General features: G+C 40.6%; 60 protein-coding genes (2 of these 60 only partly in view). 42 read left to right on the plus strand and 18 right to left on the minus strand.

Going from position 1 to position 56,355, the window contains the following annotated elements; genetic code table 11:
• The 3 genes from EHQ58_RS12375 to EHQ58_RS12385 form a co-directional block, all read left to right on the plus strand.
• On the plus strand, positions 1 to 1,354 hold the 3' portion of the coding sequence (locus tag EHQ58_RS12375) for a glycoside hydrolase family 57 protein (protein ID WP_135624187.1). Its footprint begins 236 nt before the window's first position; 1,354 of the gene's 1,590 nt are visible here — the last part of the coding sequence; its start codon lies beyond the left edge, outside the window; its stop codon occupies positions 1,352 to 1,354.
• 75 nt (positions 1,355 to 1,429) lie between these two features.
• Positions 1,430 to 1,639 (plus strand): hypothetical protein, encoded by a 210-nt coding sequence (locus tag EHQ58_RS12380; protein ID WP_135624188.1) that lies wholly within the window; start codon positions 1,430 to 1,432, stop codon positions 1,637 to 1,639.
• Positions 1,640 to 2,006: 367 nt separating this feature from the next.
• Positions 2,007 to 2,417: a TIGR04452 family lipoprotein gene (locus EHQ58_RS12385; protein ID WP_167883623.1), complete on the plus strand. Its 411-nt coding sequence runs from the start codon at positions 2,007 to 2,009 to the stop codon at positions 2,415 to 2,417.
• Between the two features lie 53 nt (positions 2,418 to 2,470).
• Here the strand turns inward: EHQ58_RS12385 and EHQ58_RS19070 are convergent, their stop codons facing one another.
• On the minus strand, positions 2,471 to 3,055 hold the full coding sequence (locus EHQ58_RS19070; RefSeq protein ID WP_135624190.1) for a DUF2200 family protein: 585 nt from the start codon (positions 3,053 to 3,055) through the stop codon (positions 2,471 to 2,473).
• Between the two features lie 184 nt (positions 3,056 to 3,239).
• Here EHQ58_RS19070 and EHQ58_RS12395 point away from each other — a divergent pair, with 184 nt between their 5' ends.
• Positions 3,240 to 4,118 carry an LBF_1199 family protein gene (locus tag EHQ58_RS12395; protein ID WP_135624191.1) on the plus strand — a complete coding sequence of 293 codons (879 nt, stop codon included), beginning with the start codon at positions 3,240 to 3,242 and terminating at the stop codon, positions 4,116 to 4,118.
• 69 nt (positions 4,119 to 4,187) lie between these two features.
• On the opposite strand, the gene EHQ58_RS12400 is transcribed toward EHQ58_RS12395, so the two are convergent.
• Together EHQ58_RS12400 and EHQ58_RS12405 are read right to left on the minus strand one after the other, a co-directional pair.
• Complete coding sequence (locus EHQ58_RS12400; protein WP_135624192.1) at positions 4,188 to 4,973, minus strand: Ig-like domain-containing domain; 786 nt, start codon at positions 4,971 to 4,973, stop codon at positions 4,188 to 4,190.
• 2 nt (positions 4,974 to 4,975) lie between these two features.
• A complete protein-coding gene (locus EHQ58_RS12405) occupies positions 4,976 to 6,229 on the minus strand; it encodes a DUF5683 domain-containing protein (RefSeq protein ID WP_135624193.1) in 1,254 nt (417 codons plus the stop codon).
• A gap of 167 nt (positions 6,230 to 6,396) precedes the next feature.
• On the opposite strand from EHQ58_RS12405, the gene EHQ58_RS12410 reads away from it, so the two are divergent.
• Both EHQ58_RS12410 and EHQ58_RS12415 read left to right on the plus strand, forming a co-directional pair.
• Positions 6,397 to 7,071, plus strand: a complete 675-nt coding sequence (locus EHQ58_RS12410; protein ID WP_135624194.1) for a hypothetical protein — start codon at positions 6,397 to 6,399, stop codon at positions 7,069 to 7,071.
• A 148-nt stretch (positions 7,072 to 7,219) separates the two neighbouring features.
• A complete protein-coding gene (locus EHQ58_RS12415; protein WP_135624195.1) occupies positions 7,220 to 7,789 on the plus strand; it encodes a GyrI-like domain-containing protein in 570 nt (189 codons plus the stop codon).
• A gap of 69 nt (positions 7,790 to 7,858) precedes the next feature.
• Here EHQ58_RS12415 and EHQ58_RS12420 read toward each other — a convergent pair whose 3' ends face one another.
• The 4 genes from EHQ58_RS12420 to EHQ58_RS12435 all read right to left on the minus strand — a co-directional run bounded on the left by EHQ58_RS12420 (position 7,859) and on the right by EHQ58_RS12435 (position 10,198).
• Positions 7,859 to 8,263: a DUF5360 family protein gene (locus EHQ58_RS12420; protein WP_135624196.1), complete on the minus strand. Its 405-nt coding sequence runs from the start codon at positions 8,261 to 8,263 to the stop codon at positions 7,859 to 7,861.
• A 19-nt stretch (positions 8,264 to 8,282) separates the two neighbouring features.
• Complete coding sequence (locus tag EHQ58_RS12425) at positions 8,283 to 9,080, minus strand: sterol desaturase family protein (RefSeq protein WP_135624197.1); 798 nt, start codon at positions 9,078 to 9,080, stop codon at positions 8,283 to 8,285.
• An 83-nt stretch (positions 9,081 to 9,163) separates the two neighbouring features.
• Positions 9,164 to 9,721 (minus strand): Crp/Fnr family transcriptional regulator, encoded by a 558-nt coding sequence (locus EHQ58_RS12430; RefSeq protein ID WP_135624198.1) that lies wholly within the window; start codon positions 9,719 to 9,721, stop codon positions 9,164 to 9,166.
• A 24-nt stretch (positions 9,722 to 9,745) separates the two neighbouring features.
• Positions 9,746 to 10,198, minus strand: coding sequence for an SET domain-containing protein (locus EHQ58_RS12435; protein WP_135624199.1), 453 nt, complete (start codon positions 10,196 to 10,198; stop codon positions 9,746 to 9,748).
• Between the two features lie 100 nt (positions 10,199 to 10,298).
• On the opposite strand from EHQ58_RS12435, the gene EHQ58_RS18760 reads away from it, so the two are divergent.
• Genes EHQ58_RS18760 through EHQ58_RS12470 form a run of 8 tightly spaced genes read left to right on the plus strand, consistent with a single transcriptional unit; the run spans position 10,299 to position 17,723 of the window.
• Positions 10,299 to 10,442 (plus strand): hypothetical protein, encoded by a 144-nt coding sequence (locus EHQ58_RS18760; protein WP_167883624.1) that lies wholly within the window; start codon positions 10,299 to 10,301, stop codon positions 10,440 to 10,442.
• 26 nt (positions 10,443 to 10,468) lie between these two features.
• Positions 10,469 to 10,942 (plus strand): 6,7-dimethyl-8-ribityllumazine synthase, encoded by a 474-nt coding sequence (gene ribH / locus EHQ58_RS12440; RefSeq protein WP_135624200.1) that lies wholly within the window; start codon positions 10,469 to 10,471, stop codon positions 10,940 to 10,942.
• Positions 10,939 to 11,391 (plus strand): transcription antitermination factor NusB, encoded by a 453-nt coding sequence (nusB, locus tag EHQ58_RS12445; protein WP_135624201.1) that lies wholly within the window; start codon positions 10,939 to 10,941, stop codon positions 11,389 to 11,391. The genes ribH and nusB overlap by 4 nt, the downstream gene beginning before the upstream one ends.
• A complete protein-coding gene (locus EHQ58_RS12450) occupies positions 11,369 to 13,483 on the plus strand; it encodes a tetratricopeptide repeat protein (protein WP_135624202.1) in 2,115 nt (704 codons plus the stop codon). Before nusB ends, EHQ58_RS12450 begins: the two co-directional genes overlap by 23 nt.
• Positions 13,480 to 14,280, plus strand: a complete 801-nt coding sequence (locus EHQ58_RS12455; protein WP_135624203.1) for a class I SAM-dependent methyltransferase — start codon at positions 13,480 to 13,482, stop codon at positions 14,278 to 14,280. Before EHQ58_RS12450 ends, EHQ58_RS12455 begins: the two co-directional genes overlap by 4 nt.
• A gap of 2 nt (positions 14,281 to 14,282) precedes the next feature.
• Positions 14,283 to 15,842, plus strand: a complete 1,560-nt coding sequence (locus EHQ58_RS12460; RefSeq protein ID WP_135624204.1) for a DEAD/DEAH box helicase — start codon at positions 14,283 to 14,285, stop codon at positions 15,840 to 15,842.
• Positions 15,806 to 16,924 carry an N-acetylmuramoyl-L-alanine amidase family protein gene (locus EHQ58_RS12465; protein ID WP_246047347.1) on the plus strand — a complete coding sequence of 373 codons (1,119 nt, stop codon included), beginning with the start codon at positions 15,806 to 15,808 and terminating at the stop codon, positions 16,922 to 16,924. The genes EHQ58_RS12460 and EHQ58_RS12465 overlap by 37 nt, the downstream gene beginning before the upstream one ends.
• Positions 16,905 to 17,723, plus strand: coding sequence for an LIC_10740 family protein (locus EHQ58_RS12470; protein ID WP_135624205.1), 819 nt, complete (start codon positions 16,905 to 16,907; stop codon positions 17,721 to 17,723). The genes EHQ58_RS12465 and EHQ58_RS12470 overlap by 20 nt, the downstream gene beginning before the upstream one ends.
• A 7-nt stretch (positions 17,724 to 17,730) precedes the next feature.
• Here the strand turns inward: EHQ58_RS12470 and ispG are convergent, their stop codons facing one another.
• Positions 17,731 to 19,740, minus strand: coding sequence for a (E)-4-hydroxy-3-methylbut-2-enyl-diphosphate synthase (gene ispG, locus EHQ58_RS12475; protein WP_135624206.1), 2,010 nt, complete (start codon positions 19,738 to 19,740; stop codon positions 17,731 to 17,733).
• Between the two features lie 136 nt (positions 19,741 to 19,876).
• Between ispG and EHQ58_RS12480 the strand changes: the two genes are divergently transcribed.
• Positions 19,877 to 20,161, plus strand: a complete 285-nt coding sequence (locus EHQ58_RS12480) for a hypothetical protein (protein WP_135624207.1) — start codon at positions 19,877 to 19,879, stop codon at positions 20,159 to 20,161.
• Positions 20,158 to 21,228: an A/G-specific adenine glycosylase gene (mutY, locus tag EHQ58_RS12485; protein WP_135624208.1), complete on the plus strand. Its 1,071-nt coding sequence runs from the start codon at positions 20,158 to 20,160 to the stop codon at positions 21,226 to 21,228. The genes EHQ58_RS12480 and mutY overlap by 4 nt, the downstream gene beginning before the upstream one ends.
• A gap of 6 nt (positions 21,229 to 21,234) precedes the next feature.
• Here the strand turns inward: mutY and EHQ58_RS12490 are convergent, their stop codons facing one another.
• The 3 genes from EHQ58_RS12490 to EHQ58_RS12500 all read right to left on the minus strand — a co-directional run bounded on the left by EHQ58_RS12490 (position 21,235) and on the right by EHQ58_RS12500 (position 23,432).
• Complete coding sequence (locus EHQ58_RS12490; RefSeq protein ID WP_135624209.1) at positions 21,235 to 22,278, minus strand: hypothetical protein; 1,044 nt, start codon at positions 22,276 to 22,278, stop codon at positions 21,235 to 21,237.
• 31 nt (positions 22,279 to 22,309) lie between these two features.
• Positions 22,310 to 22,561, minus strand: coding sequence for a hypothetical protein (locus EHQ58_RS12495; protein ID WP_135624210.1), 252 nt, complete (start codon positions 22,559 to 22,561; stop codon positions 22,310 to 22,312).
• Between the two features lie 79 nt (positions 22,562 to 22,640).
• Complete coding sequence (locus EHQ58_RS12500; RefSeq protein ID WP_135624211.1) at positions 22,641 to 23,432, minus strand: ankyrin repeat domain-containing protein; 792 nt, start codon at positions 23,430 to 23,432, stop codon at positions 22,641 to 22,643.
• Between the two features lie 235 nt (positions 23,433 to 23,667).
• Between EHQ58_RS12500 and EHQ58_RS12505 the strand changes: the two genes are divergently transcribed.
• The 3 genes from EHQ58_RS12505 to EHQ58_RS12515 are packed head-to-tail and all read left to right on the plus strand — an operon-like array spanning position 23,668 to position 27,935.
• Entirely contained in the window at positions 23,668 to 26,832 is a 3,165-nt protein-coding gene (locus EHQ58_RS12505) for an efflux RND transporter permease subunit (RefSeq protein WP_135624212.1), read from the plus strand.
• 3 nt (positions 26,833 to 26,835) lie between these two features.
• The gene (locus EHQ58_RS12510) at positions 26,836 to 27,417 is read left to right on the plus strand and encodes a TetR/AcrR family transcriptional regulator (RefSeq protein ID WP_135624213.1); all 582 of its coding nucleotides are present in this window, start codon (positions 26,836 to 26,838) and stop codon (positions 27,415 to 27,417) included.
• Between the two features lie 38 nt (positions 27,418 to 27,455).
• Positions 27,456 to 27,935 (plus strand): PaaI family thioesterase, encoded by a 480-nt coding sequence (locus EHQ58_RS12515; RefSeq protein WP_135624214.1) that lies wholly within the window; start codon positions 27,456 to 27,458, stop codon positions 27,933 to 27,935.
• A gap of 31 nt (positions 27,936 to 27,966) precedes the next feature.
• Here EHQ58_RS12515 and EHQ58_RS12520 read toward each other — a convergent pair whose 3' ends face one another.
• A complete protein-coding gene (locus EHQ58_RS12520; protein ID WP_135624215.1) occupies positions 27,967 to 28,587 on the minus strand; it encodes a TetR/AcrR family transcriptional regulator in 621 nt (206 codons plus the stop codon).
• A gap of 87 nt (positions 28,588 to 28,674) precedes the next feature.
• Here EHQ58_RS12520 and EHQ58_RS12525 point away from each other — a divergent pair, with 87 nt between their 5' ends.
• Both EHQ58_RS12525 and EHQ58_RS12530 read left to right on the plus strand, forming a co-directional pair.
• The gene (locus EHQ58_RS12525; protein WP_135624216.1) at positions 28,675 to 29,358 is read left to right on the plus strand and encodes a YdhR family protein; all 684 of its coding nucleotides are present in this window, start codon (positions 28,675 to 28,677) and stop codon (positions 29,356 to 29,358) included.
• A gap of 1 nt (position 29,359) precedes the next feature.
• Entirely contained in the window at positions 29,360 to 30,385 is a 1,026-nt protein-coding gene (locus EHQ58_RS12530) for a zinc-dependent alcohol dehydrogenase (protein WP_135624217.1), read from the plus strand.
• Between the two features lie 16 nt (positions 30,386 to 30,401).
• Here the strand turns inward: EHQ58_RS12530 and EHQ58_RS12535 are convergent, their stop codons facing one another.
• From EHQ58_RS12535 to EHQ58_RS12545, 3 genes are read right to left on the minus strand one after another with little or no spacing between them, the layout of a single operon-like run.
• Positions 30,402 to 31,310 (minus strand): hypothetical protein, encoded by a 909-nt coding sequence (locus EHQ58_RS12535; RefSeq protein WP_135624218.1) that lies wholly within the window; start codon positions 31,308 to 31,310, stop codon positions 30,402 to 30,404.
• Positions 31,311 to 31,363: 53 nt separating this feature from the next.
• Complete coding sequence (locus EHQ58_RS12540) at positions 31,364 to 32,470, minus strand: helix-turn-helix domain-containing protein (protein ID WP_135624219.1); 1,107 nt, start codon at positions 32,468 to 32,470, stop codon at positions 31,364 to 31,366.
• Positions 32,471 to 32,487: 17 nt separating this feature from the next.
• A complete protein-coding gene (locus EHQ58_RS12545) occupies positions 32,488 to 33,114 on the minus strand; it encodes a TetR/AcrR family transcriptional regulator (protein WP_135624311.1) in 627 nt (208 codons plus the stop codon).
• An 82-nt stretch (positions 33,115 to 33,196) separates the two neighbouring features.
• Here EHQ58_RS12545 and EHQ58_RS12550 point away from each other — a divergent pair, with 82 nt between their 5' ends.
• Positions 33,197 to 34,786, plus strand: coding sequence for a phytoene desaturase family protein (locus EHQ58_RS12550; RefSeq protein ID WP_135624220.1), 1,590 nt, complete (start codon positions 33,197 to 33,199; stop codon positions 34,784 to 34,786).
• A gap of 44 nt (positions 34,787 to 34,830) precedes the next feature.
• Here EHQ58_RS12550 and EHQ58_RS12555 read toward each other — a convergent pair whose 3' ends face one another.
• Positions 34,831 to 36,030: a multidrug effflux MFS transporter gene (locus EHQ58_RS12555; protein WP_135624221.1), complete on the minus strand. Its 1,200-nt coding sequence runs from the start codon at positions 36,028 to 36,030 to the stop codon at positions 34,831 to 34,833.
• Between the two features lie 120 nt (positions 36,031 to 36,150).
• On the opposite strand from EHQ58_RS12555, the gene EHQ58_RS12560 reads away from it, so the two are divergent.
• Positions 36,151 to 36,717, plus strand: coding sequence for a DNA-3-methyladenine glycosylase I (locus EHQ58_RS12560; RefSeq protein ID WP_135624222.1), 567 nt, complete (start codon positions 36,151 to 36,153; stop codon positions 36,715 to 36,717).
• 2 nt (positions 36,718 to 36,719) lie between these two features.
• On the opposite strand, the gene EHQ58_RS12565 is transcribed toward EHQ58_RS12560, so the two are convergent.
• Positions 36,720 to 37,349, minus strand: a complete 630-nt coding sequence (locus EHQ58_RS12565; protein ID WP_135624223.1) for a hypothetical protein — start codon at positions 37,347 to 37,349, stop codon at positions 36,720 to 36,722.
• Positions 37,350 to 37,711: 362 nt separating this feature from the next.
• Here EHQ58_RS12565 and EHQ58_RS12570 point away from each other — a divergent pair, with 362 nt between their 5' ends.
• From EHQ58_RS12570 to EHQ58_RS12660, 19 genes are all read left to right on the plus strand, one after another.
• Positions 37,712 to 37,987, plus strand: a complete 276-nt coding sequence (locus EHQ58_RS12570) for a Smr/MutS family protein (RefSeq protein WP_135624224.1) — start codon at positions 37,712 to 37,714, stop codon at positions 37,985 to 37,987.
• Positions 37,984 to 39,513, plus strand: a complete 1,530-nt coding sequence (cimA, locus tag EHQ58_RS12575; protein WP_135624225.1) for a (R)-citramalate synthase CimA — start codon at positions 37,984 to 37,986, stop codon at positions 39,511 to 39,513. The genes EHQ58_RS12570 and cimA overlap by 4 nt, the downstream gene beginning before the upstream one ends.
• 3 nt (positions 39,514 to 39,516) lie before the next feature.
• Entirely contained in the window at positions 39,517 to 40,086 is a 570-nt protein-coding gene (pth, locus tag EHQ58_RS12580) for an aminoacyl-tRNA hydrolase (RefSeq protein ID WP_135624226.1), read from the plus strand.
• Complete coding sequence (locus EHQ58_RS12585; RefSeq protein ID WP_246047348.1) at positions 40,083 to 40,688, plus strand: YqaA family protein; 606 nt, start codon at positions 40,083 to 40,085, stop codon at positions 40,686 to 40,688. The genes pth and EHQ58_RS12585 overlap by 4 nt, the downstream gene beginning before the upstream one ends.
• Positions 40,689 to 40,907, plus strand: a complete 219-nt coding sequence (locus EHQ58_RS12590; RefSeq protein WP_135624227.1) for a hypothetical protein — start codon at positions 40,689 to 40,691, stop codon at positions 40,905 to 40,907. It abuts the gene before it with no gap.
• Between the two features lie 28 nt (positions 40,908 to 40,935).
• A complete protein-coding gene (locus tag EHQ58_RS12595; protein ID WP_135624228.1) occupies positions 40,936 to 42,201 on the plus strand; it encodes a replication-associated recombination protein A in 1,266 nt (421 codons plus the stop codon).
• Positions 42,202 to 42,239: 38 nt separating this feature from the next.
• Entirely contained in the window at positions 42,240 to 42,617 is a 378-nt protein-coding gene (locus tag EHQ58_RS12600) for an NADH-quinone oxidoreductase subunit A (RefSeq protein ID WP_135624229.1), read from the plus strand.
• Entirely contained in the window at positions 42,608 to 43,168 is a 561-nt protein-coding gene (locus EHQ58_RS12605; RefSeq protein ID WP_135624230.1) for an NADH-quinone oxidoreductase subunit B, read from the plus strand. Before EHQ58_RS12600 ends, EHQ58_RS12605 begins: the two co-directional genes overlap by 10 nt.
• The gene (locus EHQ58_RS12610) at positions 43,165 to 43,689 is read left to right on the plus strand and encodes an NADH-quinone oxidoreductase subunit C (RefSeq protein ID WP_135624231.1); all 525 of its coding nucleotides are present in this window, start codon (positions 43,165 to 43,167) and stop codon (positions 43,687 to 43,689) included. The genes EHQ58_RS12605 and EHQ58_RS12610 overlap by 4 nt, the downstream gene beginning before the upstream one ends.
• A 23-nt stretch (positions 43,690 to 43,712) precedes the next feature.
• On the plus strand, positions 43,713 to 44,927 hold the full coding sequence (locus EHQ58_RS12615) for an NADH-quinone oxidoreductase subunit D (RefSeq protein WP_135624313.1): 1,215 nt from the start codon (positions 43,713 to 43,715) through the stop codon (positions 44,925 to 44,927).
• On the plus strand, positions 44,928 to 45,416 hold the full coding sequence (locus EHQ58_RS12620; protein ID WP_135624232.1) for an NADH-quinone oxidoreductase subunit NuoE family protein: 489 nt from the start codon (positions 44,928 to 44,930) through the stop codon (positions 45,414 to 45,416).
• A 2-nt stretch (positions 45,417 to 45,418) separates the two neighbouring features.
• Positions 45,419 to 46,717, plus strand: coding sequence for an NADH-quinone oxidoreductase subunit NuoF (gene nuoF, locus EHQ58_RS12625; protein WP_135624233.1), 1,299 nt, complete (start codon positions 45,419 to 45,421; stop codon positions 46,715 to 46,717).
• A gap of 20 nt (positions 46,718 to 46,737) precedes the next feature.
• A complete protein-coding gene (nuoH, locus tag EHQ58_RS12630) occupies positions 46,738 to 47,808 on the plus strand; it encodes an NADH-quinone oxidoreductase subunit NuoH (RefSeq protein ID WP_135624234.1) in 1,071 nt (356 codons plus the stop codon).
• Positions 47,805 to 48,413 (plus strand): NADH-quinone oxidoreductase subunit J family protein, encoded by a 609-nt coding sequence (locus EHQ58_RS12635; RefSeq protein WP_246047349.1) that lies wholly within the window; start codon positions 47,805 to 47,807, stop codon positions 48,411 to 48,413. Before nuoH ends, EHQ58_RS12635 begins: the two co-directional genes overlap by 4 nt.
• Entirely contained in the window at positions 48,410 to 48,730 is a 321-nt protein-coding gene (nuoK, locus tag EHQ58_RS12640; RefSeq protein ID WP_135624235.1) for an NADH-quinone oxidoreductase subunit NuoK, read from the plus strand. The genes EHQ58_RS12635 and nuoK overlap by 4 nt, the downstream gene beginning before the upstream one ends.
• Before the next feature lie 2 nt (positions 48,731 to 48,732).
• Complete coding sequence (gene nuoL, locus EHQ58_RS12645; RefSeq protein ID WP_135624236.1) at positions 48,733 to 50,664, plus strand: NADH-quinone oxidoreductase subunit L; 1,932 nt, start codon at positions 48,733 to 48,735, stop codon at positions 50,662 to 50,664.
• A 2-nt stretch (positions 50,665 to 50,666) separates the two neighbouring features.
• On the plus strand, positions 50,667 to 52,406 hold the full coding sequence (locus EHQ58_RS12650; RefSeq protein WP_135624237.1) for a complex I subunit 4 family protein: 1,740 nt from the start codon (positions 50,667 to 50,669) through the stop codon (positions 52,404 to 52,406).
• 1 nt (position 52,407) lies between these two features.
• Positions 52,408 to 53,850, plus strand: coding sequence for an NADH-quinone oxidoreductase subunit N (locus tag EHQ58_RS12655; protein ID WP_135624238.1), 1,443 nt, complete (start codon positions 52,408 to 52,410; stop codon positions 53,848 to 53,850).
• A gap of 123 nt (positions 53,851 to 53,973) precedes the next feature.
• Complete coding sequence (locus EHQ58_RS12660; RefSeq protein WP_135624239.1) at positions 53,974 to 54,504, plus strand: cupin domain-containing protein; 531 nt, start codon at positions 53,974 to 53,976, stop codon at positions 54,502 to 54,504.
• Position 54,505: 1 nt separating this feature from the next.
• Here EHQ58_RS12660 and recJ read toward each other — a convergent pair whose 3' ends face one another.
• On the minus strand, positions 54,506 to 56,355 hold the 3' portion of the coding sequence (recJ, locus tag EHQ58_RS12665) for a single-stranded-DNA-specific exonuclease RecJ (RefSeq protein ID WP_135624240.1). The gene runs 88 nt beyond the window's last position; the window shows 1,850 of its 1,938 coding nt (coding positions 89–1,938); its start codon lies off the right edge, out of view — the gene reads right to left on this strand; its stop codon occupies positions 54,506 to 54,508.

The raw sequence follows: 56,355 nt of genomic DNA on the forward strand, positions 1-56,355 counted from the left end.
AGGTAAATTCAGAGAATACATTTCGAATCTGATTTTACTCGCAAAAAAGGAAACGATTCGAACAGATTACGATCCACATTTAAACTACCTTTCTAAAAGATATTTGGAACATTTTCAAAACACGCTTGAGATATTCGAAGAGACTGGTGGTGACATCACCAAACAATTGATTCCTTTTTTGGAGTCTGGGAATCTGGAAATCATCACAAGCCCTGCCACTCACGGATTTTTACCATTCTACGAATCCGAGCCGAGCATTGTTCGTTCTCAACTTAGGAACGGTCGACGCACGTTCCGACGCATTTGGGGCAGGGACCCAAAGGGAATATGGCTTTCTGAGTCAGGATTCCATCCAGGGATTGAGGATGCTTTAGATGCCGAAGGTTTCCGATATTTTTTCGTAGATACGCATGGAGTCACGCACTCAGTTCCAAGGCCGATGTACGGTGTGTATGCTCCTGTTGAAGTCGGCCACGGAATCTTTGCTTTTGGTCGTGACCCAGAAAGCTCGAGGCAGGTCTGGAGTGCTACAGATGGCTATCCTGGAGATTTCCGATACCGCGAATACTACAGGGATATCGGGCATGATTTAGAATATGATTATATTAAACCATACTTGAATTCGAATGGAATTCGTATCAATACAGGTATGAAGTATTACCGTATCACTGGTAGATCATCTTATAAAGAATACTACCATCCTGATTGGGCTATGGAAGCTTGCGGCGCGCATGCCGAAGATTTCCTAAAGAATCGGATGCGCCAAGCGGAATGGCTTTATGCTCAAAACAAACAGCCCGCAATTATCGTTTCTCCATATGACGCAGAGTTATATGGTCACTGGTGGTATGAAGGTCCTCAGTTTATCGAATTTTTATTCAAAAAAATGCACTTCGACCAATCAACCGTTAAACCTGCATTCCCTCTAGAAGTCACCCGCTTACTGCCTCGGGTACAGTCTGTGAAGATGAAAATGTCGAGTTGGGGTGAGGACGGTTATGGAGATGTTTGGCTCAATGGAACCAATGAATGGATTTATGAACATATCTTTGCGCTCTCTATTGATATGCACGAAAAAGCACACCTGTATAAGGATAGCAAGGACCCTTTAACGCTTCGAGTGCTCAAGCAAATGGGGCGGGAACTTCTCCTTTTGCAAAGCTCGGACTGGGCCTTCATTATGAAAACAGGTACCATGGTGGATTATGCAGTGAGACGAACCAATGTACATACTAACGTCTACATGCATTTGAAAGAAATGCTGGATTCGGGTCGAATTGATGAGGAGAGACTAGCAGCCGTAGAGTTTGAACACAATATCTTCCCGGACATCCAAGTCTCTGACTTTCTTTAGTTTTAGAATTGTTCTAAAACTGACTTGCGTCCAAAACGGAACCGAGAAACCATGGAAATGCCTGGGAGGATTTTTATGAAAATGATCGTTCGTGTCCCTTTGGTTTTTGCACTTTCGTCCTTCGCTCTCAATTTTCTGGTCTGTAGTCTTGCCCACAGAGACAATGCAGATGCTCCGTTTCGTCTTGGAGAATCGATCATTCGATATGGAGAAGAAATGGAACGGGGGGAGTCTTACCCACCCGCTGTGTTCGGGGAAAAGAACAGTCGAGCAAACCTTCTCTAAAAGAGGACGGCAGCGTATCTGGAAACATTTTGGGATTTGTTTCCCATACCGTTTCCGAATCAAGTTTGCCCCTCCTTTGTAGCCTAACGAAGGCATCCACCACTTTGCTAATTCCCTCCAGTCAAAACAATTTCCCAGTTGTTGCTGGAAATGCTAAATACACTCCGATAGAGTTCAGTAGGCAGCACATCTAGTTACAAGCAAACCTTAGCACTTTTATAATACTTGAAATGTATCATCACTTTCTACAGACTTTTTTAAATATGAAATGATTGAATTCTGTTAGAAAGTAACTTTTGTTAAAAAAAAGAATTGTAAAAAAAATGAGCATTAGTGAGATAGTCTAACGAAAATCAGGAGATGGTTTGTGAAAAAAGTATATTTGAATATTGCGGTATTATATGTCGTATTTTTTTTGGTTTCATGTGAAAATGTTGGTATTTTAGGGCAGGGTGGTGTTAAGGGGAGTAAAGTAAAATCTGAAATTCTTGCCATCGCAAATACGAATAATATAATATTCGCACCAATTGCAGCAAGTCAAGCTGGAGCTTCAAACTTAACAGGCGCTGTTGCCGTTCTCAGTATTGTAATTGATGGAGCCGTTGTACCAGGCCTTGCCGGTATATCGGATTCTGCGCATTACACCAAAGGATCGGTAGACTCATGTAAAAACACAATGACTACGATTGGTTTCCTTGTGGACAACTGGATCGGTGCTCTTTCCTGCAATTTACAAAAAGTTCCTTCTTTGATTCAAATTGGAGATAGTGGCATCTAAAAAAGAATCTGAACCGCGAATCGAAATTCACTTTGTTTCGTGGTTTTGTAAACTCAAACCTTAAATTTTAAGTCCAATTTTTTGAGTTCGGTCTGTAAGATTTTTATCGCCTTCGGACCAACACCATGGAGTGAAGCGATCGTTTTCTCTGTATACCGACTAACCTGTTTCATATTTAAGATACCAGCCTGTGCAAGTGCTCGTTCCGCGGGTGCACCTAAGCGCGGGATAGCGAATCCAGCTTTCAAAATATTTACTGTCTCCGGAGATGCTTTTCTTAAAATCGCTTCCATCTTTTTGCCGTTTGCTAATTCATCAATGACTTTGTCGAGATAACGAATCTCTTGCATCAGTGACTCCTGGATCTCCTCAACACGGATACCGCAGATAACTCCTGTTATTAGTTTTCGGTTCGGGTTCAATTTGGGCGCTTTCTCAAAGAATGTTTCAAAGCTAACTTCTTTTTTTATTTGCGATTCCAGAGACTTTTCAGTGTATCCAGTTAGCCATTTAATAATGGTATCAACATCCGCCTTACGTCCTCCTTTGCGTTCGACCTTGGCAATATACAACGGATAGACGCTGGCAAAACTCATAGAGTAGATTCGATGAGGGGAGGTAGTAGTGGATTTTTTCATGAAACGATTACCGAAGGCATATTAGGCACTTTCTTTCCTTTCCGTTTTTCTTGTCGCACTGAAGATTTTTAGTCATCCCGATTTAGGACTAGTTCTATTTTTATCAGTAATCAAAATGAAATTTTTTGCATAAAATTGTCGAATACTCTTTGGGAAAATGCCCTTAATTTCGTCTTGAGTAGAGATGGAACCGCTAGATATCAAATGCTGGAAACAGATGAGCCCAGAGTCGGCCAAAAGGACTCTCCTTTCGGTTTCACAGAGCGAAGTTGCTCGCGAATTCTTTGAAATTTTATTTTATACGCCAGAGCTCCGGGAGTATTTTGTGAGATACCTTTGGATTTTTCGCGAGGATTCCCATGTGGAATCGATTTTCAAAAATCCCAATTTACCCGTAGAATTGGTTGAGAATTATATTTATTTTGCCTTAGGTCAGTATCTGATCGATGTCAATGAGGAGTATGGAAGGTATATTTCTCAAGTAACGAAACTTTTTCCGTCCGAGATGAGTTTACAACTTCTTGCATCAGAAGTTGTAAACAAAGATAAAACATTAAAAATCCATCTTCTTGCAAACCTGGACGCAAAGGCCTGGGATACATTTTTTGCCAATCTAGAGGATTCATCGAATGGATTTGGAGAGCTTGCGCTTTTATTCGAACATCTTGAAAGAGAAGAGCTTAGCCGTCTCTTTTTTCGAAACCAAAATCTTTATGCATCCATTCGAATGATATTTGTTTTTCTAAAAGAATCAAACTTGATCAAACCTGAATTACTGTCTCTGATTGAGTCCTTACTTTCTCAAATTGGACGATGGGAAGAGTTTGTGAAGGATATGAAATCAACCTTTCAGTTACAGGAAGAAAAAAAGTGCAGTCCAAAAGATAGAAATCCTAATCGACTCTCGATCATTCTACATGAACTGATAAAAATATCAGCCGAAGAACGAATGTTAATTTTAGATTTTTTCTATTTAAATGAACTTCTCTTTGACCAGAGTGAAATTAAAACCATTGACTATATTCTAAGTGTCTATTCAAAGGAAGAGGTTGCTCAGTTATAAACATTTTTTGATTGTTGTTATAACATAGATTCGATTAAATATTGATCGATAAAAATAAATTAAAAAAAACTATTCATAGAGACAGATTCCAAAAATACCTAAATCAAAGAAACATGTCGAAGCCTCCGTTTCTGAAGTAGAAAAAACCCACGAATAGGGACGAACCATTTGGTTTCCTGCTATATCTTTGATTCCAGATTTTATGACACAGATGTAAGCGGTTACTGGCAACAAATTAGAATTTGGCGAAAATAATAAACTTTGGTCTTGAATAGAAAGCACTCCAGGCGGATTTCCTTGTAAGGAAAAATTCGATTCAGATACAGTTGTTGGGTCAATCGATTCATTGAAATTGACAATGATTTTGGCATTGATTGGAAAATTAGTTTCTCCAATTTCTGGTGAAGTCGACAAAACAGAGGGGGGCGTATTATCAACTTCCGATCCCGTTGAGAATTGATATTCATAACTTGAACTTAATCCATTCTCAGCAGAAATTGACACAGTATAAGTTGTATTCGGCAGTAGTAAAGTAGCAGGCGTAAATACGATAAACTTCCCATTTGTCACTAATTCTCCTTCGATTGAAGTTGAAAGATTGTTTGGTCTGATGTTTATTTGTTGTTTCGTTATGCCAGCCACATTTTTATTGAAGCCGATAAATACATTTGTATTTCTGTAGTTACTTGTTGATGAATTTTTCGGAATGATGCTCGTCACGATCAAGGCCGTATCATCTCGAAAAAACATTGAGATTATTTTTAAAAGAAATGTTTTGTCTCTATCGATATCAGTCTTCCAAATTTGACAAGATGTAAGCAGTAAACAAATAAGTGATATAAGATGTGGATTCATACTTAGAACCGATACCCATATTCTGCGGTAAGTAAATTTTCTTTGGAACCTGCATGCATTGAAGGGAATCTAGAATTTGATTCAAATCGAAAAAAAAATTGATCTGACTCACTGCTTTTAGTTCTTGTTGGTAAAAAGTAGGCATCCACTAAATTTAAAATATATACTGCTGCGAGGAGTGTCATTGCCGTTTGGCTTTCGATCTGGGTTTGTTTTAACTTTTCATGTCTCATATTTTCATTGAATAGGGAAATCGCATCAAGAGGAGAGTTCCAGGATAATAAAAAATATGTCTGACTCTCTTTATACATTTTTCTCTCTTCTAGATAATTTTGGTATTGTGAAATGTTATGAAAAATGAGTCCGATGGTGACACTAGCTAAAATGATAGATTTATATTTTTGAATTTCCAGCTGATTCTGAGAATAATGCGTATATTGACCATATCCAGGAAACATCGCAGATTTTTTGATATATGATAAGTTTTGAATGGTTACTTTTGACTTATATTCTACATCATAATACTCGAGAACCCCTCCAGCAATTTTTTTTGCGAAAATTTCACTCGCTTGGGTGAGGAGAGATAGGTTCTCCGCAATTTCTGATTCTGCAAAATCAATGCGATTTTGAGTGGGGTCAACTATATAACCATTAATAAAATATTTAGAATTTATTTTTGTAATTTTTCCAGTCAGGATTCGATTGGCATTGATTAGTTCTCCAAGTTGAATTGTGCAATCCTTTATCTCTTTCCGACAGTCTTCGTTATATTTATTCTGCTCCTGTTTGGTTTTAAGAATCGTCTGCTGATCGACCACTTCAAATAAATTCGTTTTGACCAGATTGGTAATGATGATCTCCGTTACGGTTTCCAATTCGGAAGCTGTGACTCCATTTCCTGCTTGAAAATTTAAAAGAGCAAGCCTTGGTTTTGAACCTACATCGGCTTCCCAGTCGAATTGATCCTGAAGTGATTCTGCGATTCGAATCCTTTCATCTCTTACCGAAGTAGTCGATTCTTTTTTCGGTGTGGAGGATTCTTGTTTCATTTTTACCGGTTTTAATTTGATCGATGCGACAGAAGATTTTGAAAATGTTTTTTTGACTCCGTTTTCCGAAATGATTACAGATTCATTGTGAATTTCCGTTTTTGCATTTTCAATCACCGTTCCATTCTTTAGTTTAATAGTATCAGAGATTAGAATTTGATGTGGAAAAAAAAATAGAAATACGATTAAAACAAACCATCTCCACATAATCGGTCAAAGAGTCTCTTAGTCCAGGCTCTCCGTCAACAAATTATACCATTTTGTCGTTCGATAAAATATTTCCTAATACCATTTATATTTTTTGACAAAATTCGAAATGAAAGAGACCAATATATGAGAATATTTGATCATCGGAATTTCGCCCGGAGCGTGTTATGCATCACACAGACAAATCCTTACTTGCTACCTTTTTGAGAGGTTTGATTGCCGGCATAGGATTTACATTCGGAATTTTGTCGATGGGCTTATTTGCCATCAGCCTAACGGGCACATTCAATACATTTTTTAGTGGACAGGTTGTTAAAGCCTCCGACATCAATACAAACTTTTCTACATTACGAACGGCAGTTGAATCGATACCAGACTGGACAAAAAGCGGAGTGAATGCAGTTTTTTCTTCGGGCGCTGTCTTTATCAATACATCATCTCAGGCAAATGCTGCGACCTTAACTGTGAACGGAAGGATATCTTCAAGTGCCGTTGGAGTATATTGTGGTACTACATCCGCTACATACACGGGAAATATAGGTGGTTATTCGACAGCAAAATCGTTATGTGAAGCTTCCAGCGCCTGCAATAATGTCAATGCTCATATGTGCACTGCGCATGAACTGGCAATCTCACGACAACTAGGGATAACCATCGCAAGTAACACTTGGTTTACCTCTCATGGATATTGGGTTGGAGCGGTTCCTGCTGTCTTTGTCAGTGATTGTGAAGGTTGGACTTCAGATTCCTCTTCCATCGGTGGTTCTTTCAATAACCCTTCGAGTACATACGGTTCTTGGAATTATTGTAATAATAACTTTAAAATTTCCTGTTGTTTATAAAGAATAAAAGTTATCTTTCAAATTCTTTCTAAGAATTTCCAAAATCCGTATGTTTTGTGACAATCGTAGAAAATAACTCGATACAGGTAAAAACGATTGCCAACATTTTTCCTTTTTTACAAAATCAGAAGTATTTTAGGAGAATTACATGTCAAAAAATAGATTGGTCATTGCCGGTTTTTCACTTATGATTCTAATCGTATTTGGTTTTTTCGTTTGGTCAGGCGGATTCTTTACACCCGTGATCAGCGAAGTGAGCGAAGGTCCAATGATATTTATTGGAATAGCACACAAAGGCCCTTATGAAAATATATCCCCTAAATTTAAAGAAGCATCAGAAAAGGCAAATTCCCTAAACATTGAAACGGAACCAATGGCCGGTATTTATTTTGATGACCCTTCTATGGAGTTAGCAGAAAACTTGCGAAGTTATGCTGGATTCATAACGACGCAAGAGAACTCCGAAAAGCTCCAGGCAAAATTTCCAGAATTTCGAACCATTCTTATTCCGAAACAGATCGTTTTAAAAGCAGAATTTCCTAACAAAGGTTTTGTTTCCATGATTCTAGCGATTAAAAAAATATATCCAAAGTTTGGTGAATATTTTGCAGAAAAAAAGATCGTGATGCCCAAATCAGACAGAGATTCGGAAAAAAATTATGCAATGGAAATTTATAATAAAGATAATATTGAGATTTTTATGACCATTCCAAAATAGCCAATGGAACCAGATTATGTAAAGTAAGATAGGCGTATCGTCTAACGAAATCCTTTCTTACTTTTGCACTTATGCATGATACGTGTTCGTATCCGATTTTGAAAATTGAATTAAAAATGGAATAGGATACAGCATGAGGTATAAATTGGGAAGCCACCATGCTAGGTCAAACCACCCCTGGATCGCCCAGAAAGAAATGGCCATTAGCCCCGAAGTGAAAGTCAGACATAAGCTCACGATCGCAAAAAAAATCCATCTATCGTTGTTTTGTTTTAGTAAAATCAGCGATGTGAGCCCACAGAGGGAAAGCACCAAATCCAATGGAAAAAAAGACCAATTCCAAATGACTAATGTCGGATCTTTGTAATCAGGGAAAAGCAATTCATCGGGTATCAACTTGAAATACGTGATACCCCAGTAAAAGAGAAAACCAAAATCGATGAGAAGAAAATTTGTTTTTAATAGTTTCTTCATTTTTTATATATCCTTGATGTTATGCGCTTGGCGCAGGTTCTCGGTACAGCGGACGCTTGGTAATTTCTTCAAATCGTTCTCTTGTTTCTGGAAATTCTGTGTCCATCCATCTGTCCCACCAAGTAAAATAAAGCCCATAGTTCCCGTTGAACTTGGAATGGTGTAAATTGTGATGGGTTGATGGTGTTTTAAATTTTAAGAAGGGAATGCGATACCAATTGGCTGGATAGAGTTCATACCCCATATGGCCGATGACATTGTATAGCGTGCTCAAGATTTGAAAAATGATGAGGCTTAAAATATGTCCTGGAATCAAAAAAACGAGGAGGAAGCTGATACTATATTCTATAATGGATTCGATGGGATGAAAGGAAAAAGCTGTATAGGGAGTGGTATCGATGGATTCGTGATGAATCTTATGCACATATTTGAATATACTTTTGTGGTGCATGATTCTATGCGTCCAATAAAAGTAAGTGTCATGCATTAAAAACATAAGGAGTATTGATAGGAAAAAATAGCCGATTCCATAATCATTGAAATTCGAATACAAAAGGGTGTAACCAGATTTTTCCATATAATAAATGCTTACATCAAAACATGCGAATAACAAGAGAGTAATGATGGAGCGTTTGATTTCTATACGGATTTGAGCATCGTTTGCTTTGGGTTTGGACTGAATCCTTCGTGGAAGGTAAAATTTAGTAAATTTTTTCCACAAAAGAAAAAAGGCAAGTCCTGCCATCAGAAAATACAATACAAAGTATATACCCAAATCCATTAACCAAACAGTTATGATTTCAAAAATAGTTTCCAAAGATTACCTCTATTTATTTCATTCATTTGACCACAAGATGGAGTGTTCGTCAATGATGGGTGAGTTGATTTAGATCAAAAAGTTCAACTTCGGATGCGACTCAGAGTTTCTTTGGTGATACCCAAATAAGAAGCTATGTGGGTCAAAGGAATTCGATGAAAGGAGTGGGAATATTTAATCAAAAAATAAGTATACCTTTCTTTGGCTGTTTTGAATTGAAAATGAACTGCTCGTTCCTCTGACTCGATATAATATAATTCCATGAGCAAACGTCCGAGTTTATTAAATTCAGGAAAGGATTCATAGAGAAGATTTAGATCATGGCGGCTGATTTCACCTAATTCACATTCTTCTAAAGCCTCAATTCCTTCCAAGGATGGTTTACCTGTTATTAAGGAGGAAATTGAGGTAGTGATTTCTCCTTCAAGAGAAAACCAAGTTGTTATATCTTTTCTTTTTTGATAAAAAAAGCCCCGAAGAAGTCCATGGTTGATGAAATAAATGGAATGAATACATTCGTTAGGCTTTAAAAGTATTTCTTTTTTCTTTAAATGTCGTATTTTTGTTTTAGAAGAAAGAGTCTCTTGGATTTCAGGGGCGAGCTTTAGGATTTTATCTATAGCCGTTAGTAAGGATTCCATGAAATCGCGAGAGCAGTATGATGCTTACTTCGGTTTAAAGTCCACATTGTCCCAATAGTCTTTTCCATAATCAAAAAAGATTTCGTTACCTTCGGGGATCGTTTTTAAAACTTTAAATCTTGCCGTTTTCCAGCGAACAGATGTTACTAGTTCGGCATTCGGCTTGTCGGAATGGTTGATGTATCTCGTATAATTGGATTCCCTTCCTTCTCCATAAATCCACCAGTCCTTACAGATCCAAAGTAAGTATTTCGAATCAATGTACTTTGGAGATTCGGCATCATCATCTGTGATGATCTTACCCATATAGTATCCAACAGTATCGCCTTTATATAGGGTTTGTTTTGTGAATAGTCCCATCCCGATTCCAGGTACTGAAGATGGTTTGATGATAAAATCCTTCTCGCTATAGATAACGGGTTTACGTTTGGCTGCCGCTTTCTTCTTCTTTCTCGGAATCACTTTCTTCTTTTTCATACGTATAGGACATAACATGTAAGTGAATCTAGTTTGTAAAGCCTGTACCGATTTAAGAAAGGACTGCCCAACATCCGATCATCAGAGGAGAGGGCGAAATATGTTACCAGAGACGGACCAAAATAAAAACAATGTTGTCAATTTAGCATTGTATCGTGCCAAAAAAGCTCTAGAAAAAGACGGTTTCGAAGTTGTTGAAAATCCAGAAGGAAAGATCACACTTGTCATTCGTCTTGCGAAATAAGCCCTGATCTGGAAGATGGAAACAAAATGGCAGTAAATAAAATCGAAGGCAGTCGTATTGGAAAGGGACAGAAACATTGTGTCATCGTTTCTAAGTTCAATGAGTTCATCACCGAGAGTTTACTCAAAGGGGCACTCGATGCCTTCCGGCAGCACGGGATCCCGGAGTCCGATATCACTGTGATTTACGTACCTGGGGCCTATGAACTTCCAGGAACTGTGTCCAAAGTAATCCATTCCAAAAAGTTATCATTTTCTTCTATCATCTGCCTCGGTGCCGTCATTCGGGGTGCGACTTCTCATTACGAGTTGGTTTCAGGCGAGGCTGCGAAGGTAGGTGCCCTCTCCCTTACTTCTCAAATTCCAGTGATTTTTGGCGTAATTACCACAGAAACGATTGAACAGGCGATTGAAAGGGCAGGAACCAAAGCAGGAAACAAGGGCTATGAGGCAGCAACCACCGCCATAGAAATGGCAAATCTCTTCCAAGAGATCGGATGAGTAGCAGGCATAGAGGTCGATCCCTTGCCCTGATGTGCCTCTACCAAATTGATTTGGTAGGCACAGATCCAAACCGTGCGATGAAGTTCGACTGGTATGACAAAAAAATCTCCAAAGAAGAAAAGGATTACGCCATCTTTCTCGTGAAAGGTGTCGTGGAAAAACGGGAATCGATCGATAATCTCATTAAGAAGTATTCCGAAAATTGGGAGCTATCGCGGATCTCTGTTGTGAACCGCTGCATCCTTCGGTTGTCGATCCTTAGTCTTCAAAAAGAACCCTTCCTTGCGGGCCCCGTGGTCATAAGTGAAGCAGTTGAGTTGACAAAAGAATTTGAAACAGAAGAATCTGCACATTTCATAAACGGTTTGTTAGATGCATTCTACAAAAAAGAGATCTTAGCAAGTAACGGCAAGCTAGGTGAACATGGAACCGATCCACAAAAATAGATTTAAAATCGAAGAAGACTGGAAAAGTTCCCAACCAAGTTATTATAAGGAAGATCCTTACCTTAGAAGGCTCGACGAAAAAGAGCAAGAATCCAATTACGCGTCCAAAACAGAAACAAACAAACCGATTTTAAGTTTTCTATTTTGGGCGACACTCATCATTTTAATTGCAGTGGTTTGTACCGCTGGCGTTTACTATTTTTATTACTATAAAAAGACGAATCCTGAAGAAATATCCAAATCTTTATCAACCGCACCAGCTGATAGAAGGTCACTCGAATTGCTTTTGGACAAGCCTTACCTTCCAAAAGATTCGATCAATGCTGGTTTGGCCAATTGTTTAAATTCTTATTACGATCGTTATGTGAATAAAGCTTTTCGTGTTTGCGAAGAGTTTCTAAATACTCCTGGCAAAGATGAGGATAAGTCCATTGCCCTGACTGTCTTAGGTGTCATGTTTGACGAAGCAGGGCGGTATGTGAGTGCCATCGAAAGATTCGAAAAGGCCGTTCAATACGATCAAAAAAATTATTTCGCTTATTATAATCTTGCCTTAGCCTTTAAACATTCGGGTAAATTTGAAGAAGCTAGAAAGGCTGCTGCCAAAGCAAAAGAAATCGCTCCAAACGATCCACGCATTGCTCTATTAACTGGAAATCTTTACCAAGAGATAGGTGATTCAGGCGCAGCCATCGAAGCTTATAAAGAAGGCCAAGCTCTTGCGCCTAGTGACCCTGTTCTCAGTTATAATTTAGCAATCAGCTATCTGAAGCAGGGGAAAATTCCCGAGGCCATTGACGAATTTCAAAAAGCAGCTCTTGCTTCACCTAATTCCAATGTGGCGGCACTTTCGTATGGCCATCTTGGTTCCATTTTTTATGGTAGAGAAGACTTCGACAGAGCAGAATATTATTTTAGAGAATCCGCTAGACTCAAACCTGCGGATGCCAAAAATTATTACAACCTTGGTCTCATTCAGATGAAAAAGAAGAATACCGAGGAGGCGGCTCGGTATTTTCAAAAGGCATTAGATTCAGGAGCCAATGACCCTGAAATTTACCGTTATATTTCGGAAGCCTTTATTGCCATGGGTCAGTCATCGCTTGCGATCCAAGCACTTAAAAAAGCACTTGTTTTAAAGCCCAATGACATTGATTCTATTTTTGCACTCGCAGAGCTTTACTATAAAAAAGGTGAGCTCGTAGAAGCAGAAAACCTGTTTCGACGGATCATTCGCATGACACCTGGCGATAGTTATTCGGAGACTGCATTCGTGAATCTAGGTATCATACTCGACGAAATGGAAAGATACGGCGAAGCCATCCAAGCATTTGAGGCTGCAATCGTTTTGAATGCCAAAAATCTTTCCGCAAGATATAATTTAGGAATCGCATATCTGCATGCAGGTATGCCCACAAAAGCTATCGAGAGTTTAAGAAAGGCATCAGCCATTGACCCAAGCCACGTTCCGAGTAGGCTTGCCATCGGTGATTATTACTTAGAAAATAAATTTTATGCAGAGGCCATATCGGAATACGAAGAAATTTTAGCAGAGAAGATGGAATTGCATGAGGCACGCTTGAAGCTTGCAGAAAGTTACCTTCGAGTGCGCAATTTCACTGCAGCAGAAAAAAGTTTGGTTTATGTGTTGAATCATTCCCGGGATGGCAATGAGATCAAATTGGCTCATAGAAAACTTGCTTTATGTTATGCGGGAAGTGGGTCGTCTGCGGGAACAGCTAAAGCCAAGGAAGAGGCATTTCGCGCCTCTCACATTGATCCCGAAGATATGGAATCTCGACTCGTACTTTCTAAAATTTTAATTGACTCAGGCTCTCTTCTCGATCGGGAAAAAGCGATAGATGAGCTAAACATCATCGTTCGTTCCGACGTCGCGCCGAGTATCGCGGCCAAAGCTCATAATTATTTAGGTGTATGCTATTTTAAGAATACAGAATTCAAAAGGGCCCTTCAGGAATTTCAGATGGCTCTTGATTTGAATCCTAATTTAACGGAAGCTTACGAAAATAAAAGGGCCGCCCGTGCCCAATATGAAAAATCCATGGATTCAAAAAAGCGGACTTTCTTTTGAGTTTATTTGCATTTATACCTGATTCTAAATTTCCAAATCATTACGAAATCTGTAAACACACCGGGATTTTAAAATATAGTTTAGCTAAAGAGAGAGCTTACGGTGATTCGTATTTTTTAGAAGAATATCAAAATCAATATAAAAAGACATACTATGAAGACGAGCCTAACCTGCGTATGATGGCAAGACGTAGGCTCGGGGTAATGCGAGAGCTCTTTGGGTCGGATATGAGGGGAAAGTTTTTACTCGAAATCGGGTCAGCGGCAGGATTCTTCCTTGACGAAGCGAAAAAGTTAGGACTGCAAACCAAAGGGTACGAACTTTCACCAAGAGAGGTAAGTTACTCTGTTTCCACGTTGGGACTGGATGTAACGGCAAATTCCATTTTGAATGTTGAGGATCACGCCTATTCCAGATCTGTAGATATCCTCTGTGCTTTTTTTGTGATCGAACACATTTTGGATATTGAGGCCCTTTGGTTGAAAATAGATGCCTGGATGAAACCGGGTGGGATTGTCTATTTGGCACTCCCTTCCTTTTTTGGACCAACTTACCAAACAAACCCCGAGGCGTGGTTTGCAACGCATCCCGAGGACCACTTCTATGACTATGACCTGGGTTCCCTGAAAAAACTCTTGTCAATCCTTGGCTACAGATTCAGATATGCTAGACCTATGTCGTATCACCCGAAACGGGACTTAAGCCTACGCGGTAGGTTCCCAGTCTGGGCCTACAAACTCTATTCCAACCTATTTTGTTACGGTGACACCATAGAAGTAGCATTCCAAAAGAAATAAATATGAAATTTACTGAACTCCCTTTTCACGAATCCATCCAAAAAGCCTTAGATAAAATCGGCTATTCGGAACTCACTCCCATCCAAACCAAAGCCATTCCCTACGCTATGGAAGGTAAGGACGTAACGGGCCTTGCACAAACAGGTACTGGGAAAACGATGGCCTTTTTGCTCCCGACTCTGCACAGGCTACTTTCCAGCGAAGAGGAGGAGCCTCTTCCTTATGCGCTTGTCCTTGCACCCACGCGCGAGCTGACGATTCAGATCGGTGAGGAGGCAAGAAAGCTCCTCCAATTCACAGATTATGGTGTCGCCACCATCATTGGTGGGACGGACTACCGTTCCCAAGAGGAAGCATTGGGCAATAAAGGTTGTCTCATCGTCGCAACGCCTGGCCGACTCATTGATTTTGTTAAAAATCATGGCTTATCTCTTGATGCCATCAAAGTCGTCATTCTGGATGAGGCAGATCGCATGTTTGATATGGGCTTCGTTATGGATCTCAAATACATCTTCCATAAATGTAAGAACAGAAAACAAAGTTTACTCTTTAGTGCGACTCTCAGCTATGAAGTGGTTCGTCTTGCAAGTAAGTACCTTGTCGATCCGATCGAGGTTCATATTAACCCAGAAAAGGTGATCACTGAACGCATAGATCAAACGCTTCTGCACCTTGGTCGTGATGAAAAATTGCCTTATCTCGTCAATTCTTTGTTAAATTATCCAATAGAAGGTTTAGGAATCATATTCACAAACTATAAAATGAATATTCCAAAGATTGTAGCTTGCCTTCGCAATTTTGGAATTACCGCTACAGGTCTTTCCTCAGAGTTAGATCAGAAAAAGCGCATACGTCTGCTTCGTGATTTTAAGGCAGGAAAGTATCAATACTTGATCGCGACAGATGTCGCCTCACGTGGTATCGACATTGAAAATATAGATGTAGTTTATAATTATGATCTGCCACAGGATGCGGAAAATTATGTGCACAGGATCGGACGGACCGCAAGAGCCGGCAGGAAAGGTCGCTCCATTGGATTTTGTTCAGAGACGGACTACACGGAACTGGAAAGAATTGAAAAATACCTAAATTCAAAATTGCCAGTGGTGGATGTGAACGAAGAGTATTTGCAATTTCCGAAAGGAGAGTTTACTCCTGTTTTCCCAGAAGAAACCATTCCTGGCGAAAAGAAATACCAAGAGAGAGACAAACGCGACAAAAGAGAGAAACCAAGTCGCGGCAGAGACCGAGATAAGGACAAAAGGAAACAGCACCCTCCTGCAAAGATGGCACACCCTCACGAAGGGCATCCTCATGCTCATCCTGCTGCTACCTCCCATTCGAAATCGGAGAGACCTAAAAAGGCATCCGAAAAGCCTCATGCAAAAACGCATAAGAATGCAAGTCACAAAGGTCCAAACCAAAATAAACAAGCAAACTCGCATCAGAATGCCAATCCTTCGCGAAGGAATCTTTTCGACAAAGACGCATCTGCTGACAAGACAACACCTAAGAAAAAATCGATTTGGAAAAAGATAATTTCCGTTTTCAAGAAAAGTTAGTCCTTCTCTTTGTAGGTTTATGTTTCATAAACCTACCGCTGTTTGGTGAAACTGTAAAATTGCCTTTATATGGAAAAGGCAATTACGTATTATATTCTGAACTTTCGCCCATTTTCCCAGAGTTAACTTTCAATATGCGAGCCTCCTCACTCGTGACAATCATACAATCTCCGCAAGGAAAAATCCAATTTAGATTGGGCTCCAGTTTTTTTATCTTAGATGATAAAATCATAAAAATCCCGAAACCATCGCTCACAAAAAATGGAGATCTGTATCTACCCATTGATATAGCCGAGGCAATATTTTTGAATTTAATCGCCTATGATTTTCGCTATAAATTCAAAGAGACCGAGCTCTTGTTAGATGTATCAGGATCACCAGTCCCCAAAAAAAATATCAATGTTAAAGCGATCATCATCGATGCAGGACATGGAGGAAAGGATCCAGGAACTTCTGATGCGACCGGATATTTTGAGAAAGAGGTGAGTCTTGGAGTGGCCAAGTATCTCTATTTGTACCTTCGAAAATATTACCCTGAGATTCGGCTTCTCCTAACAAGAAAAAGTGATGTCTTTATTGAACTGGAAGATCGGTCCAAGCAGGCAAATTCTTTGCTTAAAGATACTCGAGATTCTATATTCATTTCACTTCATTGCAATGCCTCGCTCAATGAAAAGGCAGGAGGATTTGAAATTTATTACCTATCTCAAAGTCCGAGCACAGAACAAGCACGTGAAACGGCACTCATCGAAAATAAATTTTTAAGTCCTCATCCAAATCGGATCGTCAATGTCATCCAATCACAAATGTTATCAAGTGTCACCCAGCGCCGATCGAAAAAGCTTGCGGAATCCATAGAGGAAGAGTATGGGAAAGGACTTCTCAATTCGATTTCGACGCGTGGTGTGAAAAAAGCAGATTTTTCTGTCTTGCGAGGAAGTCTGATGCCTGCGGTACTGATAGAAATGGGGTATCTCACGAACCTCGAAGAAAGCAAAATTTTAAAAGATAAAAACTTTCAAAAAAAAATAGCACGTAGTATCATCAAGGGAATTCGAACTTATGCTTCATCCAAAGATTAAAGAATATTCACTCATTGCCAAAGATAATATCAATTTTTGGAGGACAAAGTTTTATAATATTGGAACAGAACGTGAAAAATCGAGTCGCGAATTTCAGTTTTTATTTTTGTCCTGGTTCTCTCTGCTTTTATTTTTTACCTTTTTTATCCTAACCGAAAAAAATCCTTTTAACTTACTTGTTCCGTTCAATGTCTTCCAATGGCCATCCATTGACCACAGAGAAGAGGTGAAAATTTTTATCTCGGATGGCGGTGAAAATCAAATACCGGTTAATCGAAAATTATTACGTAACGATGACTCTATCCAATTTACTTACCAACTCATTGGCCAAGTAGGTGCTCCTCCTTACTTCAGTGTCGAGGAAAGTGCTGCCACCAAAGACAAGTTATTCAACCCGAAAAAACTTTTAGATTTGCAATTCGCATTAAAAAAAATCTGGGTCCGTGACAATGGTAAGAGGATGATTTTGGATTGGAACGAATCGATGCTAGAAAGCGTCATGAATGAGTATCGTCTCCCTCAGATCATTAGAAGCGGAAATGAAGTTGAGGAGGAGCCTAGTGCCAATGCCCCAGTGGATACGACCACGTATTATTCTGGCGGAGATATTGGTCAAAAGGAAAGTGAAGTTGTCACAAGGGCTCGCAGAACCAATGCTTTAAATGCTACAATCCGAGCGATTGATGCGACGATTTACTTAAATTTCCCTGAGGTAAAATCCATAGAACACAGGTTAGATGGTAGGGTCAAAAATTTTCCAGGACTTACGCCTTTGCTTGATGCGACAAATGAAAAGTAGTTAGACCTTATGGGTCTACCCACATTCCATTTGCTTTGATTAGGTCAATCAGTCTTTCCGTGGCTTCGATTTCGGAAATGCCTTTCACAACGATTTCCTTTCCTTTATACAGATGCACTTTCCCGATGCCTGCTCCCACGTAGCCGAAATCGGCATCTGCCATTTCGCCTGGTCCATTCACAATACAACCCATCACTGCTATCTTCACACCTTTTAGATGGCTTGTGTAGGCTTTGATTTTGGCAGTTGTAGATTGTAGATCAAACATGGTTCGTCCGCAGGAGGGACAAGAGATGTATTCCGTTTTTGTCAGTCGAAATCGAGTGGCTTGCAAAATATCATAGGAAAGGGAAAGGGTTGCCGTATGATCTTTATCGAGAAGACGGATGCGCAGAGAATCCCCAATCCCATCTAGGAGAAGGCCACCAAAATGGATGGAACACGTGTACAAAGCCTCTTCTTCTGTCGCAAACGTCCCGCAAAGACAGATGGGATAATCAGAATCCTTTAGAGCATAGGCAAGTTTTCGTGTTTCCAGTAAATCGGGCACAGCGAGAGAAAAAGAAATATTTTGAATCTTCCGTTTTCTACATTCATTTAAGATGTGATTTACGCTCGAGATCTGGTTGGCTTCAAGGCAAAACTCAACTGCTCTTTTGTCTTTTGCATAATTGCCTACAAAATCAAAAAATTGATTCCATTCTATCGAATCTGGATTTGTCGCATCAAAGAAAAGAAACGGACTTACGACCCATTTTTGCAGTCCGAAAATTTCCTCCGCCAAACTATCATACTGCATCGCCAATTCATCCGAGAGAGTAAAACCAATTGGATTCGGGATTTGATTTTTGCGTTTAAGTGAGGCGGCGGCAGTGAGGGCTAATTCATCTTTGAAGTCAAAAAAAACAATCTCATTTTGTTTTGATGTTTGTACGCCTTTGGCATTGGCTGATTGAATCTCTGCGACACTTTCCAAACCAAAAAATGGAAATTCTGTCTCAACCCGTACAGGATGTTTGTCGCCGAGTCCGGTTTCACCGAGCATTAATTCTTTAGAGTAGAATCTGGAGTAAGCGTAAGGATCTCTAAATTCCTGATATGTTGTGCTTTCCTTTCCTAAGGATTTCATATACAAATCATTGTATTTTTTTACGAGCTCTCTTGCTACGGGAATCTCTGCGACTGCATCTTCTGTAAGTGAAACACGAATCGTATCACCAAGGCCATCTTCAAGGAGTGCCCCAATGCCCATCGCAGATTTGATACGACCATCTTTCCCATCACCTGCCTCTGTGACCCCTAGGTGCAATGGGTAGTCCATGGACAGTTCATAAAATCTAGATACTAAAAGTCGATATGCTTGGACCATCACCTGCGGGTTAGATGCTTTCATTGAAACAACGATGTCTTTATAGTTATTATGTTCGGCAATGCGAATGAATTCTAAAGCACTCTCAACCATACCGAGCGGAGTATCGCCAAACCGGTTCATGATCCTGTCACTTAACGAACCATGGTTGGTTCCAATACGCATGGCGACACCTAGCTCTTTAGCACGTAACACGAGAGGGGTGAATACTTCTTCGATACGTTCAAGTTCCTCTTCGTATTCGCGATCCGTGTATTCGATGATATCAAATTTTTTCTTGTCCGCAAAATTACCAGGATTGATTCTTACTTTTTCCACCCATTCTACGCATTTTAAAGCAACCTGTGGTGTAAAATGGATATCTGCCACAAGCGGAACTTTAAGCCCAAGTTCTTTCATCCGTTTACGAATGTTTGGTAAGTTATCTGCATCAGCTTGGCTCGGGACTGTCAGTCTTACAATTTCAGATCCGATGTTTTCCAGGGCTTGGATTTGAATGATGCTAGCATCCGTATCACGAGTGTTTGATGTGATCATGGATTGGATACGGATCGGGTTTTCGCCGCCAATGCCTACATTTCCAACCTTTACTTCTCTCGTTTTTCTGCGGTGATAAAAGAAGGGCGATTCATTGTATTTCGGATTCATCTAGTTATGGTCTCATTATCTATAAATTTTGGAGTGAATTTTTGAGCAAGCAGTTCGAAAAATTAAGGTAACTTTCAATTTCAGGTCCCTACAAGTCGAAACTCATAATAGGGAAGAAAACTCTCTTTAATTAGACATGAATGTTGAAGTAAAACCAAATCTCCGCAGGAAATATAGAGTTCAAGTGACGGTCGCTATTTACCGCGAGGGGAGTCTCTCGTATAAAAGTGAGATTCTTTCGCCTGCGTTTTATGCAAAGAGGGCGGAAGCCCGTGACCATATCCGGCAGGAAATCAGAGAGCGTTTGGCACATTCCCGTTTTTTCAGGTCCACGAGATTGGATTATGATTTAGTTCGCTATACAGAAGAAGCATCCTGCAATACCTACCTTAGATATTCCATACAAGATACGGAAATTTGAATCCTAAAGAACGGCTCCTTGCTTGGTTCCATCGGAACAAAAGGGACTTACCTTTTAGAAAGAAAAAAGCCGCGTATGAGATTTGGATCTCGGAGATCATGTTACAACAGACGAGGGTTGCTGCCATGCTACCCTTATACTCAAAATTCCTCGCAAAATTTCCAGATATAGAAACGCTCGCTAAAGCACAGGAAGAAGAAGTCCTGTCCGCCTGGCAAGGATTAGGTTATTATAGTCGTGCTAGAAACATAAGAAAAGCAGCCATCTATTTAACTTCTAATTTTAACGGTAGATTTCCGAAAGACTTAACCGAGGCTTTGAAGATTCCTGGAATCGGTCCTTATACGGCAAGGGCTGTTCTCTCGATTGCCTATGATTTTCGCGTAGCAGTTTTGGATGGCAATGTAAAACGAGTGTTATCCCGATTTTTTCAGTATGAGGAAAATATCTTAGGAAGTAAAGCCGACAGAGATTTACAAGCACTCGCCGATGGTTTTTTAAACTTAGAATCTCCAGGAGATCACAACCAAGCCGTGATGGAATTAGGCGCCATGATTTGCCTTCCCGAAAATCCAAAATGTCTCACCTGCCCACTGATAGGTGATTGTAAAACGCAAGTAACAGGGAAAACAGATTCGATTCCTAGAAGAATTAAGGATAAAAAACAAATTCATTTATTCGGAAACATTCTGTGGATTGCTTGCGGGGATGAGGTCTTACTCATTCGTGAATTACGTCCTCGTTTCTTAAAAGGGATGTATGTATTGCCTATTTTTTTTGTAACGGAAGACCGTGATGATGTGTACGCTCCCAGTGAGGATTTAGAACTTCTGAATCTCTCTTTTGATTTTCGGACCCTTCCAATGAAATTCAAACATACGATCACGCATCATAAATTCGAATTTCAAATCAAGAGATCGGAAGTCATAAAAGATGTTTTGAAATCCAAAATGAATCAGTTTGGACCAGACTTACTTTGGAAATGGGTAAAAATAGAAGAGCTGACATCCCAATTTCCTTCTTCGATTGCACGAAAGGTCAAAATGGAAATCGAGAAGCAAAATTAGATTTCGTTATTGGAACTTCAAAAGCTTTTCAAAATCGACATCCGAGTTGTTTTGTCGTTTCCAAATGATTCCATCCACTATGTAATGATGAAAGGTCAAAGTCATTGCCAATGTGACTGCAAAAGGAACCGCAGTATTTTTAATGAGACCATCGAGTGAGTATCCTAGTTCGGGTAAAAGATAATAAAAAGGAAGGGCCAGAAGGACCGTGACCAAAAAGTAAAGAGCACCGTGTCCAGCACCCCTTTGCGACAACCAAGAAAGAAACCGTGAACGCGGATCTACTCCCTGAAGGAAACGGTTTCGATTGTAGATCCATACAAATGCGATATATTGTACATTATGCCAAACATTAACGAGTAACCATCCTGAACAAATTTCACCTATCAAAATGTAGGCGCCAAAAAATACGAATAGGTGGGATATCATATACAGACTATGACCTATGGCAAGTCTACCTCTCTTGTAATCAACAAGCCGCAAATAAAACCAATACATCCAAAGCAGAACACTCATGAGACCGACTAGGTGAACAAGACTTTGCGGGATAGGCGGAAGCCAGAAATCTTGGAAAAGAAATTCATCTGGTCGCTCTGCGCACCGATGGAGGAATCCCCAAATCGGTACAGACCAAATCGTAAGTTCTGAGAGGCGCTCGGAGTCCCAAGCAATGCCACCTGCCCTGCGACGGTAAACTTGCGTTAGACCCCAGCTTTGGCGCACTGTGTGGAAAAATTGACCGAAAAAATAAAGGACATAGATTCCTTTGAGTCCAAATGTTTGTCCCAGGAGGAGCATTCCCATGAGTATGAAGATAGGTATTAGTAAAATCAATGTCAGATGGCGCCTGCGGTCGTCGGGATGGAGAAGGAGTTTCGTGTAAGTGGACCATAGGTGCTCATATCCAAAGAGCCAACTATGGACTGTTAGCATCGGTATAAACAAAAGTGGCCAAAACACGGTAACGCTTGCCATCGTGCAGGCGAGTGTTAAAGTCCCCAAAATAAAGAGAAGGTCAAAGCCTGTCAGCCGGGCCCGGACTGCATCCATACCAAAGGCCAAGTGTTATATCCTTTCGGAATTAAGTAACGGCGCCTGGCGGGAGTTTTGGCCGAGGAGGAGCAGTGCAGATTCCTTTCTCGTCCGTCTTGACACACTCATGGTGTTTTTGGCATTCGTCAGAGGTCTTACACTCTTCTCCCACTTTTTTTTTATTCGGATCGAATGGCACCATGATTTCACTCGCCATATCCGCAGTCGCCTTTGCATACAGATTGCAGGCAAGCATGAAAACGGCAAAAGTAATGAATAGACCTGATAGATTTTTTCTCATCATAGATTCTCCCAGCCAGAACTAAGATTTCTGAAACTTACTTAGGATACGACGGAAGTTTTAAAAGTTGCAACCAAATTTATTTTTGTATTCTATTAATGTAATCGATGCACTTTTGATCTAAAACTTGATCCGAAAAAGGTTCCGCTTTTGATTGCAAAAGCAATTCGAAGGATGTTTTTCCGTCCCTGTTTTTTAGAGCAAGGTCTGCTCCCTTTTTTAAAAGTAAGTCAATCACCTCAAACTTTTGTTTCGATCTTGATAAAACTGCTTTATGTAAGGGCGTCTCTTTTTTATAATCTAATTTGTTTGTGTCGCTTTGAGCTCCATTGGCAAGGAGAACCTTTAAAACCTTCAAGTTGCCCGCCAAAGAGACTGTATGTAAAAGGGTTTCATCTGTCAAACTTGAGAATTCATGAACGTTTGCACCCTTAGCAAGCATCAGTTGTATGACATCCGCATCCTCTAAGTTAGATGCATACCAAATCGGGCTCATTTTTTCGGAGTCCAAAATCGATACCTTGGCCCCATGATCAATGAGTAATTTTGCCATCTCTCCTCTGCCATTTCTCATAGCATAATGAAGAGGTGTTTGACCTTCGTTATCCTGTGCATTTATATTGGCTCCTTCTCGGATTAGCTTTAGAACTTTTTGGTCGTTATTTTTACCCGTGACAAGTTTGTGGAGCGGAGTGATCGTGCGACTAACAGTCAATGAATGGTATAGATCTTTTGATCCGTAGTAAGCAAAAAGAACCGGATACAGGATGATCTTTTCATACCACTTAAATTCTGGTTTTATATCCATACTGAAAATTGATGCATTTTGCAAAAGGAGAACAAAAACTATGACACCCGTTTTTCGATTCATTCTCTTTCGATCCAAATTCGATGTTACTGGTTTTGGACGTGCAAATCAAGATATAATTTAGTCTTTGTCCTTGTTTCGCGGGCTCCAAACAAGAAACGGAAAAGGAAAGGGGCTAGAAAGCCTTTGGTTTTTTTAAACCATGCCATTAAATTTTCTGAATCATTTTTCGTAGGAAACTTAAAATCCTTGATTAGTTTCCTGAGTTTACCAAAAGTAGGCGAGAAAGGTATAAACCATGCGTTATCTCATCCAATTTTTCCTAAAGCGTAGCCTCCTTGTAAACGTGATTCTCGTGTTTATCGTTCTCATCGCTTGGTCAAGTATCAGCCGCATGAACCGCAATAAATTTCCCGAAGTGGACTTGGGAAAAATGATCATTACGACAAAATATCCTGGCGCCTCACCTTCGGATGTGGAACAAAACGTGACACGCCTCATTGAGGATGAACTGAAGAGTGTCAAAGGCATCGATAAATTTACTTCTATCTCCGCTGAAAACGTTTCTATCATCACAGTTGATATTGATATTAATTTCCCGAATCCAGATGAGGTGAAGGATGAAGTTCGACGCGCTGTAGATAAAGTTTCCTCCCTGCCTACGGAGGTAAAAGAAAGCCCGAACATTAGAGATCTCAAATCGACTGAGGCCCCTGTTCTTACGGTTGGAATCTCGGGCGATGTTGAATATTCCGAATTGCGCCGAATTGCTAAAATCATGGAGAAGGACATCAAACACATCAAAGGGGTCTCCTATGTTGACAAGTATGCATTCCGAGATAAAGAATTTGAAGTAGATCTCGATCCCATAAAACTAAAAGCCTATTATGTTGCGCTCAATGATGTTCTTGTTGCCTTAAATAAAAGAAATATCCGTGCCACGGGAGGAAATATTGAATCCTTTAATACTCAACGAAATATTTTAACCTTATCTCAGTTTGACTCCATTGAGGATGTAAAAAATGTGATCGTTCGATCTGAGTTTGGTGGTGGTTTAGTTCGAGTGAGAGATATCGGCATAGTACGTGAGTCATTTGAGGATGAGAAGATGAGAACCATATTTAATGGTAAATCTGGTATCATGCTCGTGATCAAAAAAGCATCGAATGCTGATATAATCAGAGTTGTAGATACGATCAAAGATTATCTGAAAGAAAAACAAACAGTACTACCTGCGGGGATAGTTTTAACACCGGTCAATGATGATACGAGAGTCGTAAGAAACAGGTTAGCAGTCGTAACTTCAAATGCTTATCTCGGTTTTGCTCTCGTGATTATTATCCTTGTTATCTTTCTTGATTTGAAAAGTTCGTTTCTTGTTGCTCTAAGCATTCCGGTATCACTTGCGATAACCTTTATCATTATGAAATGGACAAATTCGGATATCAATTCGGTTTCCCTTGCGGCGATGATCATTGCTCTGGGAATGATCGTTGACCAATCCATCGTTGTAACCGAGAACTCTATATTTTATAAAGCAAAAGGATTTTCCAAACTTGAAGCCATCACAGAAGGCACTCTAGAAGTGGTCATTCCCGTTTTTGCGTCCGTTCTAACAACCGTTTTATCCTTCGGCCCCATGTTGACAATGTCGGGAACACTTGGTCGATTTGTTTATGTCATTCCTGTTGTTGTCATCGCATCCTTAGTTGGATCTTTATTTAATTCATGGTTTGTTTTGCCCAATCACTTAACGCACATTTTTAATGATGGTGAGATTAAGAAGATAGAAAATTGGCAAGATCGTTTTTTCAACCGGATTTCATTGCCTTACGCAAAAGCAATGCAATCGATTTTGAAGTATAAATACCTAACGATCCTCTTCACTATCTTTCTTCTAATTTTTACATTGTACTGGGGAAAAAACAAGGTGATTTTCAATTTATTCCCACCAGACGGTGCAGATACATTTTTTGTATATTTAGAAATGCCTTCAGAATCTACGTTTGACGCCACCGAGTCAGTTATTAAAAAGATAGAGGCTGAGATCTTAAAACTTCCAAAAGAAGAAGTGTCCTTCTATCTATCAAAAATTGGAACCCAAAGTACGCAGGAGCTGGCGGCACCTGTAGGTGGAGATAAACATTTAGCATATGCACAGGTAACACTTGTTCCTTCCTCTGAAAGAAAAAGGGAAGCACAAATGGTGATGGATGAACTGAAAGGCAAAATTGATCTTAGCGTTAAGGGCTACAAAGAGCTTACATACGATTTACAAAAACCAGGTCCACCAGCAGGAAAACCGATCGAAATCCATGTTCATTCTGATAATGATGGCCTTCGTTCCGATTTCGTAAGTAGGATTGTCGAAGACTTAAAAGTCATGGACGGCGTTTTCGATGTGACAACGAACTATAAAATTGGGAGAGAAGAGTATAAACTTGATATCGACTATGTGCGTTTAGCAACCGTTGGCTTAAACGTGCAAGAAGTGGCTAGCACTCTCAGGATCGCCTTTGATGGTGTCAGAGCCACCTCCATCGTTAAAAATAATGAAGAGATAGATATTCGTGTTAGATTTCCTGAATCGGCGAGAAGAGAAATCACAAATGTACTTGGTTTAGAAGTAAGAAACAGAGAGGGAAGGCTTGTGCCCATTCGGTCTTTTGCGAGTCTATCCAAAGTCAAAGCCGAATCTTCGATCTATCATACAGATGGAGATATAACGACTACGATAACGGCGAGATCTAAAGTAACAGTGCAACCTCAGAAAGTGATCGATTCGATCCTAACAAAGTATGCAAATGAACTAAAGGCCAATCAAGAAGTGAGATTAACGTATGGAGGAGAAGCTGAGAAAACGAAAGAGTCAGTTAAGTCCCTACTGATTGCCTTTATCGGTGGAATTATAGCCATTTACCTTGTGATTGCTCTTCTATTCAATTCCCTTACACAACCGATTCTCGTTCTACTTGCCATTCCGTTCGGATTGATCGGAGTCATCTGGGCTTTTTATTTTCATGATAGGCCATTTTCTTTTTTAGGTTTGATCGGAGTCATCGGTCTATCTGGAATCGTTGTTAATAACTCGATAATGATGGTTGAATTTATCAATAAAATTGTAGATGATAATCACGGTGAAAAGTTTTCTTCCGATAAAATTATTCCTCAAATCATTGAAGGAGCTGTTAGACGACTGCGTCCAATTGTAATTACGACGGGAACAACCGTGCTTGGACTCATGCCAACTGCTTATGGTATCGGAGGTTCAGATCGATTTATAGAGCCAATGGTCATTGCACTTTCTTATGGCATCATTGCCTCTACATTAATCACACTCATTCTAATTCCTGCTTTTTACCTTGCGAACTTAGAAGGGATCTATTACATACGAAAGGGATTTAAAGTATCAATATCGATATTCCTCCATTCGTTTCGGTCCTTGAGACGTGGAAGAGCATAGACATTGGATACAGAAATAGAACAGAAAATCCTTGCGTTTTCAGAAACGTATTTCATTCAAAATGGTTATTCAAGTTCCTCTTTGGACGAGATTGCTACGCATTTAGGTATCAGTAAAAAAACAATTTATAAGTATTTTTCTTCGAAAGAAGAAATCCAAATACGTTGCACGAAAAATAGAATCGATCGAATCAATTCAAGAATCAATTTAATTGTAGATTCAAAAGATGACTTCTTCAAAAAAATTGAGGATGTATCCGCGTGTATGACCCAGAAGGAAAATCTAGTAGCTCCCGGGTATTTTGCAGATTTGAGAAAACATTGTTTGAAAGCCTGGCAATTATTTGAAGAAAATCAGAATACGTTCATTCCCTTTATACTCGAAAAAGTGATCAATGAAGGCATTAAGAAAAAATTGATCAAAAAAGATATTGATAAAGAGTTAACCATTTCAGTATATCTTACGTTGATGCGTTCTTTGATAGAAGTATCCAGTGAAAAGTACTTTGCTCAAAATTATTCACCAAACGAATTAAAAAAAGCATTCAACCAAATTTTTTTTCTTGGTATCATCCGAAGGGATTAGTTTTTACATTTTAGAATAGAAGAACCTATGAGGTATTCATGGAAGTTTTAAATCTCGCTCGCAAAGTTGTACCAAAAGATCTCTTTCGATTTAAAGAGGGTAGTGAAAGCATTATCGAAAACATACAATATTTAGTTGATCAATGTTTCCCAGCTGCGACAGGTATGAAAATATTGAAATTAGATAAGGAAACATCTGAGGCAAGCATCCCTTATGCGATGAAGAACCGTGCCCTCCATGGTCTCATGCATGGTGGATGTTATTTTACTGTCGGTGATACACTCACAGCTGTCATGTGTATGTTTCACATGGAAAGAGAAACCCAACTTATGGTAACTACAAACGCGTCGATTCGCTACCTGCGACCTATCAAAAAAGAAATGGTAATTGCAAAGGTCAAACTAACGAGAAAGATTGGGAACCGCATTGATTTCGTTTGTGATTTTTTAAATCCAGAAAATAAAAGAGCTGCGCAAGGAAAATACAGTTATGTCTTGATAGAACAAGCCGAACCATAGATCAAAAACTGTTATCTCCTGTTTACCTTCCTTAAGTGTTTTCTGCCATGTTGTAAGCGATGATTTCCATCATCTCCTCTTTCATTTCATCAAAATACTTCGCATTGTCAGTCATGACAAAAAATTGAGAATTGCCTTGGAAGATTTTTAGGAATCGTTTTGCCTCTTTCTGTGAGGCAAATGATGGTCCAAGAAATCCTTCGATTTTCTTTCGTTCAAAATAATTTGCTAAGGTTGTTGTCCAGAGCTGTAACACTTCGTTCGCTTTATTTTTGCTCGAAACCGGAATCTCGGAACTACTCATAAATTTTGCAATGGGACAGCCAAAGTAGGCGTGGTTGCGAATCTGACGTTTGAGAAGTGATATCCAGAGATGGATAAAATCTTTAGGTGTATCCGCTTTTTTCATTAGGATTTGCCAACCCTCGTTGAAAGTTTTACCTTGCCAGTCCAAATAGATGGCACCTAGCTCCTCTTTGTCCTGGAAGTAACGGTAAAAGCTCGCCTTATGTGTCGAGGAGACATCGATGATTTGGTTTACGGTAGTCGCATCATACCCTTGACGATAAAAGAGATCGAGAGCCGTAGCGATGATGCGTTCTCTAGGTCCTAAACTTTCCAAATAGATCTTCTCATTTTTTTCTCGTTCCATGAAAAAATGTGTAGACTAATTAGTCTATATAAAATTATTTCAGAGCATATCGGATAGACCAAATAGTCTATCCGTAAGGAAGTTTCTATGTTTTTTAACAATAAAGCCATTGTGATTACGGCCCTGGCGGCTATCACTCAGTCTCTGTCTGCGGTATCTCTCCCCGTGAAAGGAAAAGTAATCACTATGACCCGGGTCACGGCCCCATGGTATGCCCCAAAATTCCTAATCAAAAATGGAATGAAAAAATCAATTCCTGAATATGAAGCAGTGAAGGGACTCACTCGGAAGATATACTCGATAGAAGAAGGAACGGGATTTTTTGGCGGTATCTACTTATGGGAAAATGAACAAGCAGCAAAGGAGTGGTTCAATCAGGCCTGGTTTGATCGCGTAAATTCAAAGTATGGTGGAGACCATAAGGTGACAATTCTGAAAGCGATTTACGCTTACACCTTAGATTCCGAACTTGCCGAGGAAGTCAAAGAAAGGTGGGTCGATGTGAAATCCTATAGGATCGGAACTGAAGGGACAACGAACCTTCCTAATTATTTTGAGGGCAAAATGGACGGACTAAAAAATCAGTCTGGCTTTCTATCCTTTTGGGTGGCAGAAGTTTCCTCAACATCGATCCAAGTTTTCTCCGTTTGGCAGGACCGTAGCAGCCTGGAAAAAAATTCCCATCAGGATTTGATAAAACCAACTTGGACAGTGGAAGCAAATATTCTCACCGAGTCGCCTATCATCCTAAAAAATGATTTAAGGAACTAATATGGAGCGTTTAGAATTCATCAAAAAGAACACATTGGAATGGCGCGAAGTTGAAAAGCCTCGGATCACAGAACCAAACCAAGCCATTGTTCGTCCGTTAGCTGTTTCAAGGTGTGATTTGGATTTACCCATCCTCCGTGGACAGACTCTCTTCCGGGCTCCTTTTCCAATAGGACATGAATTTGTAGGTGAGATCCTCGCCCTCGGGGAAGGAGTGGCCCATCAATTTCGAGTAGGTATGAAGGTAGCCGTTCCCTTTCAGATTTCCTGTGGTCATTGCCAGCCCTGTACAAGTGGTAAGTCTAAGAGTTGTTCATCGGTACCTCATGCTTCCGCTTTCGGTATGGGGAAAAGTGGAAAAGCTTTTGGTGGGGCGCTTGCCGATGAAGTTCTCATACCGAACGCCATTGCCATGTTAGTCCCTATCAAAGAGACAACGAATCTGATTTCGATTGCTAGCATCAGTGACAATCTAGTCGAGGCATGGAAACTGGCAGGCATTCACTTAGATCAGAATCCGAATCAATCTGTTCTTATTCTTGGTGGTGCTGCTGCAAGCATCGGACTCTACACAGCCTCACTTGCAAAATTTATGGGATCTCCGGATGTTCTGTATGTAGACATGGACCAAACGAGATGTGCATTGGCAGAAAAAATGGGAATTAGGACAGAACACTTAACAACATATCCAAAATCATTTACGAAAAAATTTGATATTGTGGCAGAAGCAACTGGTAGCGAATCAGGTTGGATGTGTGGACTTCGTTCGCTCGAGGTGGACGGCTTTTTTGGATCCGCTTCGATTTTTTGGACGAATGAGTTAAAAATACCATATCTGGATTTATACAATTCGGGAGCAAACCTACATATTGGCCGTGTGCGCTCCCGGGAATGGATCCCAGAAATCCTCCGCCTCGTGGAGGAGAAGGGTTACGATCCTTCTCCCGTTGTGACAAAAACTGCGAAATGGAAAGATGCAAAAGAAGCCTTTATCGAGGAAGCAACAAAGCTTGTGATCGTTAGATGATCACAAGTTAAATTTTCTATTTATAATTTTTGATATCTGTTAAACTATCGCTCTTGAACATGATGTTAGATTCTGATTGTAAATACGTTTGAAGGAATGTGACTAGAGCGCTTGTTCCCGTGTTTGCGTAATACATGACACAGGTTGAATTCGAACAATGTTTCCCATTCGACGTGTCTTGGTGGGAGCTTGAAAGTGAAACACCTTTATTTACCAGACCGAGGGCATGACCCATTTCATGGATCAGAGTGGATTGTTCTACATAAACTCGAGTGGCCGTCGTAGCAACTCCAGCAGTAAACGCTGTGATAACAGGCTTGAAAATAAACAAGTAAGGAGTTCCTGTAATATTGATCCCGATTGTGTTTTGGTTGCTCTCTCCATTTTCGTTATCGTATCCATTCAGAAAGGCGACAAAAAATCTGCCTGTGTCAGCGCTTGAAGTAGCTTTTCTATATGTTTTGGCGAGATTTAATAATTCAGTAATCGTCCAGTTCGTTTTATTTTGGGAGGTAATGGTGTCCATATTGGACGTTGAATTCGGTATGGTAAAGGAGACGGATTGTCCTCTATTCGAAAATATTTCGATTAAATTGTCTTCTAGTATTCCCCAAACAGTTTTCGTTGTAGCTGTTGCCGGATTCGTAAAGCTACCTGTATACGGTTCCGCTCCGGATTCGTATAGCACCTGTAATTCTAATTTTTTCATGCTAGAATAGTAGGTTGCCACATTATCATAATCGGATGTCCCGTTAGCCGCATTGGCTGCCGTTGTAGATGAAATTGAGGCGGCAGTCAGCTGTCTTTGTAAATATAGAAGTAGAAATGAATTTTTAATTCCATTATCATCTTTTGTATCGGAACCATTGCAGCCTAGATTCAGAGTGAGGAGGAGAAGGAAAAGGGTAAGCTTTTTGAAACGCATGGATGTTCCTTTTAAGTATACGAATTAGGAACATTTTAATGCATTTTATCTGCCTAGTCGTCCAAGCCGTTCGTCTTGGACAATTTTTTCTTAAATTCTGTAGGCGTGAGTCCTGTACTTTGTTTAAAGACTTGGTTGAAACTGGATTTAGAATTAAAACCCGAGGCATAGGCAATTTCTAAAAGATTAGCCTTTGTATTATTTGTCATTTGCCGTTTCGCTTCAAGTACCCGGTACATGGCAACAATTTGATAAAATTGTTTTTGTTCGATCGTATTTAAGTATTCTGACAGTTGGTGGTTAGAGATATCCAACAGTTGGGCAAGGCGACTCAGCGAAAGATTTTCATCTAAAAAAACTTTTTCCGTTTCAAAAAGATGTAAAAATTTTCCTCGGATCAATTCTAGATTTAAATTTGTTAGCTGTGATTTTCTATATTTTTTTTCTAGTAGTACCTTCTGTTGTATTCCTTGGAAAAAATCTGGATTTCTTTGTTTTAATAAAAAAAAGAAGCTAAGCATAAACCCACTATAAATAGAAACACTTATATGAGCGAAGAAACGATCAAAGAGCAGAGTTAAAAACAACATGACTGGTAATAAAAGACTCCAAAAAGAAGCGATAATAAAAAAAAGTCTTAATTTAGGGTCGCTTAAAATGACATTCAAGGTTAAATTTTTTAAAACACTTATTAGTGGTGTGAGACAAAAGTAAAATAGAGAAGTTATTGATATCACTACACCGCAACGCACATGGAAAGGGATTTCTGCGATATGGATTTGTCCCACATCCTTTAGGCTGAGATCAAGCGTCGTATCTCGAAAGTAATATGGAAAGACTAGGACAATGACAAGGAGAGCCGGAATGAATTTAAATCTAAATTTTTGAAATGGTTCATACATTGCTTCAAAGGTAATAAAAAGGTATCTTTCTACTATGGGGCCCAGGAAAGCGAGAAATGGCGTCGGGATGAGAAAAAGATATTTGAAATCATAGATTGCATTGGAATGCATTAGATAAGAATGAATAAAAAAACAAAAAGCTGTAAGATAGATATAACTTAGTAAAAAGATTTTCTCATCTTTGGCGCGAATGACAAGCTCACCTAAAAAGAAAAGAAGAGAGAGGAAGGAAAAAGAAATGAGTAAAAACAAGACCATCTTCTAAATTTTCTTGCTTAGGCCCGAAGTTTCAATCCTAAATATAAATGTTCTATCATCTCCTTAGTCATCCTCCTAGCATCTTTAAGTTCTGCATTTCGAAACATCACCTGCTTACCAAGAAGCAGTATCGCAATTCCGTGCACCATGGTCCAGGCGGCCATCGCTGTCTGCTTCTCATTTTCCGATTCTAGAATTCCGGCTTCTTTGCAGTCTGAAATGATTTTGATTAAAACATGAAAGGTCTCTTCCTCCGCTTTCATAAGGGAAGAAAACTTGGAATGGTTCTGGATCTGGTTTCCATACATGATCTGGAAAAGATCTGGATTTTTTAAAGCGAATTCAACATAAGACACTCCTGACTCTCTGAATTGCAAAAGAGGTTTTCTTCTGTATTTGAGTCTTACCCTCTCGAGACTCATCCCCAGTAGAAGAAAACCTTCCAATGCCACATCTGCGAGCAAAGCCTCGACGTCTTCATAATGTCTATAAGGTGCCGACTGGGAGACGCCCGCAATCTTTGAAACCTTTCTGAGTGAGAGTGATTGGTATCCTTCTTCTTTTAAGAGGGTCAGGGTGGCAGCAATCAATGCTTTTTTTAGATCACCATGATGGTAGGAATGTTTTTTAGGTGGCTTTTTCATGTTGACGGTTATTACATTGATTTGCATTCTGACAAGAATCAATGTGTTCATCGTTAACATTAGTTGGATAGGATAGAAGTCAATGCAAAATGAAGCTATAGAAGATAAATATGATGTGATCTGTATTGGATCGGGTATGGGGAGTTTGACAGTGTCGAGTTTACTCTCTCAATACGCGGGGAAAAAGGTACTGGTAATCGAAAAACATTTCCAGGCTGGCGGGTATACTCATGCGTTTGCACGTAAGGCAAATAAATTTCATTGGGACGTCGGTATCCATTATGTTGGCGATATGCACGAGACTGGATTTAGCAGACTCTTAATGGATAAGATCACGAGTAAAAAAGTCGTTTGGCAAAAGATGCCAGAACCGTTTGAGAAGTTTGTGTATCCTAATGGGACCTTTGATCTATACGGCAATGAGGAAAAATTTAAATCTGATTTGATAAGTCGCTTTCCCGAAGAAACCGATTCGATACAAAGATATTTTAAAGATTTACATAAAGCAGCTGCCCTTTTTGGAAAATCCATTATGATGAAGTCATCGACTCCTGATCTAAGAGCGTTTAAAGGACAATTGGAAAATTCGAATATTGAAACTCTCAAAGACTATTTGGATTGTTATTTTAAAAATGCAGATATTAAAGCTGTTCTTGCCTCGCAATGGGGAGATTATGGCCTGCCTCCTAGCAAATGTCTTTTTGCAACACATGCGGCGCTAGTAGTTCATTATTTTAATGGTGGTTATTATCCTGTTGGTGGAGGCGGAAAAATATTCGAAAGCGTGGAACCAGTAATCAAAGCGAATGGTGGAACTGTCCTCAATACAACAGAAGTGACAGAAATCATCATTGAACAAGGAAAGGCAATCGGAGTCAAAACTCGCTTCCTGCGCGGAGAAAAACCAGAAAGAAACTATTATGCACCCATCATTGTTTCCTGTGCTGGCGCCTATCCGACTTACATGAAATTGGTGCCAGATTCTGTTCCCATCGTTTTCCGAAAGAACCTCCAAGACTTTTATAAACGAGAAAAAATGGCGACGAGCATTTGTGTTTATATGGGGCTATCGGAGAGTCCCGCAACTCTCGGCTTTAAGGGCGAAAATTATTGGATCTTTTCTTCAAATGACCACGAAGCGAATTTTAGTGAAAGAAACGAATGGCTAAAAAACTTTGGAGAAATCCGAAACCTTTATATGTCCTTTCCCAGCCTCAAGGATGCCGACGCCAAACACCATACAGCTGACATGATCACCTTTACTGATTACTCACTCTTCGAAAAGTGGAAAGACTCCCCTTGGAAAAAGCGAGGAGAAGAATATGAGGCTTTTAAAAAGAAGATTGCCGACACGGTCGTGGAAACGATTGAAAAACGTTTTCCTGGTTTTAAAAAAATCGTAGAATACATCGAAGTTTCGACTCCTTTGACCAATGAGCATTTCACTTCCCATCCAGATGGTGCTATCTATGGTCTCGCATGTGTGCCGGAACGATATGATAAATCAAAGTCTCCTTGGTTTGAGGTCACGACTCCGATAGAGGGATTATACCTAACAGGAGCAGACGCTGGTGGATCTCCAGGCATCGCAGGTGCTATGATGGGAGGACTTGCGACAACCTTAAAAATCCTGGGCAGTCGAGATCTTCTCAAAAAAATCCTGAAAGAGTGAGCCCGTGGTGTCGTGATGACAGAACAAATCGATTTGATATGTTTTTACGAGGATCGGAACTTAGGATCAAAGATTCTCGTAAGGATTGCCGAAAGACAGCTCATGACCAAAAAACCGATGGTTACAGGCATTACCGTTTGGTCATACAGTTGACCGATGGTGGTTCCAATAATCATCGACAAGATGGAAGATACGGACCCAATGATGGCCGAGGCGATCCCCGCTATGTGGCCCATGGGTTCCATTGCCAGGGAATTAAAATTTCCAAACAGAAGCCCAAAACAAAAAAATAAAATGGCAACGTAAGGCAAAAACATCCAAAGTCCAATACTGACAAACGACTGGAGGCTTAAGAACAAAAACGAGCTAATGATAATTCCAATGGTTGCACGTTTGGTTATATAATGCATTCCCCACTTTTCAACTAACTGTGAATTGAGTAGTGAGGCGATGCCGAATAAGAGTGCTAAGCCTCCAAAATAAACCGTAAATAGTTTTCCCGTTTCGAACTGGACCTGGAAAATTTGTTGGGATGAATTTAAGTATCCAAAGAAGCTACCGAAAAATAATCCCATACAGATCGTATATGTCATCGTTATGCGATTGGATAAAACTTCTCGAAATCCATCTATGATGTTTGCCGCTTGAAATGGAATTCGCTTTTCCTCGGGCAAAGTTTCTTTGAGCCTAATAAAAATCCAAATGCCGATGAGTATCGAATAAAGAATATACATGAGGAAAATAGATCGCCATGAGAAAAGAAGTAAGATCATTTGACCAAGGCTAGGTGCAAGGGCCGGCACCAGAATAAAGATCATCATGACTATAGACATGATCTTTGCCATTTCGCGCCCTTCAAAACGATCTCGGACCACAGAAAATGCAGAGATATAAGGAGCGGAGACGCCGAGACCTTGGACCCATCTACCGAAAAGAAGCGCAGGAATTCCGTTCGCAAAATAGCAGATCGTTGAACCGACAAGAAAGAGGAAAATACCAGAAAATAAAACCTTTCTGCGACCAGTGGCATCAGATAAGGGACCGCAAATGAGCTGGCCCATGGCCATACCCAAAAATAAGGCGCTAATGATGTATTGGCCTTCGTTCGGATGAGAGAAAGGAATCTCCTTTGCAATGTATCCCAATGCGGGAAGGAGCGCATCGACAGAGATGGCAACGATGGACATCAAAAAGGCAATGATGATGATAAATTCGCGAGTTGAAATCTGCATCGTTTTGTTCATAAGGTTGCGTTCGTTTTTTCCATAAATAAGAATGATTCCTATTTCGAAAGCCTAATTCTATTGTTTTGTTAGTAGAAGACTTGCCTTCCGTACAAAGGCTATAAGACAGTAACTATTCATATGAAAGAAAAAAAAAGGTGTCCTTGGTGTTTGGGATTTGCGGAATACATTCAGTATCACGATGAAGAGTGGGGCGTGCCAGTTCATGAGGACCAGAAACACTTTGAATTTTTAGTTTTAGAAGGGGCACAAGCAGGGCTGAGCTGGGCAACGATTTTAAAAAAACGGGAAGGCTACCGTAAAAATTTTGCCAATTTTGATCCAAAACTAGTGGCTCGTTTTACAGCGGCTCGCATTGAAAGAATATTACGCGACCCGTCGATTGTTAGGAATCGCCTAAAGGTTGTTTCTTGTGTAGAGAACGCAAAGTTATTTATAGAAATCCAAAAAGAATTTGGCTCCTTTGATGCCTACATTTGGGGCTTCGTAGGTGGAAAGCCTCTCAAAAACAAACGCCAAACAATGAGTGAGGTTCCGGCAACAACAAGAGAATCGGATGCACTGAGTCAAGATTTAAAAAAGCGAGGCTTTAAGTTTACGGGTAGCACAGTCATGTACGCTCATATGCAAGCCTGCGGTCTGGTGAATGATCATTTAGTTAGTTGCTTTAGATACAAACAAGTGTGAGGTTACTTGTTTGGGTGCTCATGCCAGATCATAGTAGATTTTCCGGTTAACTTATCTAAGTTGTACTTTTCGGCACCGCCATTTTCATGCGAAACGACAATTTCGTAAAAAGATTCAAATTCTGTAATATCTGTTTTGTCATTTTTGGCAAAGGTATTCAAAAAATCTTTTAACTGCACAGCGGTTGCCTTTGGCTGCGAGTCGGTTATTGTTAAAAACATTGCTTTTTTTAGATCCGTTATGGGAAAAAAATCTGGATCCAAAATCAATTTTCGAACTGCAGACAAATTCTCGGAGCGACTTCCATTTAAGTAGTAACCTGGTTGTTTGTTTCCATATTGTTTGTGTGGGCTTGCTTGTAATTTATATTTGGTAACCATGACCTTTGTGATCTCTGCACCGAGTACGGCTTTCCATCCGGAAGGCTCATGGATCAGTTCGAAGATATGCCCCGCTGACGATTCTTCACCATTTTCTGTCACATCATGGTATTCTCCGATGTACCTTCCATCGAGCCAGGCAAATCGTAACAGGGATCTGTCTATATCTCCCTCTACTTCTAGAAGGTAGGTTCTCGTTTCTTCGGTCACACTGATCTTAATTACGGAGGTCTCTTTGCCATCCTGTTTCACACTCCATTTTCCTACCAAACCCGGAATTAAAACGAGTGCGTTAACATTAAAAAGACGGCCTTGGAAATGCTCACAGGAGAGAGGCAGAAACAGGATCAAAAGGCAAAGTGGGAAGTTTCGCGACAGAATGTGCATGCATTAAGTTTTTATTCAACGAAAGGTTCTGTCTTCTCTCTTTTTTTTGTTTTTTGACCGCGCAAGTGACAGAAGCGTAAATCCTTTGCTTCGGCAAAGATTGGAGCGAATGGCACGGTCGGTTGGTTCGGAAGAGGCGCCAAACACATAACAAATCCGATGCGCCCTGGTTCTGAATAATTCCCTGGACAGAAGAGATGCTTTTGTGAGTCTAATCTTTAGACTGTATGCGCACCATCACCATCAGACAAATGAGATTTGAAGAGGCACGGATCAAATTGGATCGAGAGATGAACGACGCCTTTATGGCAGGGGAAGCCTTTGTTGAAATCCTGCATGGGATCGGTGAAGGTATTTTGAAAAGAATGGCGATTGACTATGTGGAGTCCTGCGATTTTCTGAAATTAGTAGAGCGAGATCCTATGATTCGGACCAATCCAGGAACGACCCTCGTGGAAGTTCTAGCTCCCTCGAAAGAATACATAAACCGATTGCGCAAATGACAAACGTGAATGAAAAAATCCAGATTTTAGATGTGACTCTCCGTGATGGGGAGCAGACCAATGGTGTCTCATTTTCCTGGGAACAGAAATTAAATATAACCAAATTCTTGCTATGTGATCTCAGAGTAGATCGGGTCGAAATTGCCAGTGCTCGGGTTTCCCCAGGTGAATTTGCCGCTGTGAAAAAAATCATAGAATGGTCTAAGGCAGAAGGCCTACAGGATAAGATTGAGATCCTTGGATTTGTGGATATTGACAAAACCGTAAATTGGATGAAGGACACCGAAGTAAAAGTGCTCAACCTTTTGACAAAAGGATCTCTTAACCACCTAACGAACCAGCTTAGAAAAACGCCAGAAGAGCATTTTGAAGACATTCGAAAAACGGTAGAAAATGCAAATGCAGTGGGCATCACTGTCAATGTCTACCTCGAAGACTGGTCGAATGGATATCTCTTTTCGAGAGACTATGTCATACAATATTTATCTACTGTTTCAAAGTTCCCGATCAAACGATTTTTTTTAGCAGATACTTTAGGAGTCATGTCTCCCGAAGAAGTAAGAACTGCTATCTCTGATCTGACCCATCTGTTTCCAGAACTTTGGTTTGAATTTCATGGACATAATGATTATGATTTAGCAGTTGCCAATTGTTTGGAAGCAGTGAAAGCAGGGGCCAAGGGTTTGCACGTTGCTGTCAATGGCCTCGGTGAGAGGGCAGGGAACTCTCCTTTGGAAGCAGTTGTCACTGCCTTACATGATAAGACAAATTTTAGAACTACAGTAGAAGAAAAAGAAATTACCAATGCGTCTCGGTTAGTCGAAGTATTTTCAGGAAAACGTATCAGTGACAATCGACCCATCGTAGGAGAAGATGTGTTTACGCAGACCGCCGGAGTGCACGCCGATGGCGATAAAAAAGGAAATCTATATGCCAATCCCATTCTGCCGGAACGTTTCGGTCGGGCTCGCGTTTATGCTCTTGGAAAATTAGCGGGAAAGGCAAGCATTACAGAAAATTTAAAACAGTTGGGCATGGTCCTCACACCAGAGATGGAAAAAAAAGTTTTGGACCGGGTCATTGAGCTCGGTGACCAAAATAAAACAGTCACAAAAGAAGACTTACGTTATATCATCGCCGACGTCTCTGGTGAAAATCTAGACTCACCCTTTCAAATCAAGGCATGCACCGTGACAAGCGGTATCGGAGTTAAGCCCGTTGCCCATTTGAAAGTTGTGTTTAAGGGCGAGGAATTTGTTTCCGAGGGAGAAGGGGATGGTGGGTATGATGCATTTATGAATGCACTTGGAAAAATCCTGACTAACCTCTCTATCTCGATTCCACCGCTTTACGACTATGAGGTGAGGATCCCTCCTGGCGGAAATACCAATGCCCTTGTCGAAACTGTCATCACATGGAAAAATGAAGGGGATTTACAACCCATACGCACCATCGGTATTGATTCTGACCAGCAAGTGGCAGCGATCAAAGCAACGGAAAGACTGCTACATCTTTTATTGAGTTAAAACATGGAGCATTTGTTAGTTGTAGGTCTTGGAAACCCTGGCTCTCGTTATGCTGGAAACCGTCATAATATTGGCTTTATGATCCTGGATGCCCTTTCTTCAAAATGGAGCCTCAGTTGGAAGGCCTCAAAAAAATGGGATGAGGGGGCAAATACGGACTCCAAATACCGTGTCCACCTCCTAAAGCCCTTGGAATACATGAACCTCTCGGGCAATGCAGTCGCCTCCCTTGCCCATACCTATAAGATTCCTGCCTCTCAAATACTGGTGGTGCAAGATGAAGTAGACCTTCCTTTCGGCAAAATCAAAAATAAGATTGGAGGAGGAACTGCTGGCCATAACGGACTGAAAGATATCGTAACAAAGATCGGATCCAGTGATTTCCATAGACTGCGATTTGGAGTTGGTAAGCCAGAAAAGGGGCACATGGATGTGGCAGATTTTGTCCTACAAAATTTTACTTCGGAAGAAAAAGTAACTTTACCCGATTTGATCCAAGAGTCGGTCAAAAAGATTGAGGATTGGGTGGGTGTAACTGGCAAACTCATAGACAAAACTAAGGAAACTTTATGACCTCAGAGGCACCAAAACATCAGATTGAAATTTCGCAAAAAAAAGAGTTAACAAAATTACTCATACAAACCTTAGTCTCCATCGTTCTCGTTGTCGGTCTTGTTTTCTCTCTGGCGTATTTTTATAGAGCTCCGCTTCTTTCTTATTCAAAAGTTTTTGTGGATGAATTTGGTTATGCTGGACTTTTTTTCGGTATGGTTTTATCAGATAGCCTACCTGCCTTCATTCCTCCTGACGCCTTTTTGATGTTAGCCGTTAGTGGTGGACTTTCACATTTATTCACTCTTGTATGTATGTCAACAGGGAGCATTTTAGGCGGAACGATTGCTTATGTCGTTGGACGTTTTTTGATTCCGCGGTTCCATTTAGGTCGTCAGTTAGTGTTACATTACGAAGATAAATTTTTACCTTACGTTCGAAGGTATGGTTTTTGGGCAGTTGTGCTTGCGGCTTTGACTCCCGTTCCGTATTCTTGGATGGCTTATACTGTTGGAACCTTTAAGATGAAGTATCGATTGTTTTTTTTGGGTTCTCTTTTTCGCATCGTACGCATGTCTGTTTATTTTTATGCCATGCTAGCAGGTTGGGTATCGGGGGCATAGATGTCGGAAGGTCGGTTATTTCCAAAATCGGAAGAGGAAATCATTTTTGAAAAAGTTAAATTTTTTTTTCTTCCGGAACGCACTGCTGCTCTTATTAAGAACATATTGCACGGGAAAGTTTCTGAGAAATCGCTCGTGTGCTGCCATTCTGGTTGTGATGTATGCAATGAGACTATTTACAAATGTTATATGGCAGTCAAAAGAGAGTTAACTCCTTGAATCTACAAATGAATTCGGATTTCGAAAGATGACCTCACTCTTTGGTGAACCTGATAAACAGATTCCTTTGGCCCATAAACTTCGTCCCCAAGACTGGGAGGGATTTTTTGGCCAAGAAAAGGTGGTAAAGCAGTTAAAAAATTTAAAAAAGCCCACCTCTCTTATTTTTTATGGCCCTCCAGGCACTGGAAAAACGACTTTAGCTCACATAATCGTTGATAAATGGTCGCTTCCCAAACGGTTCCTTTCGGCGGTGACAAGCGGTGTGAAAGACATCCGAGAGGTCATTGAGGAATCCAAAAGAATCGGAACCATTGCCCTTTTTATTGATGAAATCCACAGGTTTTCCTCAGCCCAACAAGATGCTCTTCTTCCCGCTGTCGAGGAGGGTGATTTGGTGCTTGTGGCAGCGACTACAGAAAATCCTTCCTTTCGTATCAACCGGGCGCTACTCAGCCGCTCTCAGGTTTTCCAACTGCAAGCCTTGGGCTTAGAGGAAAATCACGAAATACTCAATCGCGCCATTACAAGTCAGGGCAATGGTCGTGAGTTTTCCAAAGAAGCCGTCGATTCGATTTTGTTTGCCGCTAGTGGGGATGCTCGAAAGCTGATCGGTATTTTGGAATCCATCCTTAACCTCCCAGAATCAAACTCGATGATCCAGGCCGGGGATGTAGAGGATTTGTTAGGCGCCAGAATGCTAAATTATGACAAAAACAAAGAGCAACATTATGATGTCATTTCCGCTTTCATCAAATCCCTCAGAGGCTCTGATCCCGATGCTGCACTTTTTTATTTAGCGATCATGATTGAGGGAGGTGAAGACCCTCTTTTTATCGCTCGTAGGCTTGTCGTTTTTGCTAGCGAAGATGTAGGCAATGCGTCTGTCCATGCCCTCCCTCTAGCGATCGCGACCTGGCAGGCAGTCGAGAGAATCGGAATGCCCGAAGCCCGTATCCCTCTAGGTGAATGTACTACGTTTCTTGCGAGTGCACCTAAGTCTAATGCCAGTTATCTAGCGATTGATAAGGCCCTTGCCTATGTTCGAAATGCAAGGTTTACATATACAATTCCGAACCATTTGCGGAATGCTCCGACAGCGACACATAAGGCAGAAGGGGCAGGAAAAGGATACAAATACCCTCATGATTACCCAAACCACTTCCTCCCAGAATCCTATTTCCCAGAGGAATTGAAAGCAGAACCTCCTGTTTTTTATGAGCCGACCGAACAAGGCATGGAAAAGCACCTCCGTGAAAATTTACGAAAACTATGGAGTGGGAAACGATTCTAGCCTTGACAAAGGCAGAATAGAATGAGATTCTTTCTTCAATGGGTTCAGCACCTGATAGTTTTGCACCAATCCTCCTCCAACTCGCTCTGGGAATCGGTTTCTCAGCCGTCATTTTATCATTAGCCTTCTTACTCAACCCCAAAAAGAAATCAAAACCACAAGATACCTTCGAATGTGGTGTGACCTATTATGGTGATGCTCGCGGGCTTTTTAATATTAAATTTTACTTAGTCGCCGTCTTATTTATATTATTCGATATTGAAGCTGTCTTCCTCTATCCTTGGGCAGTGAATCTTATTAATTTTAAGAATGCTGGCCTCGGCGGATTCTTTCTCCTTGAGATGTTTTTCTTTCTTCTGATTCTCGTTGTGGGTCTATACTATATATGGAAAAAAGGAGCATTGGAATGGGACTAACAGACGTTTTATCTAAGCCAGGCGAAATGTTTGGAGATATGTTCCAAGTCGCAAAATTGGAAAATGTAGTACAATGGGGACAGAGTTTTTCACTTTGGCCTTATCCATTTGCTACTGCTTGTTGCGGCATTGAATATATGAGTACTGCCTGTGCAGATTATGACATCGCACGTTTCGGTGCAGAAAGACCTTCCTTTTCACCAAGACAAGCAGATATGATTTTAGTTCTCGGAACCATTACCTATAAGATGGCTCCCGTTCTGCGTCAGATTTATGACCAACTTGCAGAACCTAAATTTGTCATTTCTGTAGGAGCCTGTGCCTCTTCCGGTGGTATGTTTCATACCTATGGTGTGTTACAAGGTGTGGATCGGATATTACCTGTGGATGTTTACGTTCCAGGCTGTCCTCCTAGACCAGAAGCATTGCTTGATGCTTTGATGAAATTGCAAATGAAAGTACAGTCCCAAGGATTGGAAGCTAGACGTCAGGAAATCATGAGAAAGATCGAAGAGATCAACGAAAGAAACAAACCTCTTGTAGTCGCATGAAAGACCAAGTCCAATCTTATCTCCAATCTAACTTTTCTCATTTTCTGATAGAAAATCGAGAGATCCATACAAACCTTCCGTATTTTACTCTCAAACCTGAAGGGATTGTTCCCGTCTGCCTGGCGTTAAAGGAGCACCCTGAGTTCGCATTTACGTTTTTAAATGATTTAACTTCCATTGATTGGTTAGGCAAACATTCGGTTCGATTCGAAGTCGTTTATCTGCTTAAGTCACCTAAAAACAAACATTTTCGCATTCAATTGCGTGTTCCCGTGGAAGAAGGGGAAGCGGTTCCAAGTATCGTATCTGTTTATGCTGGTGCCAATTGGCCTGAACGAGAAATTTTTGACCTTATGGGCATTTCTTTTTCTTCTCATCCTCGACTGGAAAGACTCATTATGCCAGATAATTTTGTAGGGCATCCCCTTCGAAAAGATTATCCTCTCGAAGGTCCTGGGCAGGACTATCTCATCCAAGACTTGTTAACCCTTCACGTAAACGAGGACATGAGCTCAAATTAACGAGCCTGCAAATATTTATGACCATGTATGAAAAAACGGCTGAACATTTTGGCAAACAATACAAAGAACTACCGGAAGGCCATCTTCTCGTAAATCTAGGGCCTTCGCATCCAGCAACCCATGGTATTTTACAAAACGTCATTCAAATTGATGGCGAGAGAGTGGTGGAAGCGGAATCTGTCATTGGCTATGTGCACCGTTGTTTTGAAAAATTAGGCGAAAGATACGACTACAACCAATTCCTAGTTTGCACAGACCGTATGAACTATGTTTCCACACCTCTAAATAATATTGGTTGGATCCTAACTGTCGAAAAGATGATGCAAATCGAAGTTCCAGCTCGTGTAACTTACGTTCGGATGATCATCTCAGAGCTTTCACGCATCATGGACCATATCATTTGCAATGGGATTATGGGTGTGGATTTAGGTGCTTTTTCTGGTCTGCTACATTTGTTCCATCACAGAGAAAATATCTATCAAATTTTAGAAAAGTTAACGGGCGCAAGACTCACTACTACTTTTTGTAGAGTCGGTGGCATGGAACGCGATATCTATCCGGAATTCCAAAAGGAAATCAAACTCGTGATCAGCGGCTTAAAGCCAGCGATTGCTGAATTCAGAGAACTCTTAATTCGAAATAAAATTTTTAATGAAAGAACTGCGGGCATTGGTGGCATTTCTGCCGAAGATGCGATTGCCTACGGGTTTTCGGGTCCAAACCTGCGAGCGGCAGGCGTGGCCTGGGACGTCAGAAAAGACGATCCATATATGTTTTATGATAAAGTGGATTTTGATATCCCGGTTGGCGAAGACGGTTCCGCACTTCATAGAACGCTTGTTCGTATGGAAGAGATGAATCAATCCATACGCATCATCGAACAGTTGATTGACGGCATTCCCGAAGGTCCTTACCACGCAGACGTTCCACATTTTTTCCTTCCAGAAAAAGATAAAGTTTATCATAACATGGAAGAGTTGATCTATCATTTTAAAATCATTATGCATGGGATTAAAGTGCCACCAGGAGAATACTATCATGCGACTGAGGCTGCCAATGGTGAGCTTGGTTTTTATGTAGTTTCCGAAGGCGAAAAAACGCCTTGGAGGGTGCACGTGAGGAGACCTTGCTTTTGGTACTACCAAGCATTTCCAATGATGGTTAAGGGTGGCCTTCTTGCTGACACGATTGCCACCATGAGTTCACTGAATGTGATTGCAGGGGAGCTTGATTGTTAAATGGCATATCAATTTTCAAAAGATTCCGAAACCAGATTTCAAAAACTGATCCCTCAATTTCCGAATAAAAGGTCACTCATCTTGCCTTGTCTTTTTCTATTACAAAAAGACCAAGGTTTTGTGGATCATGAGGGGATGGAATACATTGCCTCCCGCATCGGGGCACCAATTTCTCTCGCACATGTTCATGGTGTTGCGACGTTTTATACCATGTATAATAAAAAACCAGTGGGGAAATTCCATGTGCAGATATGTGCGAATATCTCATGTTATCTGGCTGGTTCCGATGCCATTACCGAAAAAGTATGTAATAAATTAAAAGTTTCAAAGGGTCAGACTACTTCCGATGGCATTTTCACTGTCGAGGAAGTTCAATGTTTAGGTGCCTGTGGTTTTGGTCCGGTTGCTCAAATCAATGATACTTATTATGAAAATTTAGATCCAAAACAAATGGATCAAATCCTAGAAGAATTGGCAAAGAAGGCTTAAAGATGGGCTTACGTAAGCTACTTACTACACATATTGATCACCCCGAATCTCACACACTTCGACAATACCTTTCTGTGGGTGGATATGAATCTTCAAAAAAAGCGTTAAATGAAATGTCCGCAGAACAGATCATTGGTGATGTAAAAACATCTGGCCTCCGCGGTCGTGGGGGAGCTGGTTTTCCAACTGGCAATAAATGGAGCTTCATTCCGAAAACGGACAAACCGAAATACTTAATTTGTAATGGGGATGAAGGCGAGCCTGGAACCTATAAAGACAGACTCCTTTTAGAAAAACTACCACATATGCTCATCGAAGGCATGGTCATTGCCGCAAAAGCAATTGATTGCCACCAAGGTTATATTTACATTCGCGGAGAGTTCATGAAAGGCATCGCGATTGTAGAAAAAGCGGTAGATGAAGCCTATTCCCAAGGACTGCTTGGCAAAAATATCCAAGGCTCAGGATATGATTTTGATTTAACTGTCTATTCAGGTGCAGGTGCTTACATTTGCGGAGAGGAATCGGCACTGATCAATTCCCTCGAAGGTAGGAGGGGACACCCTCGTTTGAAACCTCCCTTTCCTGCTGTTTCAGGTCTTTATTCTTGCCCTACTGTTGTGAACAATGTGGAAACTTTTTGTAACGTTCCACATATCATACGTATGACGGGGGATGAGTATAAAAAGATAGGAACTGAAAAATCTCCAGGTACGCGCATGTTCGCAGTGAGTGGACATGTAAAAAACCGAGGGATTTATGAAGTAGAAATGGGTACTCCCTTAAAAGAACTTATTTTTGAAATCTGTGGCGGTATCCAAGGCGATAAACAGCTCAAAGCTGTGATCCCAGGCGGATCCTCTTCGCCAATTTTAAATGCAGAGGAAGCAATGACTGCGACCTTAGACTATGAGTCTATCGCCAGCCTAAAATCGATGTTAGGTTCAGGTGCAGTGATCATACTATCTGAGGAAGCAGATTTAGTGGAGACCACATACCGACTTGCTGAGTTTTATTCACATGAGTCTTGTGGTCAGTGCACACCTTGTCGTGAGGGAACACATTGGGTCAAAGATATCCTGCATAAGATTCGGGATGGACACGGTCAGCAAAAAGACGTAGATCTATTATTCTCTATCGCTAGAAATATGGAAGGCGGAACTACGATCTGTCCGTTGGCTGATGCTTGTGTTATGGCTGTTAGGCCAACCATGCAAAAGTTCAAGGACGAATTTGCCAAAAGACTTGTCACTGAACCACATGCAGTAAACGAACAGAAAGAAGTTGTAAATGTCACTTAAAGGGATGACGTAAGGAAGCCATGGATTTTGGAATGATTATCGCTTGGGCAGTCAAGATATTGTCCTTATTTTTTGTGATTCTTACAGGAGTTGCCTATTATACACTCGCGGAACGTAAGTTTGCTGGTTTTATCCAAGATCGACCAGGCCCAAACCGCGCAGGCCCTTTTGGAATCTTTCAACCTTTAGCCGATGGTATCAAGTTTATTGCAAAGGAAGAAATATTTCCTAAAAATGTTTCTCGTGCCATGTATCTATTGGCGCCAACGATCTCTATGACTTGTGCGATTCTTGCTTGGGCAGTCATTCCATTTGGAGGAACTTTACCTGCCCCTGTTTGGTTACTAAATCTAACTGGAATAGAAACCATAAATTTGCAGGTAGCAAATCCAGATGCTGGCGTCTTGTATATGTTAGCTGTTTCATCTCTTTCTGTTTATGGAATCATGATTGCCGGATGGGCTAGTAATAATAAATATTCACTTCTCGGTGGTGTGCGTGCGACCGCACAAATGATCAGTTATGAACTCCCTATGGGTTTATCAATTGTTGTCATTGTGATCATGTCGGGCTCACTGAAGTTGACGTCTATTTGTGAAGCACAGAAAGACGTTTGGAATATTTTGACCCCACCTGGTTTTGTTGCCTTCTTTATCTATGTTACGGCTATGTTTGCAGAAACAAATCGACTTCCTTTCGACCTTGCCGAAGCAGAATCGGAACTAGTTGTAGGCTTTCACACGGAATATGGTGCGTTTAAATTCGCCATGTTTTTTCTTGCCGAGTACATGAATATGATCACCATGTCCTGCCTAACGACTCTATTGTTTTTTGGCGGATACAATGTTCCTTTTGGGTTGGGTGCGGGAAGTGGGTTTGAAACATTGATTGGACTTGGCTTTTTCATCGGAAAAGTATTATTTTTCGCCTTCCTTTTCATTTGGGTCAGATGGACGTTGCCTCGTTTTCGCTATGACCAATTGATGCGACTCGGTTGGAAAAAAATGATCCCATGGGGTTTATTCGCAGTTATGTTTGCATCGATCTACACTGTTTATTGGAAAGAAAGCTGGACGAGTTTATTTTTATGAATCTACCAAATACTCCCGAAGGGTTCCTCTTTATCTTATTTTCTCTGATCTGTATTGGTACAGCGATCAGTGTGATCTTTCAAAAAAATCCCGTCTTCTCCGCCGTTTCTCTTGTTTTTACTTTTTTTTCTTTGGCGGGCATCTATGGAATCATGGGGGCGCTTTTTATCGCCACCATGCAAGTATTAGTTTATGCGGGTGCGATTATGGTTCTTGTCGTTTTCGTTCTCATGCTTCTATCCCAAAGGGCAGAATCTCTCTCTAAATTTCTCAACCATCCCATAAAAGTTTTTTTCCTGGCCGTTTTTGCATTTTCATTTTTTTTCGCATTACAATCGGCACTAAACACAGGGTCTCCTTATTCTGCGGCAGAAGGAAAGGGTTATACAACCAAAGAAACGCAAAAGCAGTACCAATACCCGATCACAGGTACAACCACTGTTTCCACGGAAGGAAATGTTGCGGCAGTTGGCGCAGCTACCTACCTAGAATACGTTTTGCCATTTGAACTTATCTCACTCTTGCTACTCATCGCAGTCATTGGAGCAGTCATTCTCGCAAAACGGAAGCTAGTTGCTGATGAAGCAAAGGACAATATTTTATGAATCAGGCTATTTCCGGAATTCCGATAGATTATTTTTTAGGCTTATCAGGGATTTTGTTTTCCATTGGAGTTTTAGGCGTTCTCATTCGCAGGAATGCCGTTGTCATTTTTATGTCTGTCGAATTGATTTTAAATTCTGTGAATCTCGTTTTTGTTACCTTTTCAAAATCCCTTTTTAGTGTTTCTGGTGAAGTGATCGTCTTTTTTGTGATGGCCATTGCCGCCGCGGAAGCAGCGGTTGGATTGGCTTTGGTAATTGCAATCTTCAGGCAGAAAAAATCTGCAAACGTTGATGAACTCCAATCCTTGAAGTGGTGAATATGTTAGATATATTTCCTTTAGTTTTATTTCTTCCGTTACTTGGGTTTTTGCATAATTCATTCCTTCGCAATAAGATACCTCACAGGTTTGCGGGAGCAATCGGAACCTTAGCGGTTTTTTTGCCTTTTTGCATCACCCTGCTAGCCTTCAATGAATTTAGACCAATGGAGAGGACAGCTCCTCACATAGTATCTCTTTTTCCTTGGATTCATGTAGGAAACTTCCAAGTCGATTTTGCTTACCAAATTGATCAGTTATCTTTTTATATGACTCTGATTATCACAGGGATAGGAACACTCATTCATCTGTATTCCATGGGATACATGAAAGGAGAAGAAGGATACACTCGTTTTTTTGCCTATCTCAATCTTTTCGTCTTTTCGATGTTAAATCTCGTTCTTTCTGACAATCTAGTTTTGACATTTCTTGGTTGGGAAGGAGTGGGACTTTGTTCTTATCTTCTCATTGGATTTGAATACGAGAAAACATCTGCTGCCAATGCAGGCATGAAAGCATTCATTCTAAACCGAATCGGTGATGTGGGTTTCATCATTGGAACCGGATTTTTATTTTGGCTAACCGGAAGTTTACGTTATATGGAGATTGCAGCGTCCATTCCTGAAATTTCAGGATTCGTTGCATATGCAGACCTTATTGCCATCTTCTTTTTTATTGCGGCCATGGGAAAGTCAGCGCAAGTTCCTCTATACGTTTGGCTTCCTGACGCAATGGCAGGTCCCACTCCTGTTTCTGCTCTAATCCATGCAGCAACGATGGTAACAGCTGGCATTTTTCTCATCGCTAGGTTAAATATAGTTTTCCTTGCTGCTCCGCACACTTCCCTTTTCATCGCGTGTATCGGTGCCTTCACAGCTCTGTTTGCGGCAAGCATAGGAACTTTGCAAAACGACATCAAAAAAATTCTAGCTTATTCCACCGTATCTCAGTTAGGTTTTATGTTTCTTGCTATGGGTGTTGGTAGTTATGTTGCTGGACTGTTTCATTTGATGACGCATGCCTTCTTTAAAGCTTTGCTATTTTTGGGAGCTGGATCTGTGATTCATGCTTTACATCACGAACAAAACATTCGAAAAATGGGTGGTCTTTTTGGTAAAATTAAAATAACGGCCGTTACGTTTCTTATTGGAACCGTTGCGATAGCAGGTATCCCTCCCTTTTCTGGATTCTTTTCCAAAGATCTGATTCTGGAAAAGGCTTACCAATACCCGGTATATGGACCTATTCTTTGGACCGTAGGTATAGCCGCAGCGTTTTTCACTGCTTTTTATATGTTTCGACTTGTATTTGTTGTATTTTTTGGGAAGGATCGCACAGAAACGCATGGCAAACCTATCCACGAATCCGGATGGACGATTACTTTCCCGCTCGTGATACTTGCGATAGGTGCCGTTGTTACAGGGTTTTTACAAACTCCTCATTTTTTTCTAAATATCCATTCCTTAGAAACATATTTTGAACCCGTACTCTTTCCAGGTAAGACGTTCGCTACCTCCCACCAGTGGAACATTCAGCTAACGGAAATTACAGAGGCACATGCGATGGGTATGGCTGGTTTTTCCGTTCTCATTGCACTGATCGGAATTCTCATTGCTTACGTTTTATACGCGATTAAATCGAGTGAAATTCTTGAAGAACATACAGGATTTAGAAAGATACTTTTCCACAAATATTATATCGATGAAATTTATGGCATTTTATTTGTGAAACCTTTTGAGACGATCTCTAACGGAATTGGTTTTTTATTTGATCGTCATGTCATCGATCGATTTTTTGTAAGCATCGGTCGTGGAATGAGTGGACTGGGCGGATTATTACGGAGATTGCAAACAGGATTCGTCGGAGATTATGCTCTCTACGTAACGATAGGATCCTTTTTCATCATTATTTATCTACTAGTGAAGGGAGTATAAAAGTGCCTACTCAGATTATTTCCATCATACTTGCGATTCCGCTTCTTGCTTCCTTTTTCATCCTGTTTCAAAAAAGAGTTGGGAACATCATTGTAATTTCCGCACTTTCTTCCGCATTTACGACGATTCTTTCTATTGGACTCTTTTTCTTTTTTGATCCAAGTCAGTCCGGTTTACAATTCGTACATTGGATTCCAGATTGGATTGTTTCGGGTAGACTCAGCGTGGACTATCACGTAGGTCTTGACGGAGTATCTCTACTTTTATTTAGCCTAACTGCTTTTCTCTTTTTCATCTCAAGCATAGCTTCTTGGTCCAATATCCCAAAAAAAATTAAGGAATTTCATATTTGCCTCCTTGTCCTTGAAACATCGGTTTTGGGTGTGTTTGCTGCCGGCAATTTAGTACTCTATTATGTATTTTGGGAAGTTATGGTACTTCCGATGGTTCTGATGATAGGAATTTGGGGAGGAGAGGATAGGACAAAGGCTGCCTTAAAATATTTTCTCTTCTCTATGGCTGGATCGCTTTTTATGTTAGGTGGTATCCTGACCTTATATTTTAAAACTGGAAAAACTTCGATAGAGTCATTATCAACAATGGATTTATCGGTATTTAGCCCATCGATGCAATGGTTTTTATTTTTCACCTTTGCTCTAGCGTTTTCGATCAAAATCCCACTGTTTCCATTTCATACCTGGATGCCAGATGTTCATACGCAGGCTCCGACAGTAGGTTCTGTGGATTTAGCGGGTGTTTTGCTAAAAATTGGAGCTTACGGATTCATTCGATTTTGTATCCCATTTTTCCCTGGCATCAGTTTAGAAACTAAAGACTTATTCCAACTGCTTGCTGTTATCGGAATCATTTATGGTGCGATGGCAGCCTTTGCTCAAAAAGATATCAAACGGATTATCGCCTATAGTTCGTTATCGCATCTTGGCTATTGTATGCTCGGACTCTTTTCCTTTACGGAAGAGGGTGTTGTTGGTGGTATGCTGCAGATGATCTCCCATGGCGTCTCTACTGGGATGTTATTTCTTATGATAGGGATGATTTATGAAAGAGCACATACGCGAAATATTTCTGAATTTGGAGGTCTAGTGAGGCAAATGCCTGTATATTCCATCTTCTTTGTCATTGCTGTACTTTCCTCGATCGGTCTTCCAGGTACCAATGGATTTGTTGGAGAGTTTCTAATACTTGTAGGTAGTATCAAGAGTAATGTATATTTTGGGAGTATCGCTGCCATCGGTGTTGTACTTGGCGCCTTGTATTTGTTATATTTTGTGAAGCGTTTTTTGTTTGGATTGAGTAAGACCATCCAAGCAAGGCCTTACCATGACCTTCACTTTCGTGAGATCGGCCTTTTGACTCCGCTTGTCATATTGATATTTTGGATAGGTTTTTATCCAAAGCCACTTCTCGAGATTTTAAAACCTTCCGCTCGTGTGTATCTAAATTCTGCTTCCGTAAAGGCAATTGCGGAAAGAACAAATCCAGTTCGGGATTTTTCTGGACTTCCGATCTCAAAAGTTTATGCGGATTATACGGCACTCGGTGCACCCCTTGATGACTATGAAACAAGGCTTGGCAAATATGTCTCGTCGTATCGAATACAAAATCTTTCCAAAGCTTCAGTGAAGGAAATTCCGAAGGATGTGCCTCTCGAAGGGCTTGAAACTAAAATAGAGCAAGATTTCAATCACGCGGACAAACCCCAAGCAGAGGGACAAAACTAATATGTCATACATTCCCAATCTAAACGATGTTTTCTCCATCCTCCCGATGTTGGTTCTTTCGGGAACCGGGATCTTGTTACTGTTCCTTCAGTTTTTGATTCCAGATAAAGAGGAAACAATTCCTTTGTGGACGCTCTGCCTTCTTGGACTCATCGGCTCCCTTTTTTCCCTTTGGTATGTAACGACTTCGCCTGGTTACGGTAAGTATTTTTTATCCCAAGTCTCGATCAGTCCACTTTCTGTCTGGTTGAATGCTATCTATATCATCTCTGGTATCGCGACCTTGTTTGTCGCACCTCGCGCGCTGAAAGCACACAAATCGCTCTTTCCTGAATTTTTTGCCCTCCTACTTTTTGCCATCACGGGGATGATGTTTTTAACAAGCGGATATGACCTAATCGTCATTTTCGTGGGACTCGAAATTTTTTCACTGAGTCTTTATATCATGATCGGAATGACGAGGGATTCTATATACTCATTAGAATCCGCCATGAAGTACTTCTTGTTAGGTGTTTTTAGCTCTGGTTTTATGCTGCTTGGAATTGCATTTCTCTATGGCGGATCTGGAACAACAAATCTTGATGGTGTTCTACGGGGGCTTTTTTTAGAGGGATATGAATCTAATTATTCTAAGTTAGGTTTTGGTTTGCTTCTCATCGGTATATTTTTTAAGGCAGCACTTGTACCTTTTCATTCCTGGACCCCAGATGTCTACGAAGGTTCCCAGACACCCATTACGGGTTTTATGGCATCGGCTGGAAAAGCAGCTGCGATGGGTTTACTTCTTGTTTTATTCCAGCACATTCCAGCGGGTCAGGCAGGAGAAGTTTGGAAATATTTGGTAGGGGGGATCTCTCTCCTTTCTATGACTTGGGGCAATTTGATTGCGCTCAGACAGGAAAATTTGAAACGACTCCTTGCCTATTCCTCCATTTCCCATGCTGGTTATATCTGTGCCGGTATTGCCTGTGGCGCAAATTTAGAAGCCCTGTATTACCTCGTGATTTATGCAGTCATGAATTTGGGAGCTTTTGCGATCATCACACATTTAGAAAATGGAAAGGCCATCCTCACATTAGATTCGATCTCTCATCTGAGTGCCAAATTCCCTCTAACGGCTGTTGCTCTCTCGGTCCTCTTTCTTTCTTTTGCGGGATTTCCACCACTCGCAGGTTTTTGGGCCAAATTGTTTTTGCTACAAAAAATTGCAGAATCAGATTCTTTATTCCATAGGGTCATTCTCTTTGGGGCAGTTGCCAATTCAGCACTTGGCTTTTATTATTATATGAAAATTACCATCCAATCCTACATGAAATCAGAGTTAGGTGAAATTGCGCTAGGTGAGGAGATCAATCCAAATTTTGGCATCGTAATCGTGGTTTCTCTTTCCCTTGTCTTGATGATTGCAGGCTGGCTTGTTTTCCAACCTGGCGCTTTTTTATAAATTTCACTATAGCAGAAATCAATTCGTAATAGCGAATTCTTATTGTCGGAGGACAGTTCTTCCCTTTTCCTGGCAAATAGTTAGGAAGAGGGGCGTTGTCTTTTCTTCGAAGCGAGGTACACCATGGCAATTGTGATACGTAAGACGGAGACATTAAACAATACGTCTCAGATCAAAGAATTTTTAAATAAAAAGGGTCTCTCCTATGACAGCTTTGCCACGCCGGAATCTTTGCAAACCCTTTTGAATCAAAAAGGATTGAACGATGCGGAAAAGGAATCCGTTCTAACCGGATTACAGTACCGTTTCGAAGAGTTAAAAGAAAAATACCATTACCAAGCAAGAGACTTAGTCGTGTTACATGATGAAGTTCCAGGAATTTCAGATATGCTCGCGAAATTTGATAAATTGCATTACCATACAGATGAAGAGGTAAGATACATCATTGATGGATCGGGAGTTTTTGGATTTATCATTGAGGGTGAAAAATTTGAAGTGCATGTGGCAACGGGAGATTTTATCTCAATCCCTCAAAATACCAACCACTGGTTTACTCTTGATGAAAAGAAGCGGATCAAAGCTGTACGTTATTTTAAAGATAACAGTGGCTGGGTTCCTGTTTACGTAGATGAAAAACTACTCTCGGTAAATTAATCTAAGCTCGCTCCGCTTGTCCAAACCACTCTACCATAAACTGTAGGGTGGTCTTTCCCCGAAACGTGTTTGTCTCTAAGCTGCCTATGATATCAATCGTATCTACTGAGGAAGTGAGAATCTGAAACTCTTCCCCTTTGTTCCATATCATATATTTTAATGAACCGCTACCCATGCAGTGAAATTTAATATGCTTTCCCCCACTAAGAGGTGTTAAGTGGAAAGGTTTTACATCCTTTAATCCTAATTTGATATCGGGATTTCCTTGTCCGAAAGGCTCTAGATCTTTCCATTCTTTAAACAACTGATCGTTTAATTCCGATGGTAACACAGTAAGATCGGTTTTAAAATCATAATCAATCGATGTTGATTTCGCATTTAACCAAAGTTCTGCTTTTTCATATAATTCTTTTTCAAAGGTAGGTAGATTGTTTAAAGAAATAGAGAAGCCAGCGGCTTCGGGGTGACCACCAAAGTGTAGGAATAAATGTGAAAGTGAGTTTAATAGATCGAGTGCATTTTCTTTTCCATAAGCTCGGATCGAACCTCTCGCATCACCATGATCAGGAGTCACAAAGATTGCTGGCTTTTTATACTCATTTGCCATCTTTGTTGCGACGATTCCACTCACTCCGGGCTCCATATCTGGTTCATAACAATAGATGACTGGTTTTTCTGTCCTCTCCGGCTTTCTCGCAAAATAACGCTCCATGCGATCAACGTTTCTTTTGGTTCTTTCCTTTCTATCTTCATTGATCTGCAGGAGATCAGCTGCTCTTTTGTCCGCGGTTATTTCATCTTCACTTAACAAAAGCTTAACGGCTTCTTCTGTTTTTCCCATTCGGCCAGCGGCATTTAAAGCAGGACCAATAGACCAACCCAAATCCTTTGTCGAGAGTTTCTCAAGGGAGAGGTTCAGTTTTTTGAGAAGGGCAATGGTCCCATACCTTTTACTATTCGTTTTTGGATCTAAACAATGGCGGAGACTACGAATTGCCAACTTGACAATCATCCGATTTTCTCCAGTGAGTGGCATCATATCAGTGATCGTACCTATTCCTGAAAGATCGACTTCGAGTGATAAAGTTTCCAGTAGATTTTCTATCTTAGCATTTTGATGGTAGAAAACCAAACGCGCCGAATCATCAGGAGATTCCTGTTTGGGAAGGAGTAGCTCATTTTTAAACGGGATTCGTTCGTTCTGTCCGATTTGAGATTCCTCTATCATGCATCCGTTTAGAAAAAAAACGTTCCTACCATCCTCTTCTACTTGATACACTCGGTTGTATTCTTCACTCATCCGAAAGAGAAGTGCATGAATGAGTTTAAAGGAAATCACCGAGGTACATATTTTTTTTTCCGGATACTTTGAATCCTCTCGTCGCGGGCTGATCAAAAAGGTATTTGCAGGAATGCGAGCAGGTATTTCGTGATGGTCAAGTACGATGACTTGGATTCCCAAACGAGTCAGCTCTTCAATCTCATCTGCTTGGGAGGATCCAAAATCCAAGGTGATCAAGATATCAGGTTTGATTTTTTTAATTTTTGTGACTGCTTCGGGACAGAGTCCATACGGATCGCTGTCGGAGGAAGTTTGTACAGAGATTGTTAACTCCCGAAAGGCGGGATGAGATTTTAAAAAAAGAGCCAGAAGACAAGTCGAGGAGACTCCATCGGTGTCCCGATCTCCGTAAAGTAGGATGTGAGACTTATGATTTGCTTTTGCGTAGAGAAGACAGTCCACTGTCTCTTGCATGTCTGGTAGGAGGTATGGGGAATGAAGGAAGGCAAAACTCGTAGCTAAAAATTCATGAGGAGGAAGTTTTTTTAACTCCTCACGCGTATCAACGA

The sequence above is a fragment of the Leptospira ognonensis genome (assembly GCF_004770745.1).
Taxonomy (GTDB): Bacteria; Spirochaetota; Leptospiria; order Leptospirales; family Leptospiraceae; genus Leptospira_A; species Leptospira_A ognonensis.

What these genes read in the sequence shown, in the direction of transcription:
- EHQ58_RS12380 (WP_135624188.1), top strand. Translation starts at nt 1,430, where the DNA reads ATGAAAATGATCGTTCGTGTCCCTTTGGTTTTTGCACTTTCGTCCTTC.
- EHQ58_RS12540 (WP_135624219.1), bottom strand. Translation starts at nt 32,470, where the DNA reads ATGGTCTTGTTTTTACTCATTTCTTTTTCCTTCCTCTCTCTTCTTTTC.
- EHQ58_RS12470 (WP_135624205.1), top strand. Translation starts at nt 16,905, where the DNA reads ATGCTTCATCCAAAGATTAAAGAATATTCACTCATTGCCAAAGATAAT.
- nuoH (WP_135624234.1), top strand. Translation starts at nt 46,738, where the DNA reads ATGGATTTTGGAATGATTATCGCTTGGGCAGTCAAGATATTGTCCTTA.
- cimA (WP_135624225.1), top strand. Translation starts at nt 37,984, where the DNA reads ATGACAAACGTGAATGAAAAAATCCAGATTTTAGATGTGACTCTCCGT.
- EHQ58_RS12530 (WP_135624217.1), top strand. Translation starts at nt 29,360, where the DNA reads ATGGAGCGTTTAGAATTCATCAAAAAGAACACATTGGAATGGCGCGAA.
- EHQ58_RS12495 (WP_135624210.1), bottom strand. Translation starts at nt 22,561, where the DNA reads ATGAGAAAAAATCTATCAGGTCTATTCATTACTTTTGCCGTTTTCATG.
- EHQ58_RS12550 (WP_135624220.1), top strand. Translation starts at nt 33,197, where the DNA reads ATGCAAAATGAAGCTATAGAAGATAAATATGATGTGATCTGTATTGGA.
- EHQ58_RS18760 (WP_167883624.1), top strand. Translation starts at nt 10,299, where the DNA reads ATGTTACCAGAGACGGACCAAAATAAAAACAATGTTGTCAATTTAGCA.
- EHQ58_RS12435 (WP_135624199.1), bottom strand. Translation starts at nt 10,198, where the DNA reads ATGAAAAAGAAGAAAGTGATTCCGAGAAAGAAGAAGAAAGCGGCAGCC.
- EHQ58_RS12450 (WP_135624202.1), top strand. Translation starts at nt 11,369, where the DNA reads ATGGAACCGATCCACAAAAATAGATTTAAAATCGAAGAAGACTGGAAA.
- EHQ58_RS12525 (WP_135624216.1), top strand. Translation starts at nt 28,675, where the DNA reads ATGTTTTTTAACAATAAAGCCATTGTGATTACGGCCCTGGCGGCTATC.
- EHQ58_RS12430 (WP_135624198.1), bottom strand. Translation starts at nt 9,721, where the DNA reads ATGGAATCCTTACTAACGGCTATAGATAAAATCCTAAAGCTCGCCCCT.
- EHQ58_RS12415 (WP_135624195.1), top strand. Translation starts at nt 7,220, where the DNA reads ATGTCAAAAAATAGATTGGTCATTGCCGGTTTTTCACTTATGATTCTA.
- EHQ58_RS12570 (WP_135624224.1), top strand. Translation starts at nt 37,712, where the DNA reads ATGCGCACCATCACCATCAGACAAATGAGATTTGAAGAGGCACGGATC.
- EHQ58_RS12395 (WP_135624191.1), top strand. Translation starts at nt 3,240, where the DNA reads ATGGAACCGCTAGATATCAAATGCTGGAAACAGATGAGCCCAGAGTCG.
- ribH (WP_135624200.1), top strand. Translation starts at nt 10,469, where the DNA reads ATGGCAGTAAATAAAATCGAAGGCAGTCGTATTGGAAAGGGACAGAAA.
- EHQ58_RS12490 (WP_135624209.1), bottom strand. Translation starts at nt 22,278, where the DNA reads ATGGATGCAGTCCGGGCCCGGCTGACAGGCTTTGACCTTCTCTTTATT.
- EHQ58_RS12555 (WP_135624221.1), bottom strand. Translation starts at nt 36,030, where the DNA reads ATGAACAAAACGATGCAGATTTCAACTCGCGAATTTATCATCATCATT.
- pth (WP_135624226.1), top strand. Translation starts at nt 39,517, where the DNA reads ATGGAGCATTTGTTAGTTGTAGGTCTTGGAAACCCTGGCTCTCGTTAT.
- EHQ58_RS12595 (WP_135624228.1), top strand. Translation starts at nt 40,936, where the DNA reads ATGACCTCACTCTTTGGTGAACCTGATAAACAGATTCCTTTGGCCCAT.
- EHQ58_RS12420 (WP_135624196.1), bottom strand. Translation starts at nt 8,263, where the DNA reads ATGAAGAAACTATTAAAAACAAATTTTCTTCTCATCGATTTTGGTTTT.
- EHQ58_RS12400 (WP_135624192.1), bottom strand. Translation starts at nt 4,973, where the DNA reads ATGAATCCACATCTTATATCACTTATTTGTTTACTGCTTACATCTTGT.
- EHQ58_RS12590 (WP_135624227.1), top strand. Translation starts at nt 40,689, where the DNA reads ATGTCGGAAGGTCGGTTATTTCCAAAATCGGAAGAGGAAATCATTTTT.
- EHQ58_RS12635 (WP_246047349.1), top strand. Translation starts at nt 47,805, where the DNA reads ATGAATCTACCAAATACTCCCGAAGGGTTCCTCTTTATCTTATTTTCT.
- nuoF (WP_135624233.1), top strand. Translation starts at nt 45,419, where the DNA reads ATGGGCTTACGTAAGCTACTTACTACACATATTGATCACCCCGAATCT.
- EHQ58_RS12405 (WP_135624193.1), bottom strand. Translation starts at nt 6,229, where the DNA reads ATGTGGAGATGGTTTGTTTTAATCGTATTTCTATTTTTTTTTCCACAT.
- EHQ58_RS12585 (WP_246047348.1), top strand. Translation starts at nt 40,083, where the DNA reads ATGACCTCAGAGGCACCAAAACATCAGATTGAAATTTCGCAAAAAAAA.
- EHQ58_RS12520 (WP_135624215.1), bottom strand. Translation starts at nt 28,587, where the DNA reads ATGGAACGAGAAAAAAATGAGAAGATCTATTTGGAAAGTTTAGGACCT.
- EHQ58_RS12410 (WP_135624194.1), top strand. Translation starts at nt 6,397, where the DNA reads ATGCATCACACAGACAAATCCTTACTTGCTACCTTTTTGAGAGGTTTG.
- nusB (WP_135624201.1), top strand. Translation starts at nt 10,939, where the DNA reads ATGAGTAGCAGGCATAGAGGTCGATCCCTTGCCCTGATGTGCCTCTAC.
- EHQ58_RS12480 (WP_135624207.1), top strand. Translation starts at nt 19,877, where the DNA reads ATGAATGTTGAAGTAAAACCAAATCTCCGCAGGAAATATAGAGTTCAA.
- EHQ58_RS12515 (WP_135624214.1), top strand. Translation starts at nt 27,456, where the DNA reads ATGGAAGTTTTAAATCTCGCTCGCAAAGTTGTACCAAAAGATCTCTTT.
- ispG (WP_135624206.1), bottom strand. Translation starts at nt 19,740, where the DNA reads ATGAATCCGAAATACAATGAATCGCCCTTCTTTTATCACCGCAGAAAA.
- EHQ58_RS12460 (WP_135624204.1), top strand. Translation starts at nt 14,283, where the DNA reads ATGAAATTTACTGAACTCCCTTTTCACGAATCCATCCAAAAAGCCTTA.
- EHQ58_RS12620 (WP_135624232.1), top strand. Translation starts at nt 44,928, where the DNA reads ATGGCATATCAATTTTCAAAAGATTCCGAAACCAGATTTCAAAAACTG.
- EHQ58_RS12610 (WP_135624231.1), top strand. Translation starts at nt 43,165, where the DNA reads ATGAAAGACCAAGTCCAATCTTATCTCCAATCTAACTTTTCTCATTTT.
- EHQ58_RS12655 (WP_135624238.1), top strand. Translation starts at nt 52,408, where the DNA reads ATGTCATACATTCCCAATCTAAACGATGTTTTCTCCATCCTCCCGATG.
- EHQ58_RS12500 (WP_135624211.1), bottom strand. Translation starts at nt 23,432, where the DNA reads ATGAATCGAAAAACGGGTGTCATAGTTTTTGTTCTCCTTTTGCAAAAT.
- EHQ58_RS12605 (WP_135624230.1), top strand. Translation starts at nt 42,608, where the DNA reads ATGGGACTAACAGACGTTTTATCTAAGCCAGGCGAAATGTTTGGAGAT.
- EHQ58_RS12545 (WP_135624311.1), bottom strand. Translation starts at nt 33,114, where the DNA reads ATGAAAAAGCCACCTAAAAAACATTCCTACCATCATGGTGATCTAAAA.
- EHQ58_RS12615 (WP_135624313.1), top strand. Translation starts at nt 43,713, where the DNA reads ATGTATGAAAAAACGGCTGAACATTTTGGCAAACAATACAAAGAACTA.
- EHQ58_RS12505 (WP_135624212.1), top strand. Translation starts at nt 23,668, where the DNA reads ATGCGTTATCTCATCCAATTTTTCCTAAAGCGTAGCCTCCTTGTAAAC.
- EHQ58_RS12535 (WP_135624218.1), bottom strand. Translation starts at nt 31,310, where the DNA reads ATGCGTTTCAAAAAGCTTACCCTTTTCCTTCTCCTCCTCACTCTGAAT.
- nuoK (WP_135624235.1), top strand. Translation starts at nt 48,410, where the DNA reads ATGAATCAGGCTATTTCCGGAATTCCGATAGATTATTTTTTAGGCTTA.
- nuoL (WP_135624236.1), top strand. Translation starts at nt 48,733, where the DNA reads ATGTTAGATATATTTCCTTTAGTTTTATTTCTTCCGTTACTTGGGTTT.
- EHQ58_RS12660 (WP_135624239.1), top strand. Translation starts at nt 53,974, where the DNA reads ATGGCAATTGTGATACGTAAGACGGAGACATTAAACAATACGTCTCAG.
- EHQ58_RS19070 (WP_135624190.1), bottom strand. Translation starts at nt 3,055, where the DNA reads ATGAAAAAATCCACTACTACCTCCCCTCATCGAATCTACTCTATGAGT.
- EHQ58_RS12600 (WP_135624229.1), top strand. Translation starts at nt 42,240, where the DNA reads ATGGGTTCAGCACCTGATAGTTTTGCACCAATCCTCCTCCAACTCGCT.
- EHQ58_RS12560 (WP_135624222.1), top strand. Translation starts at nt 36,151, where the DNA reads ATGAAAGAAAAAAAAAGGTGTCCTTGGTGTTTGGGATTTGCGGAATAC.